The organism is Plantactinospora sp. B5E13 (genome assembly GCF_039871775.1).
Taxonomy (GTDB): domain Bacteria; phylum Actinomycetota; class Actinomycetes; order Mycobacteriales; family Micromonosporaceae; genus Plantactinospora.
In genome coordinates, this window is record NZ_JBDPLT010000021.1 from 55,100 (window position 1) to 111,015 (window position 55,916).

Consider the following 55,916-nt stretch of genomic DNA (forward strand, 5'->3'; position numbering starts at 1 on the left):
CCCCGGGGCGAGCGCCGCCGCCCCCACCGCCCCGACCACAGACGTGACGCTGGCTCCCGACGAGACCGCCCTGGTCCGCGTCCAGCTCCGCGACGAGGCGCAGTTCCGGCAACTGCTCGCCGAGGGTGCCGACATCGCCAACCGGCCCCGCCTCGACGACGGCCGCGTCCTCGCCGACCTGGTGCTGACCGGCCGGCAACTCGCCGCGCTGACCGCGCAGGGGGTGGTGGCCCGGCAGGTCGTCCAACGCGAGGGCGACGCCGCCCGCCGGTACGCCGAGAGTCTGCTGGCCGCACCGTCCCGGACCGGGTCACGCGTCCAGGGCGACGGGCGCGCCCCCGCCGTCACCGCCGCGGACACCCTGCAGTTCCTCCAGGCGTACTGGTGGACCTCGAACGGGCGCACCTTCGTGCAGACCCAGGTGGCGACCACCGCGACCGAGGATCCGGACGTCGAGATCACCGTGACCTGGCAGACCGCAGACGGCCAGACCGGTTCGTACCCGCTGGTCAGGTTCGCCGACGCGGGTGAGTACCAGTACCACTACGCCCTGCCGCAGCCGCTGCCGGCCCGCCCCGTCCGGGTCACCGCCAGCTCCAGCCTCGGCGGCGCCGCCCGGCCAACGAACCCGACGGCCTGGCCGAACGCGACCCCGCCGGCGCTGCCCGAGGGCTACCAGAAGGACTTCATCGACGCGTACCTGACCCCGACCGACATCCAGGCCCGGATCAGACGGCTGGCCCGCCAGTACGACGACCTGGTCGACGTCATCGACCTGCCGCACAAGACCCAGGGCTACCGGCGTACCGCCGCCGGCTATCTCGGCGACCCGGCCAGCGCCGCGATCGTGGTCGAGTCGGTCAGGTTCGGCGACCAGAAGATGAACGGCGTCCAGGTACGCACCGTCGACCCCGGCCGGCGCAACCGCCCACTGAACGCCACCTACCGGGACCGGGTGCTGACGGTCAGCCTGGCCACCGACGCGGCCGGGGCGACGATCAGCACCACCGACCAGGTGGCCGCGTTCGTCTCGGCCCGCTACCCGCAGCAGTTCTCCGCGTTCGTGGAGAACGGTTCGGCCGGACTGCCGATGCCGGTCGCCGGGCCGGTACGCCTCGACGACGGGCTGAAGGGCACCGAGGTGTCGAAGAAGCCGTGGACGGTGCAGGCGCTGCGGATCGGCGCCCACCGCGACGGTTCGCGGATCGGGGTGCTGGCGTACTCGCAGGAACACGCCCGGGAGTGGGCGACCCCGCTGGTCACCCTGGAGTTCGCCGAGCGGCTGCTGGCCAACGCCGGCACCGACCCGGCGACCCGGGAACTGCTCGACACCGTCGACGTGTTCGTCATCCCGATGGTCAACCCGGACGGCGCGAACTACTCGTTCCACGACGCCAACTTCCAGCGCAAGAACCTGGTGAACCACTGCACCGGGGCACAGCGTGACCCGGCCAACCGGGACGCGTTCGGCGTCGACGTCAACCGCAACTACACCGTCGGCTCGCTCTTCGACGGCTACACCGGGGCCAGCACCAACTGCCTCTCCGGCACCTACGCCGGCACCGGGGAACTCTCCGAGGCGGAGAGCCGCAACGTGATCGCGCTGGCGCAGCAGCACCCGAACATCCGGTTCGCGATGAACGTGCACTCGTACGGTGGGTACTTCATGTGGCCGCCGGGGGCGTACCGGGCCGACGGCAGGGTCACCCTGCCCCGGCCCTCGATCGACGAGTCGAAGATGTTCCTGGACAGCGCCCGACGGATCGTCGGGGCGATCGCGGCCGACCGCGGCACGGTGACCTGGCCGTCGCAGACCGGCCCGGTCGCCGACGTGCTCTACTCGGCGGCCGGTAACTCCGCCGACCAGCTCTACTACGAGCTGGGCATCTTCGCCTGGGACTTCGAGGTCGGCAACGACCGCTGGAACGAGACGACCGGGCAGTGGGAGGGCGTCGGATTCCAGCCCCCGTTCGACGAGGCGCACGCCGAGTCCCAGGAGTACGCCGGCGGTCTGGTCGAACTGCTCCGGGTGGCCCGGGACTACGCGCGGGACCAGGGTGAGGCGCTGGCCCTGACCCGCCGGTAGGCCGTACCCCGCCTCCGCGTCGGCAGAAGGGCCCCTTCCGCGGGAAGGGGTCCTTCTGCGCGCCCGGGGCGGGCGTGTGAGGATGGCTCGCGTGCGGGCGGTGGTGTTTGACGAGTTCGGCGGCGTTCCGGAGCTGCGGGAGGTGCCCGATCCGGCGCCCGAGCCGGACGGTGTGGTGGTCCGGGTCGCGGCGACCGGGCTGTGTCGCAGCGACTGGCACGGCTGGCAGGGGCACGACCCTGACATCCGTCCGCCGCACGTACCCGGTCACGAGTTCGCCGGCGAGGTGACCGCGGTCGGTTCCGCCGTCACCGGGTGGCGGGTCGGCGACCGGGTCACCGCACCGTTCGTCTGCGCCTGCGGGAGTTGCCGCGCCTGCCTCGCCGGCGACCAGCAGGTCTGTGAGCGGCAGACCCAGCCCGGCTTCACCCACTGGGGTTCGTACGCCGAGTACGTCAGCGTCCGCAACGCCGACGTCAACCTGGTCCGGCTGCCGGACGAGGTGAGCTTCGCCGGCGCCGCCGCGCTCGGCTGCCGGTTCGCCACCGCGTTCCGGGCGGTCGTCGCCCAGGGGCGCCTCGCCGCCGGTGAGTGGGTTTCGGTGTACGGCTGCGGCGGCGTCGGGCTCTCCGCCGTGATGATCGCGGCGGCCTGCGGTGCCCGGGTGGTGGCGGTGGACGTCAGCCCGGAGGCGTTGGCCCTGGCCCGGCGGTTCGGTGCGGCGGTGTGTCTGGATCCCACCACCTCGACCGGTGCCGGCGGGGTCGCCGCGGCGGTCCGCGAGCAGACCGACGGCGGCACGCACCTGTCGCTCGACGCGCTCGGCAGCGAGCCGACCTGCGTCGCCTCGGTCGAGAGCCTACGGCGGCGCGGCCGACACATCCAGGTCGGGCTGTTGCCGGCGGCCGCCGGGCGGACCGCGCTGCCGATGGACCGGGTGATCGGATACGAGTTGGAGCTGCGGGGCAGCCACGGAATGGCCGCGCACGCCTATCCGGAGCTGCTGTCCCTGGTGACGGCCGGGGTGCTGCGCCCGGCGGACCTGGTCACCGAGACGATCGGGCTGGCCGCGGCGCCCACCGCGCTGGCCACCCTGGACCGCCCGCCGGTCGGCGGCATCCGCCTGATCCGCCCCGGCCTCGAGGGCTGACCCGACCCGGCGGCACCGCTGGACCAGGCCGGCGCCGAGAGCCGACCCGGCGCCACCGCTGGACCGGACCGACGCTGGGCTGCGGGTCGTGCTTTCATTGGTGCCATGGCGAACCCGGCGATCTTGACCGTCGACGACGATCCGGCGGTGTCGCGGGCGGTGGCCCGGGACATCCGGCGGCGCTACGGCGACCGCTACCGTGTGGTGCGGGCCTCCTCCGGGGACGAGGCGCTGGAGGCGTTGCGGGAGATCAAGCTCCGTGGTGACCAGGTCGCGCTGCTGCTGGCCGACTACCGGATGCCGCAGATGACCGGGATCCAGTTCCTGGAAGCGGCGATGGACCTCTTTCCGACCGCCCGCCGGGTCCTGCTCACCGCGTACGCCGACACCGAGGCGGCGATCGACGCGATCAACCTCGTCGACCTCGACCACTACCTGCTCAAGCCCTGGCACCCGCCGGAGGAAAAGCTCTATCCCGTGGTCGACGCGCTGCTGGAGGCGTGGCAGGCCGACCCACCCGCGACGGTGAACGAGGTACGGGTCGTCGGCCACCGCTGGTCCGCGCCGTCCTTCGCGGTCCGCGACTTCCTCGCCCGGAACCTGGTGCCCTACCGGTGGCTGCTCGCCGACGAACCGGAGGGCGGGCAACTGCTGGCCGCCGCCGGAGTGCCCGCCACCGAGGTGCCGCTGGTGGTGACCGTCGACGGCACGGCCCTGGTGAAGCCGACCGAGACCCAACTCGCGACACACGTCGGGCTGGCCACCACACCGGCGTCCGACTTCTACGACCTGGTGGTGGTCGGTGCCGGGCCGGCCGGCCTCGGCGCTGCCGTGTACGGAGCCTCGGAGGGCCTGCGCACGGTGCTGGTCGAGCGGCAGGCGACCGGCGGCCAGGCGGGACAGAGCAGCCGGATCGAGAACTACCTGGGCTTCCCGGACGGTGTCTCCGGCGCGCAGTTGGCCGACCGGGCCCGGCGGCAGGCGCTGAAGTTCGGCGCCGAACTGCTCACCGCCCGGGACGTGGTCGGCCTGGCGGCGGTCGGCGCCACCCGCCTGCTCCAGTTCAGTGACGGTACGTCCATCGCCGGTCACACGGTGGTGCTGGCCACCGGGGTCGCGTACCGGCAGTTGACCGCCCCCGGGCTGGCCGAACTGACCGGTCGGGGGGTCTTCTACGGCTCGGCCTCCACGGAGGCCCCGTACTGCGCCGGCGAGGACGTGTACATCGTCGGCGGGGCGAACTCGGCCGGCCAGGCGGCGGTGTACTTCGCCCGGCACGCCCGGCGGGTGCACCTGCTGGTCCGGGGGCCGGACCTGCAGCGGTCGATGTCGCACTACCTGATCGAGCAGATCGAGCGGATCGACAACATCGAGGTGCACCCGCACTCCGAGGTGGTGGGCGGCAGCGGCACGGAGCACCTCGAGGAACTGGTCATCTGCGACAACCGGGTCGGCCGGCAGCGTACCGTCAAGGCTTCCTGGCTGTTCGTGTTCATCGGCGCCGAGCCGCGCACCGACTGGCTCGCCGACGCGGTCGCCCGGGACGCCCGGGGCTACATCCTCACCGGCGCGGAACTGGCCAACGGCAGCCGGCGCCCGTCCGGCTGGTCGCTGTCCCGCGATCCGTACCCGCTGGAGTCGAGCCTGCCCGGCGTCTTCGCGGCCGGCGACGTACGGGCCGAGTCGATCAAACGGGTCGCCTCGGCGGTGGGCGAGGGCGCGATGGTCGTCTCGCTGGCCCACCAGTACCTGGCCGCGCAATAGTTGCCGGATCGACGACGAGGGGTCGGGGGTCGGGATGACGACGGAAAAGGACGAGCGGCTCGAGCTGGAGCAACTGCGGACGCTCTTCCTCTTCGAGTCGCTGGACGAGGAGAAACTCGGCTACGTGCACGAGCACGGCCGGGTGAAGCGACTGCCGGCCGGCGCCGACGTGTACCTCGAGGGCGAGCCGGCCCGCTGCTTCTACGTGCTGCTCGAGGGGACCGTGTCGCTGACCCGGCTGGTCCGGGGCGACCGGATCGAGATCATCCGCAGCAGCCAGCGCGGGGCGTACGCCGGGGCGACGCAGTCGTACCTGAACGAGCAACGGGTGGAGAACTACCTGAACAGCATGCGGGCGGTGACCGACGTCGCCCTCTTCGTGCTACCCGCCGAGGTGATCAGCACCGCCATGCGGCGCTGGTTCCCGATGGCGATGCACCTGATGGACGGCCTCTTCCTCGGCATGCGGACCACGGAGAACCTGGTCAACCAGCGGGAACGGCTGCTCGCCCTCGGCTCGCTCTCGGCGGGTCTGACCCACGAGCTGAACAACCCGGCGGCGGCCGCGGTCCGCGCCACCGCCGTACTCCGGGACCGGGTCTCCGGCATGCGACACAAACTCGCGCTGATCGCCGACGGTCGGCTCGACGGCGAACGGCTGCACCGGCTGGTCGAGTTCCAGGAGGCGGCGGTCAAGCAGGCCGCCAACGCGCCCACCCGGTCGCCGCTGGACACCAGCGACGCGGAGGATTCCCTGGCCGACTGGCTGGACGAGCACGACATCTCCGGCGGCTGGGACCTCGCCCCGATCCTCACCGCCGGTGGCATCGACGGGACGTGGCTGGAGCGGGTCGTCGACACCGTCAGCCGGGACGATCTGGAGCCGGCGATCCGCTGGCTCGCCTACACCGTCGAAACCGAACTGCTGATGGGCGAGATCGACGACGCGTTGCACCGGATCACCGGCCTGGTCGGGGCGGCGAAGCAGTACTCGCAGCTGGACCGGGCCCCGTACCAGACCGCGGACGTGCACGACCTGCTCGACGCCACGCTGGCGATGTTCAGCGCGAAGATCGGGCCCGGGGTACGGGTGGTCCGGGAGTACGACCGGAGTCTGCCGGCGATCCCGGTCTACGCGGGCGAACTCAACCAGGTCTGGACCAACCTGGTCGACAACGCCCTGTACGCGATCGGCGAGAGCGGCGTGCTGACCGTGCGTACCGGGCAGGCGGAGGAACGGGTCGTGGTGGAGATCGTCGACACCGGTCCCGGCATCCCCGACGACGTCCGGTCCCGGATCTTCGAACCGTTCTTCACCACCAAGCCGATCGGCGAGGGCACCGGGCTGGGGCTGGAGATCTCGTACCGGATCGTGGTCAACAAGCACCACGGCGACCTCGCGGTCGAGTCCGAGCCGGGCCGGACGGTCTTCCGGGTCTGTCTGCCGGTCTCCGGACGCTGACCCCCGGCTCCCGCACCGGCAGTCGGTGCCCGGCCGTCGTCAGCTGGTGGAACGGAGATCGCGGGGGTTGCCGTCGGCGCGCATCGCCGCGACGAGGTCCTCCCGGGCCCGGGCCACCCGGGACCGGATCGTGCCGACCGGACAGGCACAGACCTCCGCCGCCTCGGCATAGCTCAGTCCGACCACCTGGGTGGCGACGAACGCCTCCCGGCGGTCCGGGGCCAGGTCCTCCAGCAGCCGGGCCAGCTCGACCGCGCCGGCGAACCCGGCGGCCTCGCGGGCCAGTTCGGCGTCGGCGGCGAGTTGCCAGTCGGGCAGCGCGGCCACCCGGGGGCGCCGCACGACCGTCCGGACGTGGTCCGCGCAGGCCCGCCGGGCGATCGCCAACAACCAGGTCAGCGCCTTCGACCGGGCGGCGAACCGGGGCAGCGCCCGCATCGCCCGCAGGTAGGTCTCCTGGGTCAGGTCCTCCGCCTCGCCCGGGCCGACCAGGTGGGAGACGAACCGGTGTACGTCGTGCTGGGTGGCCCGGATGAAGGCCGCCGCCGCCGACCGGTCGCCGGCCCTGGCGGCGAGTGCCAAACCGGTGATCTCGTCGCCGTCGGCGCCGGGGGAAGACATGTCCCCACGCTACCGGTGGCCCCGGACCCGGAATACCCCCGCCCGGCATACGGAAGGTCGCCGTACCCCGGCGGGAACCGGCACCGCCCGGCAACCGACTATGTGGGTGTGGGGTGTGAACAGTATCGAGAAGCCCTGTCGGCACGACTCGACGGCGAGGAGGACGTCACCGAGCGGGCCGTGACGGATCGCCACCTGGCCAACTGCGCGGAGTGTCGGGCCTGGCTGGAGAGCGCGACGACGCTGAACCGGTACGCCCGGACCAGTCTCGTCCCGACACCGCCGCTGGAGATCGACGAGGCGCTGCTCGCGGCCGCCCCCGGACCCGGTCGGGCCCGGCTCGGCCGTGCGCTCCGGATCGGTCTCGGCGTGGTCGGGGTTGCCCAGTTCCTGCTCGGCACGGCCCAGATCGCCGGGATCGGCGACACCGCCCACCCGCACGGTCTGGAGGCTGTCCTCGGCGGCGGCCCGAACCACCTGTGGCACGAGTCGGCCGCCTGGAACGTCGCGCTCGGCGCCGGGTTCGCCTGGATCGCCCTGCGCCGGACGCGTCCGCTGGGTCTCGTGCCCACCCTCACCGCCTTCGTCGCCGTCCTCACCCTGCTCTCCACCAACGACGTGATCGCCGGACGGGTCGACGCCGGACGCATTCTCAGCCACACCCTGATCGTGGCCGGCTATCTGATCATTCTCGGACTCTCCCGGCCCGCCTTCGATACCGGAGAGCCGCCGCGCCGGTCCGGACCGGGTCGCGGGACGACGTGGCGGGTCACCTTCGAGGAGCAGGAGGAACGACCGGCACCGCCCCGGCTCCGCCTGCTCCGCAATCCGTCGGCGACGGCCCGGATCACCACCGCGTTCACGGTCCGGTCGGGCGACAATCGGGTGCCGGCCGCCGAGCGGCGGCAGGACCGACGGCACGACCGGGCGGCCTGAGCGCCGGGCGGTGGGACGCCGGCGGCTGTTGCCGGCAGTCCCCGGTACCGACCCGCTCCGGGCCGGCCGACCCGTCGTGGTCGGTCAGTGCGCCGGATTGGGGGTGTGCGGCAGTTTGCCCAGTTCCCGCCAGTCCGATTCGGCGACCTGGATCTGGTAGTGCCGGGCCGCCGCGAGGATGTTCGCGAACGCCTGGTCACGCTCGGCGTCAGTGACTCCCTGCGTCTGATCGAACCGCGCCAGCGCGTTCCGGACGTGCGCCGCGTCGGTGAGCGGCTCCTTGCGTTTACCGGGGAAGGCGAAGGCACTGTCGGGCAGTTCCCGGGACTGCTTGCTGCTGATCACGCCGTGCTGGTCGACGGGCTTCCAGGTTGTTTCCGGCACCACACACCTCCTGTTCCGGGGCTTCTCGAGCCGGGCCGGCGGGGCACGGGCCCTGCCGGGAGGCGGGCGGAGAACCTGCCCCGGGCCGGGTGCTACCCACTGGCACCATCCGGCTAACCACCGTCCCTGAGCACACCGGCGACCGAGGGGCTGACAAAGTTTGAAATCTGTCAGCTGTAAGCGCATACTGGAAAACCTGGGGCCGCCAGGGCCCCAGGTCAATCCTCGAAAGGCAGCGGGAGTGATCATGGAACAGCGGAATCTCGGCCGCTCCGGGCCGCGGGTCTCCGCCCTCGGCCTCGGCACGATGGGCATGTCCGACCTGTACGGGCCGGCCGACGACACCGAGAGCGTCAACACCATCCACGCCGCCCTGGACGCCGGGGTGACCCTGCTGGACACCGGCGACTTCTACGGTGCGGGACACAACGAGATGCTGATCGCCCGGGCGCTGCGCGGCCGGGACCGGAACGACGTGACGATCAGTGTGAAGTTCGGCTCCCTCCGGGACCCCGAGGGGGGCTGGGGCGGGCACGACGGCCGCCCGCAGGCGGTCCGGAACTACCTCGCATACTCGCTGCGCCGCCTCAACACCGACCACATCGACGTCTACCGGCCGAGCCGGCTCGACCCGTCGGTGCCGGTCGAGGAGACGATCGGGGCGATCGCCGAGCAGGTGAAGGCCGGTCGGGTGCGCCACATCGGGCTCTCCGAGGTGGGCGCCGAGACGATCCGCCGGGCCCACGCGGTGCACCCGATCAGCGACCTGCAGATCGAGTACTCGCTGCTCTCCCGCGGTGTCGAGACCGAGATCCTGGCCACCTGCCGGGAGTTGGGCATCGGGGTGACCGCGTACGGGGTGCTGTCCCGGGGGCTGCTCAGCGGGCACTGGACCCCGGACCGGCAGTTGACCAGCGGAGACTTCCGCGGCTCCAGCCCCCGGTTCAGCAGGGACAACCTCGCCGCCAACCTGCGGCTCGTCGAGGCGCTGCGTGGCGTGGCACGGTCGCGGGGCGCCACGGTCGCCCAGGTGGCGATCGCCTGGGTGCTCAGCCGGGGCGGGGACGTCGTACCGCTGGTCGGTGCCCGGCGCCGGGACCGGCTGACCGAGTCACTGGGCGCGCTCGAGCTGACCCTGGACCCGGACGACCTGGCCGCGATCGAGCGTGCCGTGCCGGCCGGGGCAGCCGCCGGGACCCGTTACGCAGGCCCCCTGATGCAGCACCTGGACAGCGAACGGTGAAATGGTGGTCATGGCCGACGCGACCCTGACCAGAGAACAGATCCTCGAAGCGGCGGAGGAGGTCCTCCGCCGCTTCGGCCCGGCCAAGGCGACCGTCGTCGACGTCGCCCGGGCGCTCGGGGTGAGCCACGGCAGCGTCTACCGGCACTTCGCGAGCAAGGTGGCGCTGCGCGAGGCGGTGACGGAGCGGTGGCTGGAACGGGCGCACGCGGACCTGCCGGCGGTGATCGCGTCCGACGAGCCCGCGCCGCAGCGGCTGCGGACCTGGGCCCACACCCTGCACCGGGCGAAACGTGGCCGGGCCCTGGACGACCCGGAACTGTTCGCGACCTACCTCGTCCTGGTCCGGGAGAACAGCGACGTGGTACGCGCCTCGCTCGACGAACTCGTCGACCAGCTCACCAGGATCGTCTCGGCCGGGATCGCCGCCGGCGACTTCGCCGCCGACGACGTACCGACGACGGCCCGGGCGGCCTTCCAGGCCATGGTCCTGTTCCACGATCCGGCGTACGCGGCGATGTGGGACGACCCGCAGACCAGCCGGCAACTCGACGCGGTGGTGGACCTGATCCTGGCCGGCCTGCGACCCCGCTGAGCCCGGCCGGCAACGCGTCCGGGGGCAGCGGTCCGACAAGGGAGGCGGACCGCCCGGAAGACACGATATTGACTTTCTTAGTTAACTTTCCTAATCTTTCTGCCACTCAGCACCGTCGATCCCACGCCCACGCCACATCCCTCACGACCAGGTGACGCCGGTTCCACCCCCGATCACCCCGGCGGCACCGGGACGGATCAGCGCGTGCTGACGTGCCTCCCCCGCAGAAGGGACCGACCATGTCACCCACCGCAAGCCCGGACCGGCCGTACCCGTCACGCGGTCGCCGCCTCCGGTCCGTTCTCGCCGCCGGCGGACTGGCCCTGGCCACCACCGTCGCCGGCACCGCCGTCGCCCTCGCCCCCCAGTCCCCGGCAGCGGCCGTCGTGCTGCCGAACAACTTCAAGAACGTCGGATACCTGCCGTCCTGGGCCGGCGACGTCAACGCCATCCAGTACAACAAGCTGACCCACATCAACTACGCGTTCGTGCTGCCGAACTCGAACGGCACGCTGCGCGCGGTGGAGAACCCGGGCAAACTCTCCACCCTGGTGTCCCGCGCGCACAGCAGCAACGTCAAGGTGTCGATCGCGATCGGCGGCTGGAACGACGGCGACGACTCGGCGTTCGAGGCGCTGGCCGCCAACGCCTCGACCCGGACCACGTTCGTGAACAGCGTGGTCAACTTCGTCAACCAGTACGGCCTCGACGGGGTCGACATGGACTGGGAGTACCCGGACGCGGGTACGTCGGCCAACAACTTCACCGCGCTGATGCAGCAGCTCAGCAACGCCCTACGCCCGCAGGGCAAACTGCTGACCGCGGCGGTCGTCTCCGAGGGCGGCACGGTCAACGGCGTACAACCGGCGGTCTTCGGTTACGTCGACTGGCTGAACATCATGGCGTACGACGGCGGCAGCCCGCACGCCAACTACGACTGGTCGGTCAACAGCGTGAACCTCTGGAAGTCACGGGGCCTGCCGGCCAGCAAGGCGGTGTTCGGCCTGCCGTTCTACAGCCGCCCCGGCTACTACACCTACAGCCAGCTCGTCGGGATGGACCCGGCGAACGCCAACCGGGACTGCGTCACCGTCGGCGGCGCGCAGCAGTGCTACAACGGCATCCCGACGATCAAGCGAAAGACCCAGTGGGCGATGGCCAACGCCGGCGGTGTGATGATCTGGGAGTTGTCCCAGGACCGTAACGACTCCTACTCGCTGGTCAGCGCCATCTACGACACGGTGATGGGCGGCGGCACTCCCCCGCCGGGTGGCCGGACCGGCCAGATCACCGGCATCGGCGGCAAGTGCGTCGACGTGGCCGGCGCCGCCACCGCCAACGGCACGCCGATCCAGCTCTGGACCTGCAACGGCACCGCCGCCCAGCAGTGGACGGTCGGCACCGACGGCACGCTGCGGGCGCTCGGCAAGTGCGCCGACATCACCGCGGCCGCCACCACCAACGGCGCGAAGGTGCAGCTGTACGACTGCAACGGCACCGGTGCGCAGGTCTGGCAGGCGCAGAGCAACGGGACGCTGCGCAACCCGGCGTCGAACAAGTGCCTGGACGCCACCGACAACAGCTCGGCCGACGGCACCCGGCTGCAGATCTGGGACTGCTTCGCCGGCGCCAACCAGCGCTGGCAGCTGCCCGCCTGATCGCACTGTTTCCGGAGGGGCCTTCCGCGAAGCGGCGGAGGGCCCCTCCGCACCCCTCAGCCGAGGCGGAGGTCGAGGATCCGGATCGGTGACGGCGTGGTACCGGTCGAGGCGCGCTGGTACATGATCGAGAGAATGCCGCCGCTCTCCACCCGGGTCCGGTCGACCAGCACCTCGCCGAAGGCGCCCAGCCCGGCCGCGTCGAACCGCAGCATCCAGTCCCTGTAGCCGCTGGCCCGGCTGGCCCCGAGGATCCGCCCGTACGGCAGCACGACGTAGGCGTTGTCGGCCGAGTCCAGCACCAGGCCGGCGCGGAGAGCAGGCCGGCCTCGGACCTCACGTAGTGGATGTCGCTGTCGTGGGTGTCCATCGCGACGTGCAGCCGGCCGTCGTTGGGGGAAACGCCCAGGGAGGTGGAGTTGTGCGAGTCGTTCGTGCTCAGTTGGTGCGGTAGCCGCAGCGTCTGCCAGGCGCCGCCGGGCAACTGCCGACGGGTCAGCCGCGTGCCGGGACGAGGTGTACCAGGCCGCGTACTGGTATCCGGCATGGCTGATGATGCCGTCGGCGTACGAGGCGTTGTTGACCAGCCCGTCGTAGGAGACGAAGTAGAGCGCGGCCGGGCCGGGCCGGCGGCCCGGCCGCAGCGGATCGTCAGGGCGGACACGTTCTCTCCCCTGCGCCGGGCGCCACCGGGCGAGGCCAGCTGAACGAGACCACGATACATCCACGATTTTCGATTAAAAAGCCGCGGGTACCGGCCCCGTCGTGTGGCGACTGTGTTCACCACACGTTCCGACGGGTGTCATGTCGGACCGTTGGGATGAGGGCGACCATCCGCACCACCGACCTCGGAAGGCCCCCATGTCGTCGTCCCCGCTGATGCTGCCCCGCCGTCGCTTCCTCGCCCTCGGCGGCGTCGCCGCGGGCGCGGCCGTACTCGCCGCCGACCCCGCCTCGGCGACGTCCGCCGCCGGCAGGGACCGGACCACCCTGCCGGGCTACGCGTTCACCCTCGGCGTCGCGTCCGGCGACCCGACCCCCGACGGGGTGGTGCTCTGGACCCGGCTGGCCCCGGACCCGCTGGCCCCGGACGGACTCGGCGGCATGCCCGACCGCCCGGTCACCGTCCGCTGGGAGGTGGCCGAGGACGAACGGTTCCGCCGGGTGGTACGCCACGGCGTCGAACGGGCCGGCGCCCGGTGGGCGCACTCGGTGCACGCCGAGGTGCACGGCCTACGGCCGGACCACGTCTACTTCTACCGGTTCCGGGTCGCCGACCAGGTCAGCCCGGTGGGCCGGACCCGTACCGCACCCCGGGCCGGAGCGGCGCTGACGTCCCTGAGTTTCGCCTTCGCGAGCTGCCAGGCGTACACCGACGGGTACTTCACCGCGTACGAGCACCTGGCCCGGGAGGACCTGGACCTGGTCGTACACCTCGGCGACTACATCTACGAGGGCGGGGGCGCCGGCTCGATCGGCCGCGCCCACCTGCCGGCCACCGAGACGTTCTCGCTCACCGACTACCGGATCCGGTACGCCCAGTACAAACTCGACCCGGCACTGCAGGCGGCACACGCCGCCGCCCCCTGGGTCGTCGCACCGGACGACCACGACGTGGAGAACAACTGGGCCGGTGACCACTCGCAGCCGGACAGCGAGCCGGACCAGGACCCGGCGGTGTTCCGGCTCCGCCGGGCCGCCGCCTACCAGGCGTACTACGAGAACCTGCCGCTGCGCGCGTCGTCCATGCCACAGGGCCCGGAGATGCAGGTCTACCGGCGGTTGGCCTTCGGCGACCTGCTGCAGCTCGACGTGCTCGACACCCGCCGGTTCCGCGACCAGCAGCTCAGCGACCCGTCACAGCGCTGGGAGCCGACGCGCCAGATGCTCGGCGCCAAGCAGGAGGCGTGGCTGCTGGCCGGACTCGGCGCGTCGCACGCCCGGTGGAACGTGCTCGCCAACCAGGTCTTCGCGATGGAGGCCGACCACACCGCCGGCCCGGCCGAGTCGTTCGGCATGGACACCTGGGACGGGTACGCCGCCGCACGTCAGCGGCTCTTCGACGGCGTGGCGGAGCGGCGCCTCGACAACTTCCTCATCGTCACCGGCGACGCGCACCGCAGCGTGGCCGCCGACCTGAAACTCGACTTCGCCGACCCGGACTCGCGGACCGTCGGCACCGAGTTCCTCGGCACCTCGATCAGCTCCGGCGGCAACGGCACCGACCTGGACACCCTCGGCACCACCTGGCTGGCCGAGAACCCGCACATGCGGTTCCACAACTCCCAGCGCGGCTACCAGGTCTGCCACCTCGGGCGTGACGAGATGCGCACCGACTACCGGGTGGTGCCGTTCGTCGACGCACCGGGCGCTCCGGTCACCACCCGGGCCAGCGTCCACGTACAGAGTGGCCGGCCCGGGGTGGCGCACGTGTCGGCGTGACGTCCGCGCCGGGGGAACGGGTCGGCCCGCCGACCGCGTCGGCGGTCAGCCACGCACCGCCGACGTCTCCTCCCGGACGACAAACCGGATCGACCGCGCCTCGGTCATACACGCCCGCATCGGCGCGACCAGCTCACGATGCTCCGGGCTGCGTTCCCACGCCTCGAAGTGGTTGAGCGACACCCACTCGCTGGTGATCAACCACTGTTCCGGGTCGGTGGTCGACTCGCAGACCTGGTCCACCAGATGCCCCGGCACCCCCTCGGCGACCTGGTAGCGGATCTGCTCGTACGCCTTCAGGAAGTCCTCGGTGCGGTCACGCGGGACCCGCATCAGGAACAGCACCCTGGCCTTGGCCATCGTCGATCCTCCTTGCCGTGTCAGGCCGGGACCCGGCGCAACAGCACCGCGCTGTTGAAGCCGTCGAAACCGCGGGCGCCGACCAGTGCGGTGGCGACCCGCCTCGGGTTGACGTCCCGGACGAAGTCGAGGTCACAGCCGACCGCCGGCCGGTCCAGGCCGGCGGTCGGCGGCAGCACGCCGTGTCGCATGGCGAGCAGCGCGGTCGCCACGTCCAACGCCGCACCGCCCTGGTGCGCCCGGCCGGTCAACGCCTTCTGGCTGCTGATCGGCGGCGGACGGGTGCCGAAGACGGTACGCAGCGCGTCCGCCTCGCTCCGGTCGTAGCGGGGCACCCCGAGTGCGTCCGGCACCACCACGTCCACCGCCGCCGGATCGACCGAGGCCCGGTCCAACGCCAGCCGCATCGCCCGGGCGTACTGGGCACTGTCCACCCCGTCCGGGGAGCCGGTGTGCCGGGCGTCGTGGCTGGCCCCCCAGCCGGCCACCTCGGCGTAGACGGTGTCGACACCCCGGGCCCGGGCATGTGCCAACTCCTCCACCACGAAGACGGCGCCGCCCTCGGCGGGTACGTACCCGCTCGCCGCCACGTCGAACGGCCGGTACGCCCGCTCCGGATCGGGACAGGTGCTCAGCAGTCCACTCCGGAGCTGGCAGGTCAGCGCGTACGGGCTCAGCGGGCACTCGGTGCCGCCGGCCAGCACCACCGGGGTGCCCCGCCGGACCAGCCGTACGGCGTGCGCCAGGCTGTCCAGACCACCGGCGGTCTCGGCGGCGAGCACCCCGCACGGGCCCTTGAACTGGTGCCGGATCGACAGTTGCCCGACGCTGGCCGCGTAGAACCAGGCGATCGACTGGTACGCCCCGACGGTGCGCCCCGGTCCCCGCCAGAGCCGCTGCAGCTCCCGCTGGCCGAACAGGTTGCCACCGGAGGCGCTGGCCAGGGTGACCGCGTAACCGTACGGGTCGTCGGCGAGTTCGGGCAGGCCGGCGTCGGCGAGCGCGAGCCGGGTGGCGGCGAAACCGAGATGGGTCCACCGGTCGGTCTGCACCATCCGCCGGTTGTCGACGTGCTGCAGGGCGTCGAAGTCGGCGACCTCGCCGGCCAGGGTCACCGGGTAGCTGCTCGGGTCGAAGAGGCTGATCCGGCCGATCCGGTTCTGCCCGGCGAGCAGACACTTCCAGTGCGCGTCCGCGCCGATGCCGCTCGGTGCCACCACCCCGATCCCGGTGATCACCGCCCGACGTTCGGATCCGTCGCCGACCGGCCCGTACGGTGCTCCGGCATCCGCCGGCCCGGTCACCGTCGGCCCCCGTCGTGGCGGGTGAAGACCATGGCCGACTGGAAGCCGCCGAAGCCGCTGCCGACCGAGAGTGCCACGTCGACCTGGGCCTCCCGGGCCACGTTCGGGACGTAGTCCAGGTCGCACTCCTCGTCGCGGTTGGCCCAGTTCGCGGTCGGCGGCACGACCCCGTGCTCGATCGCGAGCGCGCAGGCGGCCATCTCGATCGCGCCGATCGCGCCGAGCGAGTGCCCGATCATCGACTTGATCGAGCTGATCGGCACGTCGTACGCGGCGCCGCCCAGTGCCCGCTTGAACGCCGCCGTCTCGTGCCGGTCGTTCTGCCGGGTTCCCGAGCCGTGGGCGCTGATGTACGACACCTCCCCCGGGTCCCGCCGGGCCTGCGCCATCGCGTCCCCGATCGCCAGCCCCATCTCCACCCCGTCCGGTCGCAGTCCGGTCATGTGGTAGCCGTTGCTCCGGTTGGCGTAGCCGGCGACCTCGCAGTAGATCCGCGCCCCACGCCGCCGGGCCTGCTCCGCCTCCTCCAGGACGAGCACCGCGGCCCCCTCGGCCAGCACGAATCCCTGCCGGTTTCGGTCGAACGGTCGGGAGGCGTGCGCCGGGTCGTCGTTGCACGGCGTGGTCGCCTTGATCGCGTCGAAGGAGGCGACGGTGACCGGCGAGATCGGACTGTCCGACGCGCCGGCGAGCACCACGTCCGCCTCGCCATCCTCGATCAACTGGTGGGCGTAGCCGATCGCGTCGATGCCGGAGGTGCAGCCCGTGGAGACGACCTGGGCCGGACCGTGCAGCCCGTGCCGGCAGGCGACGTCGGCGGCCAGGCTGCTCGGCATCAGCGCCTGGTACAGGAACGGGCCGGCCCGCTCCGGGTCGACCAACCACCGCGCGCCGCCGTCGCTGACCCGGACGTACTCCTGCTCCAGCAGCATGGTGCCGCCGACCGCCGAGCCGAGTACCACCCCGGTCCGGTCCCGCAGCGCGTCGGTGAAGTCCAGTCCGCTGTCGGCGAGTGCCTCGATCGAGGCGGCCAGCGCGAACTGGACGTACCGGTCGGCGCGCCGTTGCTCGGGCACGGTGAGCCCGGCGCGGACCGGGTCGAAGTCGCACTCGGCGGCGATCTGGGACCGGAACGGCGACGGGTCGAAGAAGGTGATCCGCCGGGTCGCCGTCCGGCCGGCGGTGATGGTGGCCCAGAACTCGTCGCGGGTGACCCCGCCGGGGGCCACCACCCCGATCCCGGTCACCACCGTACGCCGCCGGTTCATGGCGCGGCTCCCGCCGGCGCGTTGGTCGGGCCGGGCCCGAGCACCGGGGCGGCGCCCGGCTCGGTGTCGACGTGGCCGAGTTCCGGGCGCGGGGCGAGCGGGCCGAGGTGGAACACCACCTCCGCCGGTTCGCTGGCGACGTTGCGCAACCGGTGCCGGACGTTCACCGGGACGTAGAGGGCCTCGCCGGCGGCCACCGGCACCGGTTCGTCGTCGAGGTCGACCACCAGCGCGCCCCGGGCCACGTACAGGAACTCCTCGCTGTACGGGTGGTAGTGCTCGGCGATCCGTTCGCCCGGGTCGAGGTGCGCCACCCCCATGAAACCGGAGCTGCTGCCCACGGTGCGCGGGCCGAGCAGGACCCGGAGTTCGGCGCCGCGCCGCCGGTCCGGCGGTACGTCGCCGGTCGCGACCAGGCGGCGTCCCGGCTCACTCATCGCCGGATCCGTCGGCCGGGGTGGCGGCGAGTTCGACCGCGATCCGCTCGATCTTGTCGCGGATGATGTCGAGCTGGATCCGGCTGTTCGCGTTGATCCGGTCGGTCATCTGGGCGGTGTTGACCGGAGCGGTCGGTCGCATCTCGAAGTCCTGGGTCCAGGTCATCCGGGTGCCGCCCGGCACCTCGTGGTAGCGCCAGTGGATCCGCATGTACTCGAAGGGCCCGGTCTCCACCCGGTGGGCGTTCACCTCGCGCCGGACCGGGTCGGCGGTACGTTCGCTGACCCAGCTCCACACCACGCCGTTGTCGTCCGGGTACATGGTGAGCCGGAACCGAACGGTGTCGCCGTGCTGCTCGAGGATCTGCACCGACTGGTACTCGGTGAACAGCCCGGTCCAGCCGGCGACATCGTTGGTCAGGTCCCAGACCAGATCCAGCGGCGCGGCGATCAGCATGCTGTTCTCGGTGTGGCCGGGCCGACCGGTGGCGCCGGACCGTGGGGCCGGCGCCGCCGTACCCGCCGGGCCGGAGCCGCCGAGCGCACCGGCGTCCGACGAGCCGGCGCGCGGGCGTTCGGCGGCGTCGAGTTGCCCGGCGACCAGCTCGGCGATCTCGGTGATGCTGAGTCGGGTGGCCTGTTCCGGGATGTCCGCACGGTAGCGGTCCGCGACCACGGCCTGGAGTTCGAGCAGGGCCAGCGAGTCCATGCCGAGTTCCTCCAGGGAGGCGGTCGGCGCGGAGGCCGCCGCCTCGGCGTCCAGCCCGCAGTGCCGGACCAGGATGTCGGTGATCTCCACGGCGGTGACCGTGGAGCCGCCGTCGTGCGTGGTGCTGGGTTCCGGCCCGGTGGCTACCGGATCCTCGTGCCTGACGGTCATCTGGTTCTCCTCATGGGAATCGCGGAACTCGACGGTGACGGTTCCCCGCCGGGTGGATCGGCTGTGCCCAGCAGGCGGTCGACCAGGCCGGTCGTGTACCGCCCCTTGCGGAATCCCGGGTCCTCGAGGACCCGCCGGGCGAACGGGATGGTGGTGTGCACGCCGGGACCGGCCACCTCGAACTCGCGCAGTGCCCGTTCCATCCGGCCCAGCGCCAGGTCCCGGTCGGGTGCCCAGACGACGACCTTGGCCAGCAGCGAGTCGTAGTACGGGCCGACCAGGTATCCGGGATGGCCGTGGGTGTCGACCCGGGTGAACGGCCCGGTCGGCGGCACGAACCGGGTCAGCCGGCCCGGGGTCGGTACGAAGCCCCGCGCCGGGTCCTCGACGTTGATCCGGCACTCGATCGCGACTCCGGAGGCGCGGACGTCCTCCTGCCGCAGCCGCAGCGGCACCCCGCCGGCGATGTGCAGCTGCTCGTGCACCAGGTCGACACCCGTGATCATCTCGGTGACCGGGTGCTCGACCTGGATCCGACAGTTGATCTCGATGAAGTGGAAGCGTTCCGCCTCGTCGACCAGGAACTCGAAGGTCCCCGCACCGGTGTAACCGACCCGCAGCGCGCCGCGCAGCGCGGTCGTGGCCAACGCGTCGAGGGTCGCGCTGGAGAGCGCGGGCGCCGGCCCCTCCTCGACCAGTTTCTGGTGCCGCCGCTGCACCGAGCAGTCCCGGGTGCCGAGGTGCACCCCGTTGCCGTACCCGTCGCAGAGGACCTGCACCTCGACGTGTCGGGCCTGGGTGAGGTAGCGCTCGACGTAGACGCGGTCGTCGCCGAACGCGGCCTGCGCCGCGATCCGGGTCCGCTCGTACGCCGGCACGAACTCCGCGGCGGACCAGACCACGGTCATCCCCCGGCCACCGCCGCCGGCCGCCCCCTTGATGATCACCGGGTAGCCGATCTCGTCGGCGACCGCCCTGGCCTGGGCGGCCGTACCGACGGTCGCCAGGCTGCCGGGTGACAGTGGCAGGCCGGCCTCGGCCATCAGCGCCTTCGCCCGCGACTTGTCGCCGAGGGCCGACATCACCTCGGGCCGGGGGCCGACGAAGACCAGGCCGTTGTCGGCGCAGATCTCGGCGAAGTCCGGATCCTCGGAGAGGAAACCGTAGCCGGGGTGCACCGCCTCCGCACCGGTCTGCCGGGCCGCCTCGACGATCGCCGCCGCGTTCAGGTAACTGTGCCGGCTGTCCGGCGGTCCGATGCAGACCGCCTCGTCGGCCAGCCGTACCACCGCCGAGTCCCGGTCCGCGGCCGAGTACACGGCGACGCTGCGGATGCCCAGTTCCCGGCAGGCCCGCGCGACCCGGACCGCGATCTCGCCCCGGTTGGCGATCAGGACCTTCTCGAACACCGTCGCACCGTCCTCGACTCACGCCGGTACCAGGGCGAGCAGCGGCTGTCCGAACTCCACCGGATCGCCGTCGCCGACGAGCACCTCGACGACCCTTCCGGCCTGTTCGGCCACCACCTCGTTCATCAGCTTCATCGCCTCGACGATGCAGACCACCTGTCCGGCCTCGACCCTGTCGCCGACCTCGACGAACGGCGGTCCGCCGGGCTCCGGCGACCGGTAGAAGGTGCCGACCAACGGCGCCGGCAGGATCCGGCGTACGTCGGTGACGTCCTCCTCCCGGACCGTTCCGTTCGACGGCGGCACGGCGGGCACCGGCGCGACGTCGAACGGCGACGTTCCGACCCCATCCCCCGGCGTCACCGGTTCGGCCTGCCATTCGATCTCCAGCACCGCGTCACCCCGGCGCAGGTGGATCCGGCGCAGTGGACCGGACGTCTCGGCGAGCAGCCGGGACGCCTGTCGACGCAGTTCGGCGAGTTCCGTCCGGTCGCCCTCGGCGCCGGCGTCGACGCCGTTGACGGCGTCGGGCGACACGGTGACCATCAGGACCTCGTTCCGGTCGGCAGCACAACCACCTCGGTCCGGGACGTCCCGGACCACAGCCCCGCGGGTACGACGGCCGGAGCGGCACCCGGTACGGCAGCCGGTACGACGCCCGAGGCGGCAGCCGGTACGACGCCCGAGGCGGCAGCCGGTACGACGCCCGAGGCGGCTCCGTACCGGCGGAACCGGCGGCGCCGACGCCGGACCAGTTCGTCGGCGGGCACCTCGGACAGGGGGGCCAGGGTCTCCAGCAGGGCCTGGCGGAGCAGCGCGGCGGCACCGGCCGGATCCCGGTGCGCGCCCTCGGCCGGCTCCGCGACGATCCCGTCGGCGACGCCGAGCCGGAGCAGGTCGGGTGCGGTGAGCCGGAGGGCGTTGGCGGCCCGGGGTACCGCCGCCCGGTCGTTCCAGAGGATCGCCGCACAGCCCTCGGGGCTGATCACCGAGTAGACCGCGTTGCGCAGCATCAGTACCCGGTCGGCGACAGCCAGGGCGAGGGCCCCGCCGCTGCCGCCCTCGCCGATGATCACCGCGACGACCGGGGTCCGCAGGCCGGTCATGGTCAGGATGCTCTGGGCGATCGCCGCCGCCTGGCCCTGCCGTTCGGCCTCGACCCCCGGGTACGCCCCGGGCGTGTCGATCAGGGTGACCACCGGCAGCCGCAGGCCGGCCGCGAGCCGCATCACCCGCATCGCCTTGCGGTAGCCGGCCGGACTCGCCATGCCGAAATTACGTTCCCGCAACTCCCGGGGATGGTGGCCCTTCTGGTGTCCGACCACGGCGACGTACCGGTCGCCGAGCCGGGCCAGGCCGGCGACGATCGCCGGGCAGTCGACGCCGAGCCGGTCGCCGTGCAGTTCGACGAAGCCGTCGAACGCGGTGGCCAGATAGTCCAGGGTGGTCGGCCGGTCGGTGTGCCGGGCGGAACGGACGATCCGCCAGGCCTCCGGCTCCGTCGCCGGACCAACCGGGCCGGAGCCGCCTGCGGTCAGCGTCGATCCGACCGCCGGCGGTCCGGCCGGGCCCGCGGGGACGGCGGGGACGGCGTTCCCGGCCCGTCCGGTACCGGTGGCGGCGAGCAGCCACCGCAGCCGCGCCGGCAGGTTCCGGCGCTGCACCACCATGTCGACCTGACCGTGCCGCAGCAGGAAGTCGCTGCGCTGGAAGCCGTCCGGCAACGTCTGGTGGATGGTCTGCCGGATGACCCGGGGACCGGCGAATCCGAGTCGGGAACCGCTCTCGGCCACCACGACGTCGGTGCAGGTGGCGAAGGAGGCGGCCACTCCCCCGTACGTCGGGTCGGTGATCAGGCTGATGGTCGGCAGGCCCGCCTCGCGCAGGGCCGCGATCGCCTGACTGATCGTGGCCATCTGCATCAGCGCGAGCACCCCCTCCTGCATCCGCGCGCCGCCGGAGGCGGTGACGAGCAGGAGTGGCAGACGCTCGGCCAGCGCCCGCTCCGCGGCCCGGGTGATCAGTTCCCCGGTCACCGAGCCGAGACTGCCGCCGAGGAACCGGAAGTCCATCACCGCCAGGACGAGCCGGTGACCGCCGAGCGTGGCGGTACCGCAGAGCACCGCCTCGGCCAGCCCGGTCGCGGCCCGCGCGGCGGCCAGCCGCTGCGGGTACGGCACGGAGTCGACAAATCCGATCGGGTCGACCTGGACCGCCGGATCGGGCAGCGGGTCGAAGCTGCCCGGGTCGACCAGCTGACGGATCCGCTCCGGCGCGTCGAGCCGCCGGTGGTCCCCACACTCCGGACAGACGTCGAGGTTGCGCCGCAGCCGCTTGCGGTAGAGCAGGGCCGGGCAGGCCTGGCACCTGATCCACGACGGCCGGTCGGGGTCGGTGAACGCCTCCGGGGTCATCGCCCACCTCCGGTCGAGCCGGCGGTCCCGGCCGGGGCGTCCCAGCGGTAGAAGCAGCGGGCCATCGCGTCCGCCGGACCGCGCCAGGTCGCCAGGTACGGCGTGACGTGCGGAGACAGCCGCTCGCTCACCCGGACGAACTCCGGGTGCCGGCGTACGCTCTCCACCGCGGCGGCGCCCGGATGCTCGGTCTCGATCAGGTGGACGTACAGGTCGTGCAACCGGAAGAGCGAGCGGTGCCGTACGCCGACGAGGCGCGGCAACTCGGTCCGGTCCGACTCGGCGAAGATCCGCGCCACCTGTTGTTCCGCGGCCGGAACGACCTTCGCGACGATCAGTGAGCGATCCATGGGGCAGCCTCCCTGGGCCCAAGTCCCGCACTCCGGGATCACTGGCAAGCGGATCCGGGCCGCACGGCGAGGACTGCCCTGGTGGCGGTCCCCCGACTGCGGCCTCGTCCGGACGACTGGGAACCACCCTGCTGGTGGCCTGTCACCGCGTCGTCACCCGAGCAGGTCCCCGGATGAATTCCACTGGTGACGCTCTGGTGACGGAAGACCGGCACAATACGCCCGCTCGGGCGCTCCGAGCTCTGCCGAACGGACCGGTCGACGCGGGCTTATTAGCAGCTCAGCCGGGATGTCATCGGATCACCCGAGCGGGTCGGATTGCTGACCAGCCAGTTGACCGAGCGTAACGACGATTGATAGCGTTCGTCACGCTCTGAAATATCCGGCTGGCCGAATCCGACGCCGGCCGGCCGGGCGGCGTCCGGAGCGCCGCCGGCGGGGCAGGACGGCGGAACGCGGCGCCGTCCAGCGGAGCGGGCTCCGGGACGCTGACTTCCGGGTGCAGGAGGGTGGGCCGTGACCTCTCGGCAGAGCACGCGGCACGGCGATGCGCACGGGCCACCGGCCCGTCAGTCCGACCCGTCGTCGCCCCGCTCGATCCAGCTGCTGCTGCTCGACGGATTCGGCCTGCTGCACGACGGGGTGCCGGTCGCCGTACCCCGGGGTCTGCAGCGGATCGTCGCGCTGATCGGGTTGCGGCCGGGCGCGACCCGGGCGCACCTGGCCGGGCTGCTCTGGCCCGACACCTCCGACGACCGGGCGATGTCCTCGCTGCGGACCGCACTGTGGCGACTGCGCCAGGACGGCAACTGCCCGCTGCTGGTCACCGGCGACACGGTCCGGCTCGACCCGGTCGTCGCGCTCGACGTCGACGAACTCGTCCGGACCGCCGACGAGGTCCGGGACGGCGGCGACCCGCGCCGGGCCGCGAAAACCATCACCAGCGGCCGACACGACCTGCTGCCCGGCTGGTACGACGACTGGGTCCTGCTGGAACGCGAACGGCTGCGCCAGTTGCGGTTGCACATGCTGGAGGAGATCGCCCGTGGTCATCTCCGGGCGGGACAGCACGGCGAGGCGTTGCAGGCGGCGCTGGAGGCGGTCCGGGCCGAACCGTTGCGCGAGACGCCACACCGGTTGATCGTGGAGACGCATCTGGCCGAGGGAAACGCCTACGAGGCGTTGCAGGCCTTCTACGTCTACCGGGACCTGCTGCTGCGCGAACTGCAACTGGAGCCGTCCCCGGCGATGTCCGAGCTGCTCAGTGATCTGCTCGCGCCGATCCCCCGGCCGACCATCACCCGTTCGCCCCGGCCCCGCCCGTATCCGGCCCGGCCCGGCCCGTACGACGCGGCCCAGCCGGCCCCGCCCACCCCGGGTCGGGCGGTGTCCCCCGGTACGGCCCGGCCCGCGACAGCCACCGACCGGTCGCCGCTGTCGGCGATCCCCGGCCGACGCTGACCCGCACCAGCGGCCGACGCCGACCTGCCCACGATGGGCTCATCGTGTCCGGTCCGGCGTCACCCACGCGTCAACCGACGGCAACGGGCCGCGGCCGACGGATGATGGCCGGGTGACGTGGTCGGGGCGATGGTGACCGGGCCGACCGCCCTTCCCACCACTGAGGAGCCGACATGAACCGTGTGCTGATCGTGGGCCGGATCGTCCCGGGCACCGAGGAGGAGATCGCGAAGATCTTCGCCGAGACGGACGAGACCGACCTGCACACCGTCACCGGGGTGCGGCACCGCTCGCTCTACTGTCTCGACGATCTCTGTCTGCATCTGATGGAGACCGAGGACGACGCGCCGGCCCGGCTGGCCCAGGCGAACCGGCACCCGCTCTTCGTCACCGTCCAGGAGCGGCTCGGCGCCTTCGTCTCGCCGTACTCGCCGACCTGGCGGTCGCCCCGCGACGCGATGGCCCGGTGCTTCTACCAGTGGAACGGTCCCGGGTCGGCGACCGGCGACGTCCGCTGATCCCGGCGACGGGAGAGTTCCGATGACCGACGAACCGTTGCACGTGCTCATCATCGGCGCCGGCACCGGCGGCATGTGCCTGGCGCACGGACTGCGCCGCGCGGGGATCAGCGTGGCGGTGTACGAGCGGTACCGCACCCGCAGCGACGGCCTGCACGGCTACCGGGTGGGGATCAACCCGACGGGCTGCCGGGCGCTGCGGGAGTGCCTGCCGCCGGAGCTGTTCCAGACGTTTCTGGCCACCACCGCCCGGCCGCCCCGGTACTTCAACGTGCTCACCGAGCAGCTGCACCGGACGGCCTCGTTCCCGCTGCGGCCGGACGCCGACCCGACCAGCATCGACCAGTCGGTCTCCCGGATGACGCTGCGCCAGGTGCTGCTCACCGACATGGAGGACGTCGTCCACTTCGGCCGGACCTTCACCCACTTCCAGCAGCGCGACGGCCGGGTCACCGCGTACTTCGCCGACGGCACGTCGGCCACCGGGGACCTGCTGGTCGCGGCGGACGGCACGCACTCGGCGGTCCGCCGGCAGTACCTGCCGCACGCGGTGGTCAAGGACGCCGGCAGCATCAACATCGCCAGCAAGATCCCGCTCACCGAGTACACCCGGAGTCTGCTCTCCGACGAGGTGCGGCAGGGCATCTCCCTGATCTTCGGGGCCGGCGGTGTGATGGGCGTGCTGCACGTGATGGAGTTCAAGTGGGATCGGCGCGGTGAGATCAAGCCGGGGATCGGGGTCACCGACGCCAGCATGATCTCCAGCTGGCCGGGCCTGCTCTACGACAACACCCGGGACCACATCAACCTGATCATCTGGACCACGGCGAGCCGGTTTCCGGCGAACGTCATGGAGCTGCGCGGCGAGCCGTTGGCGCAGATCGCCCTGGAGCTGACCCGCAACTGGCACCCGAACCTGCGGGAGCTGCTCCGGCACAGCGATCCGGGCAGTGTCGTACCGGTCAAGGTGGCCACCTCGGTGCCGGTCGAACCGTGGCCGAGCAGTCACGTCACGCTGCTCGGCGACGCGATCCACACCATGACGCCGGGTCGGGGGGTGGGCGCGAACACCGCGCTGCGGGACGCCGCGCTGCTGCGCCGGGAACTGGTCGCCTGCGCCGCCGGTGCCAAGTCGCTGCTGTCCGCGGTCGCCGACTACGAGGCGGAGATGATCCGGTACGGCTTCGCCCGGGTCGCCGACTCGCTGCGGACCAACGGCACCAACGGCGACGACCGGATCTACAAACCGGTCATCGGTCGGCTCGCCATGCTCGCCGCGCGAGGCTACTTCAGTGTGACCAGTCGGGTGCCGCCGCTGCGCCGCAAGTTCGTCGACCAGCTCTACGAGTACCGGGGCGCGGACGGCTGACCCGGACCGCGGTCGGGGCGGCGCCGTCCACCGGGGCCGCGCGGGCCTCCCCCGCCCACCGGGGCGAGAGCCGGAGCCCGGCCAGCCTGGTCAGGCCACCGGGGTGAGCCGGAGTCCGGTGACCCGCTCCGAGACGTCCCAGAGCCGTCGGGCGAGCGCCGGGTCGTCGGCGGGCGGGACCAGCGGGACCGGCCCGGGCCGCATCCGCCCCGTCCGCCGCTGTGGACCGACGTAACTGCCGCCGGGCAGGTCCGGGACGGTGGCCGCGTAGAGCAGCGGCAGCGCCCCCTGCTCGGCGTCCCGGCCCAGCGCCGCGCCGATGACGGCGACCACCAGACGCTCGACGGGCGTCCGGGCATTGTCCTGCATCGGGGTACGCGCCATGCCGGGGTGGGCGAGCAGGCTGCGGACCGGCGAGCCGCTGGCGCGCAGCCGCCGGTCGAGTTCCACCCCGAACAGCGCGTTGGCCAGCTTGGAACCGACGTAGGCCCGGCCGGGCGAGTAGCCGCGTTCACCGGCCAGGTCGTCGAGGTCCAGCCTGCCCCACGGATAGAGGGCGGAGGTGACGGTGACGATCCGGGGGTCGGTGCCCCGGGTCAGGCTCTCCATCAGCCGCAGGCTGAGGGCGAAGTGACCGAGGTGGTTGGTGGCGAACTGGCTCTCGTACCCCTGTGGGCTCAGCCGGTGCGGCTGGGTGGCGATGCCGGCGTTGTTGATCAGGACGTCCGCCGGCCGCTCCTCGCCGGCGAGCGGGTCGGCGAAGGCCCGTACCGAGTCCAGGTCCAGCAGGTCCAGCGCTCTGAGTTCCAGGTCGGCCGCGGGAAGGAGTTCGCGGAGCGTGCTGGCGGCCCGCTCCCCCTTCGCCAGGTCCCGGACCGCCATGACCACCGACGCGCCGCGGGCCGCCAACTGCCGGGTGGTGATCAGACCGAGTCCGCTGCTGGCGCCGGTGACCACGATCCGGCGGCCGGACAGGTCCGGCAGGTCGTCGGCGGTCCACGTCTCTGAGCGGGTCCGTGGTGTTGACATCGGTGCCTCCTGGGCACGTCAGGACGCCGACAGCCGGCGTACACCCTTGAAATTCTCAAGCATTTCCATGACAAACTCAAGGAGACTCTCAAGGAGTTATACTGATCACGTGGCCGATACGCAGCTCACCGGCACCCTGGTGGACCAGGTCGTCACGTTGGCCCAACGGACCCTCGACGACCTGCGGGACATCCTGCGTACGCTCGACCTGACCGAGCCGGTCGCCAACCTGCTGTGGCTGGTGGACCCCGCCGCGGACCCAGCACCCCTGCGCCAGCTCGCCGAACGGCTGCACTGCGACCCGTCGAACATTTCGCTGATGGCGACCAAGCTGGAGGAACGGGGTCTAGCCGAGCGCCGGCCACACCCCCGGGACGGCCGGGTCCGCACCCTGGTCCTGACCGATGCTGGGAAACGGGTCCGGGCCCGGCTCGCCGACCGGATGGAGACGGCGTCACCGCTGGCCGCGCTCAGCACCACCGAGCAGCGGCAACTGCACCAGCTGCTGTCCAAGGCCCTGGGCACCCACCGCAGCGGGCGGTAGCCGGTAACCACCCGACCCGTCCCTGGGCCGACCGGATCAGCGGCCTCACCCTGGTTCGGCTGCTCGGCCGCACCGCCGGCCTGGTCGCCGCGCTGGCGCTGCTGCACCCCGATCCCGCCGCGTCGGCTCCGGCCACCGCCGACGCCGGCAGCGGCACGCCGCGCCCGGCGACGCGGTACTCCCGGCCGCATCCGAGCGCTCGCCGGGCCGACGGCCCGGCCACCGCACAGCGGCCGGGCCACGGTACAGCGCGGACCGGGCCGGTCGCCCGGGTCGGAACCGGCTGGTGCGTCAGGAGGAGGCGACATCCTCCATTGGATCGCGGTGGATGGAATCCAGCAGGGCCAGATCCTCGCCACTGAGGCGCAGCGCACCGGCGGCGACGTTCTGCCGCAGATGGTCCGGGTCGCCGGTGCCCGGAATCGCCAGCACGTGCGCCCCCTGGTGCAGCGTCCACGCGATGCGAATTTGGGCCGGGGTCACGCCGTGCGCCCGGGCGACGGAGTGGACCGCCGCGTTGTCGATGCCGCTCGAACCAGACTCACGGCCGGCGGCGGCGATCGCGAAGAACGGTACGAAGGCCACGCCCCGCTCGCCGCAGACGCGTACGAAGTTGTCGTGGTTGCGCCGGTAGTCGATCCCGTACGGGTTCTGCACACAGACCACCGGGGCGATGGCCTGGGCCTGGTCGAGGTGCTCCGGTCTGACGTTGGAGATACCGAGATGCCGGATCAGCCCGGCGTCACGGAGTTCGGCCAGGGCGCCGAAGTGCTCGGCGATCGACTCGAGACCGTTCTGGCGCAGGTTGACGACGTCGAGGTGGTCGCGGCCGAGCTGACGCAGGTTCTCCTCGACCTGGCCGCGGAGCTGGTCGGGCCGGGCCAACGGCAGCCACCCGCCGGACGGGTCCCGGCCGGGACCGACCTTGGTGGTGATCACCAGGTCGTCGGGGTACGGGGCCAGTGCCGTGTTGATCAGTTCGTTGGCGGAACGGAGCGCCGAGAAGTAGAAGGCAGCAGTATCAATGTGGTTCACGCCCAGCTCGACGGCCCGTCGCAACACGGCTGTGGCCCGGTCCCGGTCGCTGGGGGTGCCGTCGGCGGCGGCGGTCAGCCGCATCGCACCGAAACCGAGCCGGTTCACCGTCAGGTCGCCGAGCGTCCAGGTGCCCGATGCCCCGGCGGTAGTGATCAGGTCCGAAGTCATCTGCAAAGCCTGCCAGTTCATCGCAGCCCGCCCCGAGGGGGAGTACGTTCCGAGGTCAGGGAAGATCGCGGCACATGCAGACCCGGGGCCACTCGTCCAGTCCGAGTGCCGCCTCGTGTGCACGGATCGCCCGTAGTCCCGGGGTCAACTCGGAGTTGTCAAGGACCCGGAAACCGCACCGCCGGTAGTAGGGCGCGTTCCACGGCACCTCAAGGAAGGTGGTCAGGGTCAGCGCCGGTACGCCGTCGGCCACCGACCGGCCGGCGACGTACTCGATCAGGGACCGGCCGATGCCGCGCCGCGCGTACCCGGGATGCACCGACACCTGCTCGACGTGGACGTTGCCGTCGACCTCGTCGGTGAGCAGGTAGGCCACCGGATGGTCGTCCGGATCGGCCGCCGTCCAGATCCGACCGGCCTGCCGGAACCCGGACAGCGCCTCGACCGTCGGCGGCTCGTGGTCGGCGACCTCCGGCATGCCGTACTCCCGGAAGGCCTCACCCGCCGCCAGTTCGATCTCCCGCAGGAGTTCCAGCTCGTTCTCCGCAGCCTGTCGAATCCGCACCGCGCTATTCTGCGCCGGAGCCATCACCAGGGCCCGCGAATATCGGTCCCCGCCGGGCGTACCTTCCGCTGCGACGTGCCCATCCGCTGACCGGTCCAACGCCCTTGACCAGTCGGGAGCGTCAGGTGGCCAGCGACGTGGCGAGGAAGGCGTTACGACGGGCGATCAGCTGGCTGAGGTAGCCGGAGAGGCCCAGCCTGGCCACCAGGACTCCGACGACTCCGACGGGCGCGGTGAAGTCGATGGCGTCCCGCATGATGGTGCGGGCGGGGTCGGAAGGGTCGGGCGTGAAGGTGTGCTCGTGCCACCACCGGGTGAACGGCCCGCGCAGCTGCTCGTCGACAAACCGGTACGGCCGCTGATACTCAGTGACCTGCACGGTCATCCGCCACGGAACACCACAATGCCGGGCCCGCCAGGTGACGACATCCCGTGCGCCGAGCCGGCCGGTGGTGACCCCGGCGACCGCCCGCTCCCGACTGCCTGTCATTGATCTGGTGTGCAGATCCACGTCGAGGCAGGCGTCGAACACCGACTCCAGGTCGGCCATGACGGTGGTGGTCAGCTCGATCCGGGCCATGGCGGCGATCGTACCGACAGGTCACCGCGAGCCTCTGGTGACGGCCTCGGCCGACACCGACCGGTGGCCGTACCCGGTCCGGACGCCGGTGGGGCATGCTGTCGCGTGAGATGGTTCGAGGAGCCCGGGGCGATCCTGCGCAAGGATCCCGGGACGTGATTGTGGGTCCGTGCGACGTCGAAGGACGGGATCTCGGCGGTGCGGCGGGCGTTGCCCGGCGAGTGGTTGCTGGACGGGCGGTAGGCTCGCCGGCCAGTTGGCGAGACCTTTGACGTGCTCATCGACGGGGAGGAGCCGCGCAGATGGCGATCCTGGTGGAGTTCGAACTGGTCCGGAAGGACGGCCGAGAGGTGGAATACGCCTTCGGCCACCCCCCGGACCTGGACCGTCGGCTGGTCATCGAGAAGGCGACCGGCGAGGGGGCGCCGCGCGACGGGCGGCGGGACATGGCGTACGCCGCAGCGTTCCGGAAGATCATACGGTTCCACCACAGTGAGCAGCGGTGGCCCTCGAGAGGCGGCTATGCGGCATGACCCCGATCGGAGGATTCCGTGACACCGACGGGATCACGGTGACCGGTGCGGCGGCTGTTCGACCGCCCGTCGCAGCTCCCCGAGCAGCTGGTGGAGGTGGGTCGGGGACGACGGCTCTACCTGCACGCCATGCACAGTGTCGTCGACTGGCTGGCGTTCGCGGTCTGGGAGGACGGCCGACTGGTCCGGTCCCTGAGTCTCTCGCCTGGCGGCGGCATCGCCGAGGAGATCGGCGACCGGCTCCCATTCGAACGCCCCTACTGGGCAGGGCAGTTTCCGGTGGAGCCCGATCCGTACCACGAGGACGACCAGCCGTACGCGCTGCCGTTCCATCCGCTCGACCTGGGCGAGCGGGCGATGCTGGAATTCTTCGGCTTCTGCGTCGAGGGGTGCTCCACGGGCGAGGATGTCCCCGAGCCGGTCGTGGACGTCTGGGGCGTCGAACTGCAGGGCTTCCGGCTGACGCCGGCCGGGTGACGGCGGGGTCGCCGTAGCGGAACCGCGTCGCGGGGCGAAAGGCCGGGCCGGACCGGGCCGCGCTACCTGCGGATGCCGGGGGGGCTCGCAGTTGTACCAGGTCGCGCTGGTCCTGGCCGGCGGCCGAAAGTTTCGGCCTAATGCCGAAACATCCAGTCCGTCACCAGAGGATCGGCGAACCCCGGCCGGGGAGCGCCGGCTACGAATGTTCATGCAGGTAAACACGGATTCGCCAACGTTGCGCAGTGGAGGGCTCCACCTCGGGTGACGCCGTGACATCCGAGCTGAACCGGTTTGGATCTTGACGTGGCGACCGGAACGGGGTTAGCTCGGGAAAACGGTTACCGATAACCCTGACCCTGGCTGTCCACTATCGACACTGGTCACCGCGCGGCCCTGACCGGCGGCAGCGGGACCGGCGGTCGCGGCATCCCGCCGAGCGAAAGGCACCCGAGCTCATGACCTCCGCAGACGGTACGGCCGACCGGGCCGGCACCCTGACCGTCACCCACGAACACGGGCACCGGATCGTGGTCGACGTCGCCGGGGTCGAGATCGCCACCTACGTCTACGACGACAGCCGGATCGACCCGTACGAGTCACCGAAGCCGTACCTGCACCCGTTGCGCACCCTCGGCGGCGCGCTGGTGTCGGCGTACCGGCCGAACGACCACCGGTGGCACAAGGGCATCCAGATGACGATCTCGCACCTCTCGGGGCAGAACTTCTGGGGCGGACACTCGTACGTCCGCGACCAGGGCTACACCCGACTGGACAACATCGGACGGATGCGGCACGACTCGTTCGAACTGGTCGACGTCACCCCGACCGAGCTGACCCTGCGCGAGACGCTCACCTGGCTCACCTCGACCGGCGAACACTGGGTCGCGGAACACCGCGAGCTGCGGCTCCACGGTGTCGACCGGGCACGCGGCAGCTGGATGCTCGACTTCGGCACCGAGCTGCGCAACATCCGGGGCGCCGACCTGTCGATCGGCAGCCCGACCACGCACGGTCGGCCGAACGCCGGCTACACCGGGTTCTTCTGGCGCGGGCCGCGTGGCTGGGCCGGCGGTCAGATCGTCACCCCGGACGGCGGCGGCGACCCGGAGAGCATGGGCACGGTGTCACCGTGGCTGGCGTACACCGGGGAGCACGACGAGGTCGACGGCGGCGGCACCGTGCTGGTCTTCGCCGGCAGCTCCAGCGCGGACGTCCCGCTGAAGTGGTTCGTCCGGAACACCCCGTTCCCGGCGATCAACCCGTCACCCGCCTTCGACCAGGAAATCCCGCTCGCTCCCGACGAGACGCTGCGGCTGCGACACCGGGTGGTGATCGCCGACCGGGCCTGGGACCGGGCCGAGATCGAGTCCTTCGCCGCGGAACACCAGCCGTGACCGACGCACCTGCCCCACCTCCCGGCGGGGCGCCACCGCCGTTTCCCGGCGCGGTCGGCATCACCGGGTTGGAGGTCTATCCCTGGCGGACCGACGACGGGCTGCACGGCGGCTCGCCGCACGTCCACCTCTGCTGCACCGAGTGCTACGTGGTGACCGGCGGCCGGGGCCGGCTGCAGACCCTGACCCCGGGCGGCTTCACCGAGTCGCCACTCGCCCCCGGCGACGTCGTCTGGTTCACCCCCGGCACCATCCACCGGGCGGTGAACGACGGCGACCTCCAGGTGGTGGTCGTCATGCAGAACGGCGGCCTGCCGGAGGCCGGCGACGCCGTCCTCACCCTGCCGCCCGAACACCTGGTGGACTCCGAGACGTACCGGCGGGCGGTGTCGCTGACCGACGGCTCCGGGGAACCGTCGGCCGACCGGGCCCGGGCCCGCCGCGACCTGGCGATCGAGGGCTTCGCGGAGCTGCGGCGACACGTCGAGGCCGGCGACACCGGGCCGCTCGACGCCTTCTACGCGGCGGCGACCGCCCTGGTCCGACCCCAACTCGACACCTGGTCCCGACGTTGGACCGACGGGCCGGTGGCGGTCAGCCGGCGCACCGGGGAGCAGATCGAGGCACTGCGGCGCGGCGACCACCGGCACCTGACCGGGGCGACCGTCTCCCGGATCGCCCGACCCGAGCAGACCACCCTCGGCATGTGCGGCTTCCTGCACGCGTACGACCCGCTGCGCACCGGCCCCGACTGACCCCGAACCCCACCTGAGGAGCTGTGCCGTGGAACCCCTCCGCGTCGCCGTCGTCGGCACCGGCAACATCGCCCGCATCCACGCCGAGTCGCTGCGGGAGCTCGGCGATGACGTACGCCTGGTCGGCGCCGTCGACGTCAACGCCGACCGGCTCACGGCGTTCGCCGACCGGTACGACGTACCGGCCCGGCACGCCGACCTGACGAGCCTGCTGGAGAAGGACCGCCCCGACCTGGTGCACCTCTGCACCCCGCCCGGCTCGCACCATCCGCTCGCCCTGGCCTGCCTCACCGCCGGCAGCAACGTCCTGGTGGAGAAGCCGCCGACGCTGAGCCTGGCCCAACTGGACGAACTGGTCGAGGCCGAGAAGAGGTACGGCGCCACGGTGGCGACCGTCTTCCAGCACCGGTTCGGGACCGGGGCGCTGCGGCTGCGGGCGCTGCTCGACTCCGGGGTGCTCGGACGTCCGCTGGTCGCGGTCTGCCACACCACCTGGTTCCGCGACCAGGCGTACTTCGACGTCGAGTGGCGGGGTCGGTGGGACACCGAGGGCGGCGGGCCGACGATGGGGCACGGCATCCACCAGATGGACCTGCTCTGCGCGATCCTCGGCGACTGGACCGAGGTGTCCGCGATCGCCCGGCAGCAGGCCCGACGAATGGAGACCGAGGACGTCAGCATGGCGCACGTCAGCTTCGCCAACGGTGCGGTGGCCAGCGTGGTGAACAGTCTGGTCTCGGTCCGGGAGGAGAGCTACCTGCGCTTCGACTTCGAACGGGCCACCGTCGAGGTCACCCACCTGTACGGGTACGGCGACGACGACTGGCGGATCACCGCCGCCCCGGAGCACGCCGACGAGGTGCTGGCCGCCTGGCGGGCCGGCCCGGCCGGGGTACGCAGCGCCCACCGGGCCCAGTTCGCCGAGGTGGTCCGGGCGCTACGGGCCGGTACGCCGCCCCCGGTCGACTCGGCGGAGAGCCGGCGGACCATGGGACTCGTCGCCGGGGTGTACGCCTCCGCGTTCACCCGCTCCCCCGTCCGCGCGGCCGACCTGACCGCCGACTCACCGTTCTACCGCAAGATGGAAGGCAACGGACCCCGATGGTGAACATCTCCGCCCCCGTCGTACCGGCTCCGGCCCCCGCACCGGCCCCGCTGCCGGGCGGTACGCCGGCCGGGTCCGGCCGGTCCGGCGGGCCCGGCAGCGGGCTGACCGTCAACCACGACGTCGGCCGGTCGGTACGGGTCGGCTGGCATGGCGCCGAACTTCTCCGCTACGTCTACACCCCGGAGGAGCCGGCGGAGGAGTCGCCGCGCCCGTACCTGCACCCGCTGCGGACCCTGGCCGGCAACGAGGTCAGCCTGTACCGGCCGCACGACCACCGGTGGCACAAGGGACTCTGCTTCGGCATCTCGAACTTCGGGCCGGACAACTTCTGGGGCGGCGGGACGTACGTCCGGGGCCGGGGTTACCAGGCACTGGACAACATCGGGCGGGTCGAACACCACGACTTCCCGGTGCTGCGCCGGGACGCCGACGCCGTACGGCTGACCGAGCGGCTACGCTGGGTCGCCGCGCACGGTCACCCGGTCGCCATCGAAGAGCGCCGGCTCGCGGTGGCGGTCTGGGCCAACCTCAGTGCCTGGCTGCTGCAGTTCTCCACGGTGCTGCGCAACAACACCAACGAGACGATCACGATCGGCAGCCCGACCACCCAGGGTCGGGAGAACGCCGGGTACGGCGGAATGCTCTGGCACGGACCCCGCTCGTTCATCGGCGGCCGGGTGGTCACCGAGGACCGGACCGGCGCCGACGAACTGATGGGCTGGCGTGGCCGCTGGCTCGGTTTTGTCGGTCAGCACGACGGTTACGGGCCGCCCGGCACGCTCGCCTCCACGCTGGTCTTCCGGAACCATCCGACGAACCTGGGCGCCGAGACGACCCGCTGGTTCGTCCGTACCGAACCGTACGCCTGCCTCGGCCCGGCACCGTTCTTCGACCGCGAGTACCCGCTCGCGCCCGGCGCCGAACTCCGGCTGCGCTACGACGTGGTGATCGCCGACGGCGAGCGGGACGTGGCCGGCTGTGGCCGGCTCGCGGACCGCGCCGGCGGCACCGACCTGTTCGCCCGCGACCCTGAGGAGCACCATGGCTGACATCCCCTCCCCCCGGCACGGCTTCGTCCGGGTCGACGGTGACCGGCTGGTCACCGACGACGGCAGCACGGTGGTGCTGCGCGGCGTGGGCCTCGGCGGCTGGATGAACATGGAGAACTTCATCACCGGCTACCCGGGGACCGAGTCGCAGCAGCGGCGGGCGCTGCGGGCGACCCTCGGCGCGGAGGGCTACGAACGGTTCTTCGACCGGTTCCTCAGTGTCTTCTTCGCCGACGCCGACGCCGACTACCTCGCCTCGCTCGGCCTGAACTCGGTCCGGGTGCCGTTCAACTACCGGCACTTCGAGGACGACGACCGGCCGTTCGAGTTGAAGGAGGAGGGGTTCCGCCGGCTGGACCAGGTGGTCGACGCCTGTGCCCGGCACGGCATATACACCATCCTCGACCTGCACGCGGTGCCCGGCTACCAGAACCAGCACTGGCACAGCGACAATCCCACGCACTGGGCGCACTTCTGGACCCACCGGCACTTCCAGGACCGGGTCGTGCACCTGTGGGAGGCGCTCGCCGACCGGTACAAGGACAACCCGTGGGTGGCCGGCTACAACCCGGTCAACGAGCCCGGTGACGCGGTCGGCGAGGCGATCGGCCCGTTCTACCGTCGGCTGGAGGCGGCGATCCGGGCCGTCGACCCCCGGCACGTGCTCTTCCTCGACGGCAACCGCTACTCCACCCAGTTCGACCAGCTCGGCGACCCGCTGCCGAACACCGTCTACACCGCGCACGACTACACCCTGCCCGGCTTCGTCGACGGCGGCCCCTACCCCGGGATCTCCCGGGGCGAGTACGTCGACCGGGACGTCCTGGAGCGGACCTTCCTGGCCCGGACCGCGTACATGCGCGACACCGGCACCCCGATCTGGGTCGGCGAGTTCGGGCCGGTCTACACCGGTGACCCGGAGCGGGACACGCAACGCCGGCAGATTCTCGCCGACCAGCTGGAGATCTACGCCGAGCACGGGGCGAGCTGGGCACTGTGGACGTACAAGGACATCGGGTTGCAGGGGCTGGTGCACGCCGACCCGGACGGTCCGTACCTGCGCCGGATCGCTCCGGTGCTGGAGAAGAAGGCCCGCCTCGGGGTCGACTCCTGGGGCTCGGTGGACACCGGGGTACGACACGTCATGGAGCCGATCGAGCGGCTCTTCGCGGAGGAGTTCCCGGACTTCCAGCCGTACCCGTGGGGACAGCACGGCTGGGTCCGGGGTCTGGTCCGGCACATCCTGCTCGCCGAGCCGATGGTCGGCGACTTCGCCCGCTGCTTCGAGGGGCTGACCCCGGAGGAGGCCGAGGCGCTCGCCGACTCGTTCGCCTTCGACCGGTGTCTGCGCCGCGAGCCACTGGCCGAGCTGCTGCGTGACGCGCCGGGGAGGCACCGTGTCGACGGCTGACTCCGGCTGGGCGCTGGCCGCCGCGATGCTGCCCTTCCCGGCCGAACTGCGGCCCGGCGTACCGGTGCAGGACGCACCGGCCCAGACCTGGCGGGACATCCTGGCCGAGGTCGCCGCGGAGGGTTTCACCGAGGTCGACCTGACCGACTCGTGGGTCCGGGTCGCCGACCTCCCGCCGGCCCGGTTGACCGAACTCGGCGAGGCGGTCCGGGCGGCCGGGTTACGCGCCGAGGCGGTCTCGGTGATCCGGCGCAGCGTCATCGACCCGGTGGCCGGGGAGGAGAACCTCGCGTACAGCCACCGGGCGATCGAGGCGGCCGCGGCGCTCGGCTGCTCGGTGGTCAGCGTCGGCCTGCACCGGCCGCTGACCGAGCGGCAGCGTGCGGTGCTGTGGTTCTGGACCGTGGACGGGCCGCGTGACGCGGACGACCCGGAGAACCGCCGGCTGGCCGCGGCCCGGCTGCGCGAGCTGGGTCGGCACGCGGCCGAGGTCGGCGTCGCGCTGTCGCTGGAGATGTACGAGGACACCCTGCTCGGCACCGCCGACTCGGCCGTCCGTCTCGTCGAGGAGATCGGACACCCGAACGTCGGACTCAACCCCGACCTCGGCAACCTGGTCCGGCTGCACCGCCCGATCGAGCCGATCGAGGTGATGCTCGAGAAGTGCCTGCCGCTGACCAACTACTGGCACGTCAAGAACTACCACCGGTTCGAGGACGGCACGACGGGTGCGGTGCTGAGCACGCCGACGTCGATGGAGCTCGGCGTGATCAACTACCGACGGGCGGTCCGGGACGCGATCGGGTACGGCTTCACCGGCGCGTTCTGTCTGGAGCAGTACGGCGGGGACGGCCTCGGGGTGATGGCCACGAACCGCCGCTACCTGGCCTCGATCCTGCCCCCGAAGGAGGCGCCGTGAACCGCGATCCGGTCGACCACAGTGGAGCCGCGACGGCTGCCCCGGGACGGGACGGCGCCAGCACGACGGTCGCCGTCCTGGGCCTGGGCGCGATGGGGCTGCCGATGGCACTCCGGCTCGGCGGTGAGTTGCCGGTGTGGGCCTTCGACGTCTCCCCGGAGCGTCGGGCCCTCGCGGTCGAGGGCGGTACGCACGCCGCGGCCAGCCCCGCCGAGGCGTGCCGGAGCGCGGACGTCGCGGTGCTGGCGGTGCGCGACGAGGAGCAGCTGAGGGGGGCCCTGTTCGGTGCCGACGGCGCGGTCCACACCCTGCGGCCGGGCGCGGTGGTCGTGCTGACCAGCACGGTCGGCCCGGAGGCGGCCCGCGCCGTCGCGGCGAGCCTGGCCGAGGGGGGCGTCGACCTGGTGGACGCGCCGGTCAGCGGCGGGCCGGTCCGGGCGGGCACCGGCGATCTGCTGATCATGGTCGGCGCGGCGGACCGGGCACTCGCGAACGCCCGCCGGGTGCTCGACCTGCTGGCCTCCACCGTGTACGTCGTCGGCCCGAACCCCGGTGACGGCCAGACGATGAAAACGGTGAACCAACTGCTCTGCGGCATCCACACCGCCGCCGCGGCCGAGGCGTTGGCGCTGGCCCGCGCACTCGGTCTCGACCTGGACACCGTGGTGCAGGTGCTCGGTTCGGGGGCGGCGGCGTCGTTCATGTTGGCGGATCGAGGGCCACGGATGGCGCGCGCGTACACTGGCGACGTCGAACTGCGGTCCCGGCTGGACGTGATCAACAAGGACATGCACATCGTCGGCAGGGTCGCCTCGGCGGCCGGGGTACCGACACCGGTCGCTGCCGCCGCCACCGCGCTCTACACGCTGGCGATGCGCCAGGGTATGGCGGCCGAGGACGACTCCCGGCTCGTCACGCTGCTGGCGCCGGAGGACGGCACAGCCGGGCCGGGGCCGGCCCGCGCCCGAGGCGAAGGAGCTGACCGTTGACCCGACTCTTCAACGATCCCGCCGCGTTCAGCGACGACATGCTCGCCGGTTTCCTCGACCTGCACCACCGCTACGTCCGGGGTGTCCCCGGCGGAGTGGTCCGGGCCGGCCAGACCCGCGCCGGCAAGGTGGCGGTCGTGGTCGGCGGCGGATCCGGACACTATCCGGCGTTCTGCGGGGTGGTGGGTCCCGGCTTCGCCGACGGTGCGGTGGTCGGCAACATCTTCACCTCGCCGTCGGCACAGCAGGCGTACGAGGTGGCCCGGGCCGCCGACAACGGTGCCGGGGTGCTCTTCCTCTTCGGCAACTACGCCGGGGACGTGATGAACTTCGGGTTGGCCGAGCAGCGGCTGCGCGCGGAGGGGATCGACACCCGTACCGTGCTGGTCACCGACGACATCGCGAGTGCCGGGCCGGCCGAGGCGGAGAAGCGCCGGGGCATCGCCGGCGACTTCGTGGTGTTCAAGACCGCCGCCGCGGCGGCCGAGGCCGGCTATCCGCTGGCCGAGGTCGAGCGGGTGGCCCGGGTCACCAACGACCGGACCCGCACCCTCGGCGTGGCGTTCGCCGGCTGCACCCTGCCGGGCCAGGACCATCCGCTGTTCACCGTGCCGGCCGGCACGATGGGGCTCGGACTCGGCATCCACGGCGAGCCGGGCGTCTCCTCCGACGACCTGCCGACCGCCGCCGAACTCGCCCGGACCCTCGTCCGGGGTGTCCTCGCCGAACAGCCGGCCGGGGCCGGTTCCCGGGTCGCCGTCATCCTCAACGGGCTCGGCGCCACCAAGTACGAGGAGCTGTTCGTCGTCTGGAAGACGGTCTCCGAGGAGCTCTCCGGTGCCGGCCTGACGGTGCTGGACCCGGAGGTCGGCGAGCTGGTGACCAGCCTGGACATGGCCGGGTGCTCGCTGACGCTCTGCTGGTTGGACGAGGAACTGGAGCGTTTCTGGTGCGCGCCGGCCGACACTCCGGCGTACCGGAAGAACCCGCACCTGGTCGAGGTGTCCGCCGGTTCGGCGCCGCCGGCCGGGAACGGGGCGGCCCGGGTGCCGGGCAGCCGTACGAGCGGTGACCGGGCGGCCGCGAGCGGACGCCACGATCCCGGCGGCGGGCCACCGGAAGCGCCTCGGAGCAGTGCCGACTCCCGCGCGTACGGTCGGGCGGTCGCCGAGGCGCTGACCGAGGTCGTCGCGGCGATCGCGGACGCCGAGGCGGAGCTGGGTCGGCTCGACGCGGTCGCCGGCGACGGTGACCACGGACGCGGCATGCTGCGCGGGGTGACGGCCGCGCTCGAGGCGGCCAGGGTGGCGGTCGACGATGGACACGGGCTGGCCTCGGTGCTCGGTGCGGCCGGCGATGCCTGGGCGGCCCGGGCCGGCGGCACCTCCGGGGTGTTGTGGGGGGCGGCGCTGCGGTCGGCCGGCGAGCATCTGGGCGACGAGCGGAGCCCGGTCGGCACCGCCGATCTCCGGGACGCGGTCGGGGCGGCGGTCGAGACCATCCGGGGGCTCGGCGGCGCGGAACCCGGCGACAAGACGCTGTTGGACGCTCTGGTGCCGTTCCACGACGCGCTCGACGCGGCGGCCGGTGCCGGCGACAGCGTCGGGGCGGCCTGGCGTGAGGCGGCGGCGGTGGCCACCCGGGCGGCGGACGACACCGCCGGGCTGCGTCCCCGGGTGGGCCGGGCCCGGCCGTTGGCCGAGCGGAGCGTCGGCACCCCGGACCCCGGGGCGGTGTCGCTGGCGCTCTGTCTCCGGACGGTGGCGACGACATTCGACCGGCACCTCTCTGAGGTGTCATCCGACCGGCACCTCTCTGAGGTGTCCGACCCGGAACAGGAGCCGGCCAGGTGACCGACAACCGGCTGCGTGTCGTCGTCGGCTGCGACGACGCCGGCCTGCAGTACAAGGAGATCCTCCGGGCCGACCTGGAGGCGGACGACCGGGTGGCCTCGGTCGAGGACGTCGGCGTCGGCCGGGGCGACGACACGGCGTACCCGCATGTCGCCGTCGCCGCGGCGCGACTGGTCGCCCAGGGCCGGGCGGACCGGGCCTTGCTGATCTGCGGCACCGGCCTGGGAATGGCGATCGCGGCCAACAAGGTGCCGGGGATCCGGGCGGTGACCGCCCACGACAGCTTCTCGGTGGAACGCGCGGTGCTCAGCAACGACGCCCAGGTGCTGGCCATGGGGCAGCGGGTGATCGGGCTGGAACTGGCTCGCCGGCTGGCCCGGGAGTGGCTGGGCTATCGCTTCGACACGGCGTCGAACTCGGCCGCGAAGGTCGCCGCGATCAGCCGGTACGAGTCGAGCGTCGACGGCGGCGCCGGCCTTCCGGACGACAACCCCGGAGCCGGCTGCGACTGACCGGTCCGGGCCGCTCGGCTCAGGCCAGCCGGGCGGCCCGGAGGGTGAGGTAGTGCCGTTCCGGCAGGCTGGCCGTCCGGTTGGCCGCCGCCCGGTAGTGCGCGATCGCGGCGGCCCGGTCGCCGGCCATCTCCAGCAGGTGGGCGCGGGTGGCGTCGAGCCGGTGCTGGCCGGCCAGCCGGGGGTCGGAGCCCGTCTCCGCGAGGACGGCGAGGCCGGCCAGCGGGCCGTGCACCATGGCGACCGCCACCGCCCGGTTGAGTGCCACCACGGGATTGGCCGAGTACCGCTCCAACACCTGGTAGAGGGCGAGGATCTGCGGCCAGTCGGTCTCCTCGGCCGTCGCCGCCTCGTCGTGTACGGCGGCGATCGCGGCCTGGATCTGGTAGGGCCCGAGCGGTCCGCGCGGCAGCGCCCGGGTGACCAGCGCGATCCCCTCGGTGATGGCGGCCCGGTCCCAGCGGCTGCGGTCCTGGTCGGCCAGGGAGACCAGCACACCGTCCGGCCCGATCCGGGCCGGACGGCGGGCATCGGTGAGCAGCATCAGCGCGAGCAGTCCGGTGACCTCGCTGTCGTCGGGCAGCAGCGCGTGCACGGCCCGGGTCAGCCGGATCGCCTCGCTGGACAGTTCGATCCGGTACAGGTCCGCGCCGCCGCTGCTGGTGTGCCCCTCGCTGAAGATCAGGTAGAGCACGTGCAGCACCTGGCCGAGTGCGTCGGCGCGGTCCGGTCCCTCCGGCATCCGGAACCGGCCGCCGGAGGCGCTGATCCGTTGCTTGGCGCGGCTGATCCGCTGCGCCATCGTCGCCTCCGGCACCAGGAAGGCCCGGGCGATCTCGGCTGTGGTCAGCCCGCCGACCGCGCGCAGGGTGAGCGCGATCCGCGAGGTCGCCGACAGCGCGGGATGGCAGCACAGGAAGAGCAGGAGCAGGGTGTCGTCCCGGTCGGCCGGGGTCGGTACGTCCGCCGCCGGCGCCGACTGCCGGTCCGCCGGCTCCCGTTGGGCGACCACCGCCTCCCGGCGGCGTCGGGCCTGCTCGTTACGCACCTGTTCGATCATCCGGCGGGAGGCGACCTGGATCAGCCAGCCGCGCGGGTTGTCCGGCGTCCCGTCCCGCGGCCACTGCGTCGCCGCGGCGAGCAGCGACTCCTGTACCGCGTCCTCGGCCGTGTCGAAGTCGCCGAACCGGCGGACGAGCACGCCGAGGACCCGCGGCGCCAGATCGCGCAGCAGGTCCTCGGCGGTGCGGTCGAGGGTGTTCAGGACCCGTCACTCCCCCGCGACGTGGTGGTCAACCGTCACAGCTCCTGCGGCGGGGCCGACATCACCGGGCGGACCTCGATCGGCATGTTCAGCGGACGCCCGCCGGGCCCGGGGGCGGTGGAGATGTACGCGGCGAGTTCGACCGCCCGCTCCGGGGTGTCGGTGTCGACGATCCAGTAGCCGGCGAGCCACTCCTTCGTCTCGGCGAAGGGACCTTCGGTGACCACGGGCCCGCCGCCGTCCCCGGCCCGGACGATCTTCGCCTGGTCCGGCATCGCCAGGCCCTGGCCGTCCACGAACTCGCCGGAGGCGACGAGCTTGCCGTTGACGTCGCCCATGAACCCGATGTGCGCCTGGATCTCCTCCGGCGTCCAGGCGTGGATCGGCGGGAACTCGGCCGCGGCCTCGCTGAACTGCATCAACAGCATGTACTTCATCGCTGGCTCCCTACGCCTTCGCGCCCGTCTCGGCGCTCTCACCCTCAGGTAGAAGCCGGCGCACGGTTCTCGACATCCTCGACCGAAGAATGCCAGAAAATCTTGCCGGACCGGTGGCGGAGGGCGGACGGGCCGGTCGCCGGCCCGGCATAGGATCTAGTCTTCCGGGATCGCTGAGCTGCCGTGACGCGGCTGTCAGCAGGAACGAGAGGCGGCCATGTCCGGCGAGACGCGACCTCCGCGCGAACGCATGGTCTACAGCGCGGCGCAGTTGGTGCGGGCCCGTGGGGTGGCCGCCACCGGGGTACGCGACGTGGTCGAACACGCGGCGGCTCCCCGGGGCTCGTTCCAGCACTACTTCCCCCGGGGCAAGGACCAACTCGTCGGCGAGGCGCTGATCTGGTCGGCGGAGTTCGCCGCGGCCTGGGCCACCGCGTACCGGCGGACCGCGGACGTACCGTCGCCGGCCGGTCTCTTCGCCCACCTCGCGGCCTGGTGGCGGGAGGACCTGACGACCCGCGGGTACGCGCGCGGCTGCCCGGTGATGGCCGTCGCCGCCGACCTGGCCGGCAGCGACTCGCCGGTCACCGAGCCGCTGCGGACGGCGACGGACCGGTGGGAGGGTGCGGTACGGGACGAACTCGCGCGGATGGGCCTGCCGCCGGAGCGGGCGCGGGGGTTGGCCACGCTGATGATCAGCTCCCTGGAGGGCGCGATCATGCTGGCCCGGATCCGGCGCGACGTCGGGCAGCTCGACACGGTGGTCAGGGAACTCTCGCTGGTGCTGGGTTAGTCGGCCTGGCACGGCCGCTGTCGGTCCGGCTCTCGATGGCGTGGATGACGGCCGCCATGTCGGCTCCGTCGTGCCCCAGCGCCACGGTCTCGGAGTAGAGCTGGTGGCAGACGTCCAGCAGTGGGGAGGCCAGCCCCGCCTCGCGGGCGGCCTCGGCGACCAGCCGGCTGTTCGTCAGCACGTCGGCGACGGCCGCCTGGGCCGCGAAGTCGTGGTCGACGAGCTTGCGTGCCTTGACCCGGGAGACGGCGCTCGCCATCGGCCCCGCGTCGAGCACGGCCAGCAACCGCCGCAGGTCCAGGCCGTGTCGGTCGGCGAAGTGCACCGCCTCGGCGAGTCCGGTGACCATCGTGATCAGGTACAGGTTGACCGCGAGTTTCATCCGCAGCGCGTTCGGTACCGGCCCGCAGTCGACCGTCTCCCGGCAGATCGGCGCGAGCAGCGTACGGACCGCCCGGGTCGCCGACGGGTCGCCGGCGAGCATCGCCACCAGTTCGCCGGCCTCGGCCGGCTTGCGTGACCCGGAGACCGGCGCCTCGACGTACCGCCCGCCGGCCCGGCGGATGTCGGTCTCCAACGCCTGCGAGTACCCGGGCGCGGTTGTGCCCATGTGCACGACGGTGTGCCCGGCCACGGCCGGTCCGAAGTCGTCGGTGCCCCGGCCGAGCACCCGGTCGACGGCCTCCTCGTTGGCGAGCATGAGCAGCACGGTCTCCGCCCCGGCGAACACCTCGGCCGGGGTGCCGGCCACCCGGGCGCCCGCCGCGCGCAGCTCGGCGCACTTCGCGGCGGTCCGGTTCCACACCAGCAGCGGGGTCCCGGCCCGGGCCAGGTTGAGTGCCATCGGCTGGCCCATCAGTCCCAGCCCGAGGAAACCGATCGCCACGCGTCCTCCCGCCCCGGCAGCGCTCCGCCACCGGGCGGAGTATGACAGTCGTCATGATACGTACAGTCATGACGACTGTCATAGTCCTACCTGGCGAAGATCTGCGACTCGTCGCGGAACGCCTTGAACTCCAGCGCGTTGCCGGCCGGATCGCGGAAGAACATCGTCCACTGCTCCCCCGGCTCGCCGGCGAACCGCAGGTACGGCTCGATGACAAACTCGCCGCCGGCGGCGCGGATCCGGTCGGCCAGGGTGTGGAAGTCCTCGATCGACAGGATGAGCCCGAAGTGCGGCACCGGTACGTCGTGCCCGTCGACGGGGTTGCGGCCCGCGTCGGACTGCCGCGCCACCGGTACGACGTGGGTCACCACCTGGTGACCGTAGAAGTTCCAGTCGACCCAGGCGTCGGCCGAGCGTCCCTCGGCGAGCCCGAGCACACCCCCGTAGAAGGCGCGGGCCCGGGCCAGGTCGTCGACCGGGATCGCGAGGTGGAAGGCGGGGCGGACGGTCATCGGGGTACTCCCTCCCATCGGGCACGCCCGGTCGGGCGTACCGGTCCAAGCATGATCGTCCGCGGCCGGGGTCACCAACCGGGGGCCGGCCCGGAAGGAGCCGGGCTGCCTGGCGCCGTCCGGCGGTCAGCGGTAGCTGAGGTCCAGGGTGTCGGTACGGCCCGACCAACTGAGGGTGAGGTGCCAGCACCCGGGTTGCGGCAGGTCGACGATGGAGGGGCCGGGCCCACCGGTCACCCGCTGGGTCACCGAGGTGTCCGAACCGTCGAGTTCCGCCTCGATGAGCAGGTCGCCGGGCGGGTCCGCGGCCCTGGACACCCAGAGGATCTTGTTGGTGGGGCCCTCGGGCCGGGAGACGGTGAGCGGGTAGCCGAAGATCGCGGCCACGATCTCGCCCCGGTCCCCCAGCACGTGCGGCATGCGCGCGTCGCCGGAGAACCCGGTCCGGGCCCACTCCGGCAGCGGACCGGTCTCGACCGGGGAGCCACAGCCCGGTCTGGCCGGTGGGGACGTCTCTGGAGTGGACGCCGCCGTCCCGGTGGGCGCGTTCCCGGCCGTGCAGCCGGTGACGAGGGCGACCACCGTGCAGACGAGCAGGACAGCCGATTGCGAAGATCTCATGCAGACGGAGAGTCGCCGCGTCGACCTCGGGTTCCGACAGACTCGCCCCGGCCCCTGTCGGACGCCGGATGACGCCAGGGCGGAGCCGGTGGGAGCGAAAGCCGGTGGGAGCGACCGTCACAGTACGAAGCGGACGGGGGTGCCGGGGGCGGCCTGGGCGGTACGTGGCAGGTCGTCCGGGTGCACCACCCCGATCACCGGGTAGCCGCCCATCGTGGGATGGTCGGCGAGGAAGATCACCGGGGTGCCGGCGGCAGGCACCTGGACCGCGCCCAGCACCACCCCCTCACTGCGCAGTTCCGTGGTGATCCGGCGCGGCAACGGCGGACCGTCCAGCCGCATGCCGATCCGGTTGCTGGCGGTGGAGACGACGTACCGGCCGGTGGTGAGGATCCGGGGGGCCTCGTCGGTGAACCAGTCGGCGCGGGGGCCGAGCACGATCCGCAGCGCCAGTTCCTCGGGCAGGGTCCCGGTCGGCGCGACGTCGACCGGGCCGGGCGGCCCCGTGACCTCGCCGAGTGGCAGCCGTTCGCCGACGGCGAGCGGAGTCGGCCCCAGCCCGGAGAGCAGGTCGGTGGCGCGGCTGCCGAGCACCGGCGCGACGGCGATCCCGCCGGAGACGGCGAGGTAGCTGCGGACGCCACGCCGCGCGGTGGCCACGTCGACCTGGGCACCGGCCGGCACGGACACCGGCGCCGACCAACTCGCCGGGCGTCCGTTGACGGTCACCGGCGCCCACGCCCCGGTGACCGCGACCGTGCCGGCCTGGCCGAGCCGGACCGAGACGCCGGTGAGGGTGGTCTCGATCGTGGCCGCCTCCGGCGGGTTGCCGACCAGCCGGTTCGCCAGCAGGTGTGCCGGCAGGTCGAGCGCGCCCGACCGGGGCACCCCGAGGTGGGCGTGTCCGGGGCGGCCCAGGTCCTGCACGGTGCTGAGCGCCCCGGAGCGGACCACCTCGACGTATCGGGTGCGGGTCATCCGCCGAGGTTCCGGAACCGGACCCGGACGCCCGGGGTGAGCAGGGCGACCGGATCCCGGTCCGGGTCGAAGAGCACCACGTCGGTACGGCCGAGCAGCTGCCAGCCGCCGGGCGAGTCACGGGGGTAGATCCCGGCGTAGCCGCCGGCGACCGCGACCGACCCGGCCGGCACCCGGGTCCGGGGCACCGGTCGCCGGGGCAGGTGGTAGTGCTCCGGCAGCCCGGTCAGGTAACCGAAGCCGGGGGCGAAGCCGCAGAACGCGACCCGGTACTCCGGGGTGCTGTGGATCCGTCCGACCTCCTCCTCCGGCACCTGCCAGAGCCGGGCGACGTCGGCCACGTCGGCGCCGTCGTACCGGACCGGGATCTCGACGAGCGGGCCGTCCGGCGGCCGGACCGAGGCGGGTCGCCAGGCGGCGAGCCGCCCCGCCAGGTCGGCGGGGTCGGCGACGCCGTCGACGAGCACGGTCAGCTCGCCCGGGACCACGTCGTCCACCCCGGTCAGGTCACCGTCGGTACGTCGCCGCTCCAGATCCGCCACCAGCGCCTGGACGTGCGCCGGGGTCGGCAGCTCGACCAGCAGCGCCCGCAGTCCGACCGGAATGATCCGCACCCTCATCCACTCCCCGCCGGTCGACTCACAGTCCGAGGTACGAGCGTCGTACCTCGTCGGACTCGGCGAGTTCCGCCGCCGGGCCGGACATCACCACCCGTCCGGTCTGCAACACGTACGCCCGGTCGGCCAGGTCCAGCGCGGCCCGCAGGTTCTGCTCGACCAGCAGCATGGTGGTGCCGGTACGTCGGATCTCGGCCAGCACCTCGAAGATCATCTTGGTGAACTTCGGTGAGATGCCGAGTGACGGCTCGTCGAGCATCAGCAGCTTCGGCCGGCTCATCAGGGCCCGGCCGAGCGCGACCATCTGCTGCTCACCCCCGGAGAGGGTCCCGGCCCGCTGACCGGAGCGCTCGGCGAGGATCGGGAAGAGGTCGTAGACCCGTTTCAGGTCGGCCTGCCGTTCCGCCTCGGTCCGGTGGTAGCCGCCGAGCATCAGGTTCTGCAGCACCGTCTGGTGCCCGAACAGCCGCCGTCCCTCCGGCACCAGCACGGCCCCCCGGCGGGCGATCCGGTACGCCGGCAGCCCGCTGACGTTCTCGTCGAGGAAGGTCACCGTGCCGCGTACCGGTCGGTGCAGCCCGGAGACGGCGGCGAGCAGGGTGCTCTTGCCGGCACCGTTCGCGCCGACCAGTGCGACGAGTTCGCCGGCCCGCACGGTCAGGTCGACGCCGCGCAGCGCGACGACTCCGGCGTAGTCCACGTGGAGATCACTGACGGTCAGCATCTAGAGCGCCTTCCCCAGGTACGCCTCGACCACTGTCGGGTCGTGCGCGACCTGCTCCGGCGTGCCCTCGCTGATCTTCTCCCCGTAGTGCAGCACGACCAGCCGGCCACAGAGCGGCATGATCACCTCCATCACGTGTTCCACCATCAGGATGGTGACGCCGTCCCGGTTGATCGCCCGGACGATCTCGACCGCCTCCCGGGCCTCGGTCGGGGTCAGGCCCGAGAGCACCTCGTCGAGCAGCAGCAGTTTCGGCTCGGTGGCCAGCGCCCGCCCCATCTCCAGCCGCTTCTTCCAGGCGGCGGTCAGCGAGGCGGCCGGGGCGTCCAGGACCGGCCCGAGCCCGGCCAGGTCGGCGACCTCGGCGGCCCGGCGTCGGGCGTCCCGCAGCCGGGGGTGCCGGACGAACGCCGCCGTGGTCAGGTTCTCCAGCACGCTCATCGAGCCGAAGACCCGCATCAACTGGAAGGTCCGGCCCACCCCGGCCCGGGCCGCCGCGTGCGGCGCCCACCCGGTCACGTCCCGCCCGTCGAACTCCAGCCGGCCGGCGGTCGGCCGCTGTGCCCCGGCCACCATGGAGAAGAGGGTGCTTTTGCCGGCACCGTTCGGACCGATCAGCCCGACGATGGCGCCCTGTTCCACCTCGAAGCTGACCTCCCGGTTGGCCCACAGCCCACCGAACCGGCAGGAGAGCTTGTCGATCCTCAGCAGGCTGGTCATGCCCTCACCTCACCAGATCCGGTCGGCTCCGGGGCCGACCTGCGGCGCAGCCGACGGGCGATCGGGGCCCAGATCCGCTGCAGGATCGCGAGCAGGCCGCCCGGCTCGGTGATCGAGATCAGGACGATCAGCGCGCCGTAGAGCAGCAGGTCGACCGAGCGGCCGGTGCCGGAGAACTCCTGCCGGGTGACGTCCTGGACGAAGACCAGCACCCAGGCGCCGAGCAGCGGCCCCCAGAACCGGCCGACCCCGCCGAGCACCGCCATCAGGGTGAACGACACCGACAGGTCCAGGCCCAGCCCGGAGGGCGGGTCGACGAAGAGGACGTACATCACGTAGAAGCCGCCGGCCAGCGCGGTGATCGCGCCGGAGAGCGCGGCCGCCGCCAGCTTGTACCGGTGCACGTTGATTCCGACCGCCGCCGCCGCGGCCTGGTCGTCGCGTATCGCCCGGACATAGTTGCCGGCCCGGCCGCGCAGGAAGAGCCAGACCGCCACCGCCGCGAGGCAGAAGAAGCCGAGCGCCACGTAGTAGTAGGGCCGTTTGTCCAGCAGCGAGAACTGCAGGTTCGCCAGGGACGGCTCGACCACCGGCAACTCCCAGCCGTTCGCCTGGCCGAGCCCGGGCAGGTTGGTGACCAGGATGAAGACGATCTCGGCGACGGCGATGGTGGCGATCGAGTAGTAGTGGTGCCGCAGCCGGAAGCAGGGCCAGCCGACCGCGGCGGCGAGTACCGCGGCCACCGGCAGCGCGATCCCGATCGCCAGCCACGGCGACCAGCCCTGCCGGACCAGCAGCGCGGTGGTGTAGGCGCCGGCACCGAAGTAGAGCGCGTGCCCGAAGGAGATCTGTCCGGTGTAGCCGCCGAGCAGGTTCCAGCCGGTCGCGGCGATCCCGAAGGTCAACGCCAGGATGCCGATGTTGTGCGCCGCCGAGTCCAGGAAGACCAGCGGGTACGCCGCCAGGGCCGCCACCACCAGCACGGCGGTGGTCCACGGCGGCAGCCGCCGGGCCCGCGACGGACGGTCCCCGGCCGGCGCCGACGCGGCCGGGGCGGGTGTGGTGGGTGTGCTCGTGGTGCTCATCGTGTCCCCAGCAATCCCTGCGGTCGTACCAGGACGACCACCAGATACAGGCCCAGCGCGGCGGCCAGCGTGTAGCTCGGGGCGTAGAGGCCGACCAGCCCTTGGGCGACCCCGACCAGCAGCCCGGCCAGGGCCGCGCCGGTGATGCTGCCGAAGCCGCCGAACGCCACCACCACGAACGCCATCAGCGCGAAGCTCACCCCGGCGGTCGGCGAGGCGGAGTACGAGTTCATCAGCAGCGCCCCGGCGACCCCGGTGGCGAGTCCGGCGATCACCCAGCAGAGCGCGTACATCTTCCGGGGGTCGATGCCCATCAGTGACGCCGCCGCCGGGTCCTCCCCGGCGGCGCGCACCGCGCCGCCGAGGCGGGTCCGGTTCATGAAGTACGCGACCGCGCCGGTGGCGAGCAGTGCGCCCACCGCCATGATCACCTGTGGGCCGCCGATCACCACCGGGCCGATCTCCCAGCGCAGGTCGGCCGCCCAGGGTCGGGGCACCGTCCGGGTGTTCGGCGTCCAGAGGAACTGGGCCAGGCCGCGCAGGAAGACCTGCAGCCCGAAGGTGACGATCACCTGGGCCAGCGGGGACCTGCCGAGCACCCGGCCGACCGCACCGACGTACAGCAGCGCGCCGGTGAGCGCGATCGACACCCCGGCCAACGGAATGGAGAGCAACGGGTCGAGGCCGAGCAGCGACCAGGCGAAGAACGAGGTGTACATGCCGAGCATGACCATCTCGCCGTGCGCGAAGTTGACCACGTCCATGACCCCGTAGATGAGGGTCAGTCCGACCGCGACCAGCGCGAACACCGCGCCGATCAGCAGTCCGTTGACGATCGACTGGAGCAGGTCGCTCATGCCGTCCCCCGGGTCACTTCCGGGCCCCGTTCATCGGCCAGACCGGCTGCACGGAGGAGAGTTCGGCCGGGAAGACCACCCGGTACCGCCCGTCGATCATCTGCTCGACCACGCCGGCCGCACCGGTGTTCTGGCCCTTGTCGTCGAACCTGATCCCGGTCCACGGCATGATCGTCTGCTCGCCGGGGATGTCCAGGGCGCGCAGTGCGTCCCGGATCTTCGCCGGCTCGACCGACTTGGCGTTGTCGATCGCCTGGGCCAGCGCCAGTACGGCGGTGAAGGCCCGGGCCGAGTTCTCGGTCATCGGTGCCCCGTACCGCTGCTGGAACAGGTCGGCGACGGTCTTCGCGGCCGGTCGCTTCTCGGCGATCTCACCGGACCAGGCGGCCCGACTCGAGGCGCCGTCGGCCAGCGCGCCGAGACCGGTGACGAACGCCGGGTCGGCGAAGCCGCTGCCGTACGCGAGCAGTGCCGGCGGGTGGTAGTCGAGCTGGTCCAGCGTCTTCATCAGCTTGATCGCGGCGTCGGTGTAGGCGAGCACGAAGAGCACGTCGGGGTTCTTCCCGCGTACCTGGGCGACCTGGGAGCCGAGGTCGGCGGCGGTCGGGTCGAACGCCACGTTGACCGTGACCGGCAGGCCCACCTCGGCGGCGACCTTCTCGGTGACCCCGGCGCCGTCGTTGCCGAACTGGTCGTTGCTGTGGAAGATGCCGACCGTCCGGACCTGCTCGCCGGCGGCCTGCCGGGCCTTGAGGTAGTCGAACATCGACCGGGCGAACGTCTCGTCGGTCGGCCCGGTCCGGAAGAACCACTTCAGGCCACGTTCGGTGAGCGCCACCGAGGACGACGCCTCGTTGACGAACGGCACGCCGAGCCGCTCGGCGCGCTGGCTCGCGGTCAGCGTCACCCCGGACTGGTACGACCCGATCACCGCGGCCACCTTCTCGCTGGTGACCAGCCGGTCCACCTCACCGGCGCCGATCTCCGGCTTGCCCTGGGTGTCACCGGTGATCAGCTTGACCGGCGCGCCGCCCAGGCCGGGCAGGCCCTTGCCCGGTCCGAGTGGCAGGGCCAGTCCGGGGTGGTCGTTGTTGACGACGTCGACGGCGAGTTCCGCGCCGTGCAGGACGTCGGTTCCCTGGGTGGCGTTCGGTCCGCTCAGCGGCCACAACCCGGCGAGCTTCACCTCGTCGGTCGAACCGGAGTCGGACCCCCCGCACCCGCCGAGTCCGACGGCGAGCACGAGGGCGGCGCCAAAACTGACGATCTTGCGCATGGTCAGGCCTTTCTACTGACGGATGCAGGTGTGCGGACGGGCCCCTTGTTTTCGCTTCCGCGATCAGGAAGGGGTCCTTCCGATCGGCCGGGGCGGCCGGGGGCGGGGGCGGTCGTCACCCCCGGCCCCGGCCGGCGGCTCAGGAGACGGCCGCGCCGGCGGCCTTCACCAGGGCGACGGTCTGCTCGATCGTCTGGGCGCGGTCGGAGGCGAACGCGGGGTCGATGATGTCGAGCGGGTTCTGCGGGTAGACCAGCGAGGAGATGTGCAGGTGCCCGCCGGGTACGTCGGTCGCGCCGAGCGCGAGCCGCAGCCGGTTGGAGCGGTACATGCTCTCGTTCGAGAGGTAGTTGCCGCCACCGCCCTGCTGCGCCTGGGCGTCCGGGGACGGCCCGTTGTCGTGGCAGGAGACCTTGGCCGGGTCCGGCCGGGTGTTGCCGGTCCACTCGCAGATCCGCGGGTTGAGGGCCACCGGCCACGGCGTCGTACCCGCGTCGATCATCTGCTGGTACGGCAGCGTGGTCTCGATGAACTCGGGGTTCGGCTGCGGCTGCGGCCAGTTCGTCACCTGCGGTACGACCTCGGGTGTGCCCTCGTTGTTGTTGTCCGCGCTGCCGCCCCGCCAGGCGCCGGCCCACTGCTCGATCGCCATCCGGGCCCGGCCACCCTGGCTGATCGTCATGATCAGGTCGGCGCGTTCCCGGCTGTTCCGGGTCAGGTGCGGCCCGAAGGTGTCCTCGACGTAACCGAGGTCGAAGCCGCTCCAGGTCACCGGCAGCGAGACCGCCTGGATCTGCACGGTACGGTCACCGACCTGGTACTCCTGGCCGTCGAGCTGCAGCGCCGAGGCGCCGGACGGGTTGGAGCGGCGGATCTCCCCGTTGAGCTGGTACGGGTCGAAGCCGCTGACCAGTACCCGGGTCACGTTCCGGCTGGTCGAGAAGTCGGTCGACGAGATGCCCCGGGAGGCGTACTCGAAGGTCTTGAGCAGGGCGGCCCGGGCGGTGTCGGTCAGCCGGAACGCCGGCTGCCACTGGCGCAGGTCGCGGGTGCCGATCAGGCGGGCCCAGTAGAGCGGCCGGTCGTCGTACCGTTCGATGCTGCCCATCCACCGCTTGCCCTGGGCCCGCTCGGCCGCGGTCCGCCACAGCTCCGCGCCCCGGGTCTGGAGCAGATTGTCGGCCTGCTTGACCGAACGCACCTCGCACAGTTCGCGGGTCAACCGCGTGACGTACGGGGTGAAGCCGCCGATCTCGACCAGGGTGGTCGGCACCTGGACCCCGCCCGGGGCCGCCGGGGTGTCGATCCGGGTCTCCTCGTACGTCGTCCGGGCACTCCGGTCGTAACACTGTCCGGGGGTGCCGCCGTGACCGGCGAGGGGTGCCGGGCCGGCGTCGGCCGTTCCCGGCATCAGCACCAGCGAGGCGCCGATGGCGGTGGCGGCGATCAGCCTCATCCGCCCCCGTACACTGTCGGTTAGCTTCTGCACATTCAAAGTGATCCTGACCCTTCCTGGATAACCGCGTCGGTTCCGTCGTCCGGGCCCAACCAGGGGGACGGAGCCGGCGCGCTGACGGGTTGGTGCAGTTCCGCCCGGGGGATCGGGCGGCGTTTCGAGGTGCGGGAGTCGGTCACCGTCGGCGGGGCGGGCCTGCCCGGCCGTCGGTGACCGGTCCGGAGGCGCGGGTCGGAGGCCGCCGGTCAGAGCTGCTGGGTGTGGGCCGGGGGTGACGTCGCCTCAGCTGAACGCGGCGAGCCGTACCCCGGCGTCCTGTAGCGCGTCGCGGACCTGGCGGGCCAGGTCCACCGCGCCCGGGGTGTCTCCGTGTACGCAGAGCGAGCGGGGGTTGACGGTGACGCTGCTGCCGTCGACGGCGGTCACCCGACCGGTCGTCGCCATCTCGACGCAGCGCGCGGCCACCTCGGTCGGATCGGTGACCAGTGCACCCGGGCTGCCCCGCTTCGCCAGGCTGCCGTCGGGTCGGTAACCCCGGTCGGCGAACGCCTCGGGCTCGGCCGGCAGCCCGGCCTCCTCCGCCTGTCGCAGCAGGTGCGAGCCGGGCAGGCCGAGGATCGGCAGGCTCGGGTCGTACGCGACGACGGCGGCGACGACGGCGGCGGCCTGCGCCTGGTCGGTCACCGTACGGTTGTAGAGCGCGCCGTGCGGTTTGACGTACCGCACCCGGCCACCCTCGGCGCGGGCGATGCCGTCCAGCGCGGCGAGCTGGTAGAGCACGTCGTCGGCGAGTCGGTCGGGCTCGATGTCCATCGCCCGGCGGCCGAAGCCGGCCAGGTCCCGGTAGCCGACGTGGGCGCCGACGGAGACGTTGCGGCGCACCGCCTCGGCGCAGACGCGTCGCATGATCGTCGGATCGCCGCCGTGGAATCCGCAGGCGACGTTGGCGCTGGTCACGATCTGCAGGAGGGCGAGGTCGTCGCCGAGCTGCCAGACCCCGAAGCCCTCTCCGAGGTCGCTGTTCAGGTCGAGGGTGATCGACATTGCGCCTCCCGGGGGATGTGTGGTGAGGACCGCAGGTTCAGGTTGGCAGACTGTTGAACAATCCGTCAATGGTCATGTTGACTTGTAACCTCGTCGTAGCACGAACCCTTCTGCCGATTGAGGGCGCGAGAGAATGACGGACAATGACCGCGTGACGTGGCTGACGAAGCTGCAGGACGACCGGGCGCTGATCAGCCGGGCCAGCACCGCGCAACGGGTTGCCGAGATCCTGCGCGCGCGGATCACCGAGGGAGCTCTGCTCCCGGGCACCCGGCTCTCCGAGGAGATGATCGGCTCCGCGCTCGGTGTCTCCCGCAACACGCTGCGGGAGTCGTTCCGGCTGCTGATCCACGAACGACTCGTCGTACACGAGCTCAACCGGGGTGTCTTCGTCCGGGTCCTCGACGTCGAGGACGTGATCGACATCTACCGGGTGCGCCGGGTGCTCGAGTGCGCGGCGGTCCGCAACGCCCGGCAGAGCCCGCCGGGCGCGACGGAGGCGATCGAGGCCGCCCTGCTCCAGGGCGAACAGGCCGCCGCCGACCAGCGGTGGTTCGACGTCGGCACCGCCAACATGCAGTTCCACCAGGCCATCGCCGGCCTGGCCGGCAGCCCGCGGGTCGAGGAGATCATGCGGCAGACGCTCGCCGAGATCCGGCTGGCCTTCCACGTGATGGCCGCCCCGCAGACCTTCCACCAGCCCTATCTGGACCGGCACCGGGAACTGCTGCGGCTGATCCGCTCCGGGGACGTGGAACGCGCCCACGAGGTGCTCGACGACTACCTGCGCACCGCCGAACGCCAGCTCGTCGAGGCGTACCGCGAACGGATGGTGGCGGCCGTTCCGACCCCGCGGTAACGGCGCGGCCACCTCGCCGGCAAGCGACAGCGGCGGCCGGTCGTCCGGCCGCGGGTCCACCACGGGCGCGGACGTCACCTGCCGCGCCGGCCGCGCGCCTCACACGCTGCGCAGGGCGTAGACCCCACCGTCGGTGCCGGCACCGGCCGGGCCGCTCAGCGCGGCCCAGGTGGCGCCGTCCCAGGCGGCGACATGCGCCGCCGCCACCCCGCCGGCGGTCGTGAAGAACCCGCCGGCGACCAGCCGTCCGTCGTGGACCGCGAGCGACAGGACGGTGTCGTCGGTGCCGGTGCCGCCGGGGCCGGCCAGCCCGGCCCAGGCCGTGCCGGTCCACCGCGCGAGGTAGTTCGTCACGGCGCCGCCCGCCTCGCTGAAATGTCCGCCGACGACCAGCGCCCCGTCGTGTACGGCGAGCGCGCGCCCCTCGGCGTCCAGCCCTCCGCCGAGCGCCGCCCAGGCACCACCATCCCACCGGGCGATCCGGGCCGCCGGCACACCCCCGGCCTCGGTGAACCCGCCCGTCGCCACCAGCGCACCGGAGAAGACGGCCAGCGCCAGCACCTCGCCGTTGAACCCGGTGCCCAGGGTCGACCACGCCTGCCCGGTCCACCGGGCGATCCGGTTGGTGGCGAGCCCGCCGGCCTGGCTGAAGCCGCCCGCGACGATCAGCGCACCGTCGTGTACGACCAGGTCCGAGACCGGACCCACGTCGACGCCGGTGCCGGCGGCGCCGGTCAGTGGGTGCCACC

General features: G+C 72.3%; 56 protein-coding genes and 1 pseudogene (2 of these 57 running past the window's edge). 26 read left to right on the top strand and 31 right to left on the bottom strand.

Annotated elements, in window-relative coordinates; genetic code table 11:
- The 4 genes from ABGB05_RS20030 to ABGB05_RS20045 all read left to right on the top strand — a co-directional run.
- Positions 1 to 2,086: the 3' portion of a M14 family zinc carboxypeptidase gene (locus ABGB05_RS20030; RefSeq protein ID WP_347654963.1), read on the top strand. 68 nt of this gene lie to the left of the window's left edge; the window shows 2,086 of its 2,154 coding nt (coding positions 69–2,154); its start codon lies off the left edge, out of view; its stop codon occupies positions 2,084 to 2,086.
- Between the two features lie 82 nt (positions 2,087 to 2,168).
- Entirely contained in the window at positions 2,169 to 3,236 is a 1,068-nt protein-coding gene (locus tag ABGB05_RS20035; protein WP_347654964.1) for a zinc-dependent alcohol dehydrogenase family protein, read from the top strand.
- Positions 3,237 to 3,341: 105 nt separating this feature from the next.
- A complete protein-coding gene (locus ABGB05_RS20040; protein WP_347654965.1) occupies positions 3,342 to 5,000 on the top strand; it encodes an FAD-dependent oxidoreductase in 1,659 nt (552 codons plus the stop codon).
- Between the two features lie 34 nt (positions 5,001 to 5,034).
- Positions 5,035 to 6,462, top strand: coding sequence for an ATP-binding protein (locus ABGB05_RS20045; RefSeq protein WP_347654966.1), 1,428 nt, complete (start codon positions 5,035 to 5,037; stop codon positions 6,460 to 6,462).
- A 39-nt stretch (positions 6,463 to 6,501) separates the two neighbouring features.
- Here the strand turns inward: ABGB05_RS20045 and ABGB05_RS20050 are convergent, their stop codons facing one another.
- Positions 6,502 to 7,083, bottom strand: coding sequence for a sigma-70 family RNA polymerase sigma factor (locus ABGB05_RS20050; protein WP_347654967.1), 582 nt, complete (start codon positions 7,081 to 7,083; stop codon positions 6,502 to 6,504).
- Positions 7,084 to 7,191: 108 nt separating this feature from the next.
- Between ABGB05_RS20050 and ABGB05_RS20055 the strand changes: the two genes are divergently transcribed.
- The gene (locus ABGB05_RS20055; RefSeq protein WP_347654968.1) at positions 7,192 to 8,019 is read left to right on the top strand and encodes a zf-HC2 domain-containing protein; all 828 of its coding nucleotides are present in this window, start codon (positions 7,192 to 7,194) and stop codon (positions 8,017 to 8,019) included.
- 84 nt (positions 8,020 to 8,103) lie between these two features.
- Here the strand turns inward: ABGB05_RS20055 and ABGB05_RS20060 are convergent, their stop codons facing one another.
- On the bottom strand, positions 8,104 to 8,403 hold the full coding sequence (locus ABGB05_RS20060; RefSeq protein ID WP_347654969.1) for a DUF6582 domain-containing protein: 300 nt from the start codon (positions 8,401 to 8,403) through the stop codon (positions 8,104 to 8,106).
- Positions 8,404 to 8,650: 247 nt separating this feature from the next.
- On the opposite strand from ABGB05_RS20060, the gene ABGB05_RS20065 reads away from it, so the two are divergent.
- The 3 genes from ABGB05_RS20065 (at position 8,651) to ABGB05_RS20075 (ending at position 11,899) form a co-directional block, all read left to right on the top strand.
- Positions 8,651 to 9,646, top strand: coding sequence for an aldo/keto reductase (locus ABGB05_RS20065; protein WP_347654970.1), 996 nt, complete (start codon positions 8,651 to 8,653; stop codon positions 9,644 to 9,646).
- 10 nt (positions 9,647 to 9,656) lie between these two features.
- Entirely contained in the window at positions 9,657 to 10,241 is a 585-nt protein-coding gene (locus tag ABGB05_RS20070; protein ID WP_347654971.1) for a TetR family transcriptional regulator, read from the top strand.
- A gap of 239 nt (positions 10,242 to 10,480) precedes the next feature.
- Positions 10,481 to 11,899 (top strand): glycosyl hydrolase family 18 protein, encoded by a 1,419-nt coding sequence (locus ABGB05_RS20075; RefSeq protein WP_347654972.1) that lies wholly within the window; start codon positions 10,481 to 10,483, stop codon positions 11,897 to 11,899.
- 56 nt (positions 11,900 to 11,955) lie between these two features.
- Here ABGB05_RS20075 and ABGB05_RS20080 read toward each other — a convergent pair whose 3' ends face one another.
- Positions 11,956 to 12,201 (bottom strand): hypothetical protein, encoded by a 246-nt coding sequence (locus ABGB05_RS20080; RefSeq protein WP_347654973.1) that lies wholly within the window; start codon positions 12,199 to 12,201, stop codon positions 11,956 to 11,958.
- Positions 12,202 to 12,760: 559 nt separating this feature from the next.
- On the opposite strand from ABGB05_RS20080, the gene ABGB05_RS20085 reads away from it, so the two are divergent.
- Positions 12,761 to 14,341 (top strand): alkaline phosphatase D family protein, encoded by a 1,581-nt coding sequence (locus ABGB05_RS20085; RefSeq protein WP_347654974.1) that lies wholly within the window; start codon positions 12,761 to 12,763, stop codon positions 14,339 to 14,341.
- Positions 14,342 to 14,386: 45 nt separating this feature from the next.
- Here ABGB05_RS20085 and ABGB05_RS20090 read toward each other — a convergent pair whose 3' ends face one another.
- From ABGB05_RS20090 to ABGB05_RS20130, 9 genes and pseudogenes are all read right to left on the bottom strand, one after another.
- A complete protein-coding gene (locus tag ABGB05_RS20090) occupies positions 14,387 to 14,701 on the bottom strand; it encodes an antibiotic biosynthesis monooxygenase family protein (protein WP_347654975.1) in 315 nt (104 codons plus the stop codon).
- Positions 14,702 to 14,721: 20 nt separating this feature from the next.
- Positions 14,722 to 15,939 (bottom strand): beta-ketoacyl synthase N-terminal-like domain-containing protein, encoded by a 1,218-nt coding sequence (locus ABGB05_RS20095; RefSeq protein WP_347654976.1) that lies wholly within the window; start codon positions 15,937 to 15,939, stop codon positions 14,722 to 14,724.
- Between the two features lie 62 nt (positions 15,940 to 16,001).
- Positions 16,002 to 17,273: a beta-ketoacyl-[acyl-carrier-protein] synthase family protein gene (locus ABGB05_RS20100; protein ID WP_347654977.1), complete on the bottom strand. Its 1,272-nt coding sequence runs from the start codon at positions 17,271 to 17,273 to the stop codon at positions 16,002 to 16,004.
- A complete protein-coding gene (locus ABGB05_RS20105) occupies positions 17,270 to 17,710 on the bottom strand; it encodes a cupin domain-containing protein (RefSeq protein WP_347654978.1) in 441 nt (146 codons plus the stop codon). The genes ABGB05_RS20100 and ABGB05_RS20105 overlap by 4 nt, the downstream gene beginning before the upstream one ends.
- Positions 17,703 to 18,590 (bottom strand): SRPBCC family protein, encoded by an 888-nt coding sequence (locus ABGB05_RS20110; RefSeq protein ID WP_347654979.1) that lies wholly within the window; start codon positions 18,588 to 18,590, stop codon positions 17,703 to 17,705. Before ABGB05_RS20110 ends, ABGB05_RS20105 begins: the two co-directional genes overlap by 8 nt.
- On the bottom strand, positions 18,587 to 19,999 hold the full coding sequence (locus tag ABGB05_RS20115; protein ID WP_347654980.1) for an acetyl-CoA carboxylase biotin carboxylase subunit: 1,413 nt from the start codon (positions 19,997 to 19,999) through the stop codon (positions 18,587 to 18,589). The genes ABGB05_RS20110 and ABGB05_RS20115 overlap by 4 nt, the downstream gene beginning before the upstream one ends.
- An 18-nt stretch (positions 20,000 to 20,017) precedes the next feature.
- Positions 20,018 to 20,545: an acetyl-CoA carboxylase biotin carboxyl carrier protein gene (gene accB, locus ABGB05_RS20120; RefSeq protein ID WP_347654981.1), complete on the bottom strand. Its 528-nt coding sequence runs from the start codon at positions 20,543 to 20,545 to the stop codon at positions 20,018 to 20,020.
- A 164-nt stretch (positions 20,546 to 20,709) separates the two neighbouring features.
- A pseudogene (locus tag ABGB05_RS20125) lies at positions 20,710 to 22,413 on the bottom strand (acetyl-CoA carboxylase carboxyltransferase subunit alpha); the annotation flags it as partial.
- Entirely contained in the window at positions 22,410 to 22,763 is a 354-nt protein-coding gene (locus ABGB05_RS20130) for a TcmI family type II polyketide cyclase (protein WP_347654982.1), read from the bottom strand. The gene ABGB05_RS20130 and the pseudogene ABGB05_RS20125, both read right to left, overlap by 4 nt.
- A gap of 597 nt (positions 22,764 to 23,360) precedes the next feature.
- Between ABGB05_RS20130 and ABGB05_RS20135 the strand changes: the two genes are divergently transcribed.
- The 3 genes from ABGB05_RS20135 to ABGB05_RS20145 all read left to right on the top strand — a co-directional run bounded on the left by ABGB05_RS20135 (position 23,361) and on the right by ABGB05_RS20145 (position 26,111).
- The gene (locus ABGB05_RS20135) at positions 23,361 to 24,224 is read left to right on the top strand and encodes a bacterial transcriptional activator domain-containing protein (RefSeq protein ID WP_347655029.1); all 864 of its coding nucleotides are present in this window, start codon (positions 23,361 to 23,363) and stop codon (positions 24,222 to 24,224) included.
- A 173-nt stretch (positions 24,225 to 24,397) separates the two neighbouring features.
- Positions 24,398 to 24,742, top strand: coding sequence for a TcmI family type II polyketide cyclase (locus ABGB05_RS20140; RefSeq protein ID WP_347654983.1), 345 nt, complete (start codon positions 24,398 to 24,400; stop codon positions 24,740 to 24,742).
- A 22-nt stretch (positions 24,743 to 24,764) separates the two neighbouring features.
- Entirely contained in the window at positions 24,765 to 26,111 is a 1,347-nt protein-coding gene (locus ABGB05_RS20145) for an NAD(P)/FAD-dependent oxidoreductase (RefSeq protein ID WP_347654984.1), read from the top strand.
- A 90-nt stretch (positions 26,112 to 26,201) separates the two neighbouring features.
- On the opposite strand, the gene ABGB05_RS20150 is transcribed toward ABGB05_RS20145, so the two are convergent.
- On the bottom strand, positions 26,202 to 27,140 hold the full coding sequence (locus tag ABGB05_RS20150; RefSeq protein WP_347654985.1) for an oxidoreductase: 939 nt from the start codon (positions 27,138 to 27,140) through the stop codon (positions 26,202 to 26,204).
- 109 nt (positions 27,141 to 27,249) lie between these two features.
- Between ABGB05_RS20150 and ABGB05_RS20155 the strand changes: the two genes are divergently transcribed.
- Positions 27,250 to 27,684, top strand: a complete 435-nt coding sequence (locus ABGB05_RS20155) for a MarR family transcriptional regulator (RefSeq protein ID WP_347654986.1) — start codon at positions 27,250 to 27,252, stop codon at positions 27,682 to 27,684.
- 291 nt (positions 27,685 to 27,975) lie between these two features.
- Here ABGB05_RS20155 and ABGB05_RS20160 read toward each other — a convergent pair whose 3' ends face one another.
- From ABGB05_RS20160 to ABGB05_RS20170, 3 genes are all read right to left on the bottom strand, one after another.
- Positions 27,976 to 28,890 carry an oxidoreductase gene (locus tag ABGB05_RS20160; RefSeq protein ID WP_347654987.1) on the bottom strand — a complete coding sequence of 305 codons (915 nt, stop codon included), beginning with the start codon at positions 28,888 to 28,890 and terminating at the stop codon, positions 27,976 to 27,978.
- Between the two features lie 55 nt (positions 28,891 to 28,945).
- Positions 28,946 to 29,455 (bottom strand): GNAT family N-acetyltransferase, encoded by a 510-nt coding sequence (locus tag ABGB05_RS20165; protein ID WP_347654988.1) that lies wholly within the window; start codon positions 29,453 to 29,455, stop codon positions 28,946 to 28,948.
- Positions 29,456 to 29,576: 121 nt separating this feature from the next.
- Positions 29,577 to 30,035: an SRPBCC family protein gene (locus ABGB05_RS20170; RefSeq protein ID WP_347654989.1), complete on the bottom strand. Its 459-nt coding sequence runs from the start codon at positions 30,033 to 30,035 to the stop codon at positions 29,577 to 29,579.
- 302 nt (positions 30,036 to 30,337) lie between these two features.
- Between ABGB05_RS20170 and ABGB05_RS20175 the strand changes: the two genes are divergently transcribed.
- From ABGB05_RS20175 to ABGB05_RS20225, 11 genes are all read left to right on the top strand, one after another.
- Positions 30,338 to 30,568 carry a hypothetical protein gene (locus tag ABGB05_RS20175; RefSeq protein ID WP_347654990.1) on the top strand — a complete coding sequence of 77 codons (231 nt, stop codon included), beginning with the start codon at positions 30,338 to 30,340 and terminating at the stop codon, positions 30,566 to 30,568.
- Between the two features lie 45 nt (positions 30,569 to 30,613).
- Positions 30,614 to 31,045 carry a hypothetical protein gene (locus ABGB05_RS20180; protein WP_347654991.1) on the top strand — a complete coding sequence of 144 codons (432 nt, stop codon included), beginning with the start codon at positions 30,614 to 30,616 and terminating at the stop codon, positions 31,043 to 31,045.
- A 458-nt stretch (positions 31,046 to 31,503) separates the two neighbouring features.
- Positions 31,504 to 32,442: a PmoA family protein gene (locus tag ABGB05_RS20185; RefSeq protein ID WP_347654992.1), complete on the top strand. Its 939-nt coding sequence runs from the start codon at positions 31,504 to 31,506 to the stop codon at positions 32,440 to 32,442.
- Positions 32,439 to 33,197 (top strand): cupin domain-containing protein, encoded by a 759-nt coding sequence (locus ABGB05_RS20190; protein ID WP_347654993.1) that lies wholly within the window; start codon positions 32,439 to 32,441, stop codon positions 33,195 to 33,197. Before ABGB05_RS20185 ends, ABGB05_RS20190 begins: the two co-directional genes overlap by 4 nt.
- A gap of 28 nt (positions 33,198 to 33,225) precedes the next feature.
- Positions 33,226 to 34,305 carry a Gfo/Idh/MocA family oxidoreductase gene (locus ABGB05_RS20195; protein WP_347654994.1) on the top strand — a complete coding sequence of 360 codons (1,080 nt, stop codon included), beginning with the start codon at positions 33,226 to 33,228 and terminating at the stop codon, positions 34,303 to 34,305.
- Positions 34,299 to 35,354 (top strand): PmoA family protein, encoded by a 1,056-nt coding sequence (locus ABGB05_RS20200; protein ID WP_347654995.1) that lies wholly within the window; start codon positions 34,299 to 34,301, stop codon positions 35,352 to 35,354. The genes ABGB05_RS20195 and ABGB05_RS20200 overlap by 7 nt, the downstream gene beginning before the upstream one ends.
- On the top strand, positions 35,347 to 36,765 hold the full coding sequence (locus ABGB05_RS20205; protein ID WP_347654996.1) for a glycoside hydrolase family 5 protein: 1,419 nt from the start codon (positions 35,347 to 35,349) through the stop codon (positions 36,763 to 36,765). The genes ABGB05_RS20200 and ABGB05_RS20205 overlap by 8 nt, the downstream gene beginning before the upstream one ends.
- A complete protein-coding gene (locus ABGB05_RS20210) occupies positions 36,752 to 37,684 on the top strand; it encodes a sugar phosphate isomerase/epimerase family protein (protein WP_347654997.1) in 933 nt (310 codons plus the stop codon). The genes ABGB05_RS20205 and ABGB05_RS20210 overlap by 14 nt, the downstream gene beginning before the upstream one ends.
- Positions 37,681 to 38,673: an NAD(P)-dependent oxidoreductase gene (locus tag ABGB05_RS20215; protein WP_347654998.1), complete on the top strand. Its 993-nt coding sequence runs from the start codon at positions 37,681 to 37,683 to the stop codon at positions 38,671 to 38,673. Before ABGB05_RS20210 ends, ABGB05_RS20215 begins: the two co-directional genes overlap by 4 nt.
- On the top strand, positions 38,670 to 40,526 hold the full coding sequence (locus ABGB05_RS20220; protein WP_347654999.1) for a dihydroxyacetone kinase family protein: 1,857 nt from the start codon (positions 38,670 to 38,672) through the stop codon (positions 40,524 to 40,526). Before ABGB05_RS20215 ends, ABGB05_RS20220 begins: the two co-directional genes overlap by 4 nt.
- Positions 40,523 to 41,038: a ribose-5-phosphate isomerase gene (locus tag ABGB05_RS20225; RefSeq protein WP_347655000.1), complete on the top strand. Its 516-nt coding sequence runs from the start codon at positions 40,523 to 40,525 to the stop codon at positions 41,036 to 41,038. The genes ABGB05_RS20220 and ABGB05_RS20225 overlap by 4 nt, the downstream gene beginning before the upstream one ends.
- 19 nt (positions 41,039 to 41,057) lie before the next feature.
- Here ABGB05_RS20225 and ABGB05_RS20230 read toward each other — a convergent pair whose 3' ends face one another.
- The gene (locus ABGB05_RS20230; protein WP_347655031.1) at positions 41,058 to 42,302 is read right to left on the bottom strand and encodes a sigma-70 family RNA polymerase sigma factor; all 1,245 of its coding nucleotides are present in this window, start codon (positions 42,300 to 42,302) and stop codon (positions 41,058 to 41,060) included.
- A gap of 35 nt (positions 42,303 to 42,337) precedes the next feature.
- Positions 42,338 to 42,739 (bottom strand): YciI family protein, encoded by a 402-nt coding sequence (locus tag ABGB05_RS20235; RefSeq protein ID WP_347655001.1) that lies wholly within the window; start codon positions 42,737 to 42,739, stop codon positions 42,338 to 42,340.
- Positions 42,740 to 42,956: 217 nt separating this feature from the next.
- Between ABGB05_RS20235 and ABGB05_RS20240 the strand changes: the two genes are divergently transcribed.
- The gene (locus ABGB05_RS20240) at positions 42,957 to 43,532 is read left to right on the top strand and encodes a TetR/AcrR family transcriptional regulator (protein ID WP_347655002.1); all 576 of its coding nucleotides are present in this window, start codon (positions 42,957 to 42,959) and stop codon (positions 43,530 to 43,532) included.
- Here the strand turns inward: ABGB05_RS20240 and ABGB05_RS20245 are convergent.
- From ABGB05_RS20245 to ABGB05_RS20300, 12 genes are all read right to left on the bottom strand, one after another.
- Positions 43,504 to 44,418 carry an NAD(P)-dependent oxidoreductase gene (locus ABGB05_RS20245; protein WP_347655003.1) on the bottom strand — a complete coding sequence of 305 codons (915 nt, stop codon included), beginning with the start codon at positions 44,416 to 44,418 and terminating at the stop codon, positions 43,504 to 43,506. The two genes, ABGB05_RS20240 and ABGB05_RS20245, sit on opposite strands and share 29 nt — an antisense overlap.
- Before the next feature lie 86 nt (positions 44,419 to 44,504).
- The gene (locus tag ABGB05_RS20250; RefSeq protein WP_347655004.1) at positions 44,505 to 44,930 is read right to left on the bottom strand and encodes a VOC family protein; all 426 of its coding nucleotides are present in this window, start codon (positions 44,928 to 44,930) and stop codon (positions 44,505 to 44,507) included.
- Positions 44,931 to 45,056: 126 nt separating this feature from the next.
- The gene (locus ABGB05_RS20255; RefSeq protein WP_347655005.1) at positions 45,057 to 45,551 is read right to left on the bottom strand and encodes a hypothetical protein; all 495 of its coding nucleotides are present in this window, start codon (positions 45,549 to 45,551) and stop codon (positions 45,057 to 45,059) included.
- Between the two features lie 117 nt (positions 45,552 to 45,668).
- Complete coding sequence (locus ABGB05_RS20260; protein WP_347655006.1) at positions 45,669 to 46,529, bottom strand: biotin-dependent carboxyltransferase family protein; 861 nt, start codon at positions 46,527 to 46,529, stop codon at positions 45,669 to 45,671.
- Positions 46,526 to 47,149 (bottom strand): 5-oxoprolinase subunit PxpB, encoded by a 624-nt coding sequence (gene pxpB, locus ABGB05_RS20265; RefSeq protein ID WP_347655007.1) that lies wholly within the window; start codon positions 47,147 to 47,149, stop codon positions 46,526 to 46,528. Before pxpB ends, ABGB05_RS20260 begins: the two co-directional genes overlap by 4 nt.
- Positions 47,150 to 47,168: 19 nt before the next feature.
- Positions 47,169 to 47,870, bottom strand: coding sequence for an ABC transporter ATP-binding protein (locus ABGB05_RS20270; protein ID WP_347655008.1), 702 nt, complete (start codon positions 47,868 to 47,870; stop codon positions 47,169 to 47,171).
- On the bottom strand, positions 47,871 to 48,590 hold the full coding sequence (locus tag ABGB05_RS20275; protein ID WP_347655009.1) for an ABC transporter ATP-binding protein: 720 nt from the start codon (positions 48,588 to 48,590) through the stop codon (positions 47,871 to 47,873).
- The gene (locus tag ABGB05_RS20280; protein WP_347655010.1) at positions 48,587 to 49,675 is read right to left on the bottom strand and encodes a branched-chain amino acid ABC transporter permease; all 1,089 of its coding nucleotides are present in this window, start codon (positions 49,673 to 49,675) and stop codon (positions 48,587 to 48,589) included. The genes ABGB05_RS20275 and ABGB05_RS20280 overlap by 4 nt, the downstream gene beginning before the upstream one ends.
- Entirely contained in the window at positions 49,672 to 50,532 is an 861-nt protein-coding gene (locus ABGB05_RS20285; RefSeq protein WP_347655011.1) for a branched-chain amino acid ABC transporter permease, read from the bottom strand. Before ABGB05_RS20285 ends, ABGB05_RS20280 begins: the two co-directional genes overlap by 4 nt.
- A gap of 13 nt (positions 50,533 to 50,545) precedes the next feature.
- A complete protein-coding gene (locus ABGB05_RS20290) occupies positions 50,546 to 51,808 on the bottom strand; it encodes an ABC transporter substrate-binding protein (protein WP_347655012.1) in 1,263 nt (420 codons plus the stop codon).
- 139 nt (positions 51,809 to 51,947) lie between these two features.
- Positions 51,948 to 53,264 (bottom strand): hypothetical protein, encoded by a 1,317-nt coding sequence (locus ABGB05_RS20295; RefSeq protein ID WP_347655013.1) that lies wholly within the window; start codon positions 53,262 to 53,264, stop codon positions 51,948 to 51,950.
- 282 nt (positions 53,265 to 53,546) lie between these two features.
- Positions 53,547 to 54,308 carry a 5-oxoprolinase subunit PxpA gene (locus ABGB05_RS20300; protein WP_347655014.1) on the bottom strand — a complete coding sequence of 254 codons (762 nt, stop codon included), beginning with the start codon at positions 54,306 to 54,308 and terminating at the stop codon, positions 53,547 to 53,549.
- A 151-nt stretch (positions 54,309 to 54,459) separates the two neighbouring features.
- Here ABGB05_RS20300 and ABGB05_RS20305 point away from each other — a divergent pair, with 151 nt between their 5' ends.
- On the top strand, positions 54,460 to 55,167 hold the full coding sequence (locus tag ABGB05_RS20305; RefSeq protein ID WP_347655015.1) for a GntR family transcriptional regulator: 708 nt from the start codon (positions 54,460 to 54,462) through the stop codon (positions 55,165 to 55,167).
- 99 nt (positions 55,168 to 55,266) lie between these two features.
- On the opposite strand, the gene ABGB05_RS20310 is transcribed toward ABGB05_RS20305, so the two are convergent.
- Positions 55,267 to 55,916, bottom strand: partial view of a hypothetical protein gene (locus tag ABGB05_RS20310; RefSeq protein ID WP_347655016.1) — the 3' portion only. Its footprint extends 544 nt past the window's final position; the window shows 650 of its 1,194 coding nt (coding positions 545–1,194); its start codon lies off the right edge, out of view; it ends in the stop codon at positions 55,267 to 55,269.

Coding starts and splice junctions, on each gene's coding strand:
- ABGB05_RS20070 (WP_347654971.1), top strand. CDS start 9,657: ATGGCCGACGCGACCCTGACCAGAGAACAGATCCTCGAAGCGGCGGAG.
- ABGB05_RS20130 (WP_347654982.1), bottom strand. CDS start 22,763: ATGGATCGCTCACTGATCGTCGCGAAGGTCGTTCCGGCCGCGGAACAA.
- ABGB05_RS20050 (WP_347654967.1), bottom strand. CDS start 7,083: ATGTCTTCCCCCGGCGCCGACGGCGACGAGATCACCGGTTTGGCACTC.
- ABGB05_RS20205 (WP_347654996.1), top strand. CDS start 35,347: ATGGCTGACATCCCCTCCCCCCGGCACGGCTTCGTCCGGGTCGACGGT.
- ABGB05_RS20200 (WP_347654995.1), top strand. CDS start 34,299: ATGGTGAACATCTCCGCCCCCGTCGTACCGGCTCCGGCCCCCGCACCG.
- ABGB05_RS20250 (WP_347655004.1), bottom strand. CDS start 44,930: ATGACCGTCCGCCCCGCCTTCCACCTCGCGATCCCGGTCGACGACCTG.
- ABGB05_RS20040 (WP_347654965.1), top strand. CDS start 3,342: ATGGCGAACCCGGCGATCTTGACCGTCGACGACGATCCGGCGGTGTCG.
- ABGB05_RS20270 (WP_347655008.1), bottom strand. CDS start 47,870: ATGCTGACCGTCAGTGATCTCCACGTGGACTACGCCGGAGTCGTCGCG.
- ABGB05_RS20140 (WP_347654983.1), top strand. CDS start 24,398: ATGAACCGTGTGCTGATCGTGGGCCGGATCGTCCCGGGCACCGAGGAG.
- ABGB05_RS20260 (WP_347655006.1), bottom strand. CDS start 46,529: ATGACCCGCACCCGATACGTCGAGGTGGTCCGCTCCGGGGCGCTCAGC.
- ABGB05_RS20170 (WP_347654989.1), bottom strand. CDS start 30,035: ATGGCCCGGATCGAGCTGACCACCACCGTCATGGCCGACCTGGAGTCG.
- ABGB05_RS20090 (WP_347654975.1), bottom strand. CDS start 14,701: ATGGCCAAGGCCAGGGTGCTGTTCCTGATGCGGGTCCCGCGTGACCGC.
- ABGB05_RS20160 (WP_347654987.1), bottom strand. CDS start 28,890: ATGACTTCGGACCTGATCACTACCGCCGGGGCATCGGGCACCTGGACG.
- ABGB05_RS20105 (WP_347654978.1), bottom strand. CDS start 17,710: ATGAGTGAGCCGGGACGCCGCCTGGTCGCGACCGGCGACGTACCGCCG.
- ABGB05_RS20150 (WP_347654985.1), bottom strand. CDS start 27,140: ATGTCAACACCACGGACCCGCTCAGAGACGTGGACCGCCGACGACCTG.
- ABGB05_RS20235 (WP_347655001.1), bottom strand. CDS start 42,739: ATGAAGTACATGCTGTTGATGCAGTTCAGCGAGGCCGCGGCCGAGTTC.
- ABGB05_RS20285 (WP_347655011.1), bottom strand. CDS start 50,532: ATGAGCGACCTGCTCCAGTCGATCGTCAACGGACTGCTGATCGGCGCG.
- ABGB05_RS20175 (WP_347654990.1), top strand. CDS start 30,338: ATGGCGATCCTGGTGGAGTTCGAACTGGTCCGGAAGGACGGCCGAGAG.
- ABGB05_RS20045 (WP_347654966.1), top strand. CDS start 5,035: ATGACGACGGAAAAGGACGAGCGGCTCGAGCTGGAGCAACTGCGGACG.
- ABGB05_RS20290 (WP_347655012.1), bottom strand. CDS start 51,808: ATGCGCAAGATCGTCAGTTTTGGCGCCGCCCTCGTGCTCGCCGTCGGA.
- ABGB05_RS20300 (WP_347655014.1), bottom strand. CDS start 54,308: ATGTCGATCACCCTCGACCTGAACAGCGACCTCGGAGAGGGCTTCGGG.
- ABGB05_RS20240 (WP_347655002.1), top strand. CDS start 42,957: ATGTCCGGCGAGACGCGACCTCCGCGCGAACGCATGGTCTACAGCGCG.
- accB (WP_347654981.1), bottom strand. CDS start 20,545: ATGGTCACCGTGTCGCCCGACGCCGTCAACGGCGTCGACGCCGGCGCC.
- ABGB05_RS20065 (WP_347654970.1), top strand. CDS start 8,651: ATGGAACAGCGGAATCTCGGCCGCTCCGGGCCGCGGGTCTCCGCCCTC.
- ABGB05_RS20035 (WP_347654964.1), top strand. CDS start 2,169: ATGGCTCGCGTGCGGGCGGTGGTGTTTGACGAGTTCGGCGGCGTTCCG.
- ABGB05_RS20145 (WP_347654984.1), top strand. CDS start 24,765: ATGACCGACGAACCGTTGCACGTGCTCATCATCGGCGCCGGCACCGGC.
- ABGB05_RS20295 (WP_347655013.1), bottom strand. CDS start 53,264: ATGAGGCTGATCGCCGCCACCGCCATCGGCGCCTCGCTGGTGCTGATG.
- ABGB05_RS20085 (WP_347654974.1), top strand. CDS start 12,761: ATGTCGTCGTCCCCGCTGATGCTGCCCCGCCGTCGCTTCCTCGCCCTC.
- ABGB05_RS20110 (WP_347654979.1), bottom strand. CDS start 18,590: ATGACCGTCAGGCACGAGGATCCGGTAGCCACCGGGCCGGAACCCAGC.
- ABGB05_RS20280 (WP_347655010.1), bottom strand. CDS start 49,675: ATGAGCACCACGAGCACACCCACCACACCCGCCCCGGCCGCGTCGGCG.
- ABGB05_RS20075 (WP_347654972.1), top strand. CDS start 10,481: ATGTCACCCACCGCAAGCCCGGACCGGCCGTACCCGTCACGCGGTCGC.
- ABGB05_RS20100 (WP_347654977.1), bottom strand. CDS start 17,273: ATGAACCGGCGGCGTACGGTGGTGACCGGGATCGGGGTGGTGGCCCCC.
- ABGB05_RS20275 (WP_347655009.1), bottom strand. CDS start 48,590: ATGACCAGCCTGCTGAGGATCGACAAGCTCTCCTGCCGGTTCGGTGGG.
- pxpB (WP_347655007.1), bottom strand. CDS start 47,149: ATGAGGGTGCGGATCATTCCGGTCGGACTGCGGGCGCTGCTGGTCGAG.
- ABGB05_RS20185 (WP_347654992.1), top strand. CDS start 31,504: ATGACCTCCGCAGACGGTACGGCCGACCGGGCCGGCACCCTGACCGTC.
- ABGB05_RS20255 (WP_347655005.1), bottom strand. CDS start 45,551: ATGAGATCTTCGCAATCGGCTGTCCTGCTCGTCTGCACGGTGGTCGCC.